Below are 57,671 nucleotides of genomic sequence, written 5' to 3' on the forward strand. Positions count from 1 at the left end.
CAGCTCATCTCCCGTGGTATTATGCTGCAGCCACCCTACCAGGAGATCACGCTTATCTGCGGTCAACAGCTTCCCGACTGTTAAGGCTTGGAGCGTGGTCGCAAGAGCTTTCGGTGTGCTGGTATCACGGATATCTCCTGGCCTAAAGTTATTCAATTCAAGCTCAAAGCGCGCCGGCTTGGTAGTGGTATCCCCCATTTGTTCAAGGGAAGCTTGAAACCCTTCTGGTCCGCCTAGTTTTCTCAGGAGAAGATTCCCAGCCGTATTGTCGCTATAGCGTATCGCCGCATCACACAGATCCTTAAGTGTCATACCGGTATCTACGTGCTTCTCTGTAATCGGTGAATAGGTTACAAGCTCATCCTCGGTATAGGTTATAATTTCATCCAGCTGTTCCATCGTATTCTGCATCAGGACAGCGCCAGCAGCCAAGGCTTTGAATGTTGAGGCATAAGCAAACCGTTCATCAGAACGATGTTCAATCGTGAGTCCTGTGCCTGTATCCATGGCGTACACACCCAGCCGGGCACCGTACTTATCTTCGAGCTGCTTGAATTGACGAACCGCCTCTTCCGCTAATAGCTCGGCGGCTGCATCCCCGGGCGGTTCGTTAACATAGGAGTTACCTGCCGATGAACAGCTGGCCAGCAGGCTGGCTGCAAGCAAACAGATTAGGATGGATGGTCTTATTATCCGGCTAGCACCGCCGCGAAAAACTGCTCTCATAGTTTGCACGCCTCTTTTCTTGTCAATTTTGTATAGTCAGACCACGGCCATGCTTCTGTACATTCACTCCTTTCTGGCCGTTTGACTACGGTTGTAGTACAATACTACAATTGTAGTCTATTAATGTCAATGGCAGCCTTGCGGACTGAAATTCCACAATCTGATATTCATTACAAATATTTTTTTGTATAATATGTTCGTGAATGGTCGCCTTACGAGCAATATTAGCGTTCGTTCCGTCCATAACATTATGCATATAGCAGAAGGTTTCTCTATCATAAGGATGACGGGGGGCGATCTTTACTCAGCAGCAATCGCTGGGTTTTACGCTTGTTTGCTAAATGATAATGGAGGGATGCCGTCTATGAAGCTCGTGTCAACCGGCCGTACAAAGTGGGTTATAATGTTGTGCCTGACTGTCATTCTGCTGTGCAGCTCTGTACCAATTGCAGTGGCTGAACGGAATATTATTGAAGAGATTAGTGGGTACCCCAGAGATTATGACCTCAATCGTTATCTCTATGTTGATACTAACGTAATTCGCATACGAGATCGTCACACTAATGAAGAACAGACAATAGACTTTCCGACTCGTCACCTGCAGTATGCCCATTTGACCGACAGCGGTGCTGTATGGGTTACAATGACTGAACCTCGAAGCAGCTGGGATGACTATAACTTCAGCTTGTACGAATGGTCGGAAGGCTCAGTTCGTAAAATAACAGACGGTGTCGGGTACGATAGCATAAGAGATAAAGGTGATTATATTGCATTCGTAGCCCGTCGTGACGGACAACATCAGGTTTGGCTGCTAGATAAACGCGATCATTCGTACCACAACGTAACGAACAATAACAGCTATCCGTATTGGAGTCTAATCAGCCTGTCGCCAGATGGCCACCTTGCTTACACCACTACCGGTAATAAGCTCGTTCTCTATTACAACGGCCAAACGGAGCTAACAGATATATCAGCCGAGAACGAAATAGCCTACAACGGCTCCAAGGTGGTTTACGACGAGTATGTCCGACAACCTTCAGGTCAAGAAGTATATAACATTAGTGTCCTGGAGGACGGCCGCAAAAGCGTTCTCACAAATACTCATTATTACTACAACCGCGCGCCGCTCCCCTTCCTCTTCAATAACGGCTGGATTGTCTACCGATCGTCCACGCATCATATATTGAGATCACCGTCCGGTGAGGAAACAGAGTTAACCATCCCCTTGACCGACAACGGTGTCGTAATTCCCTTATTCCTCTCATCGGGTGGTGAGGTCATATTCGGCAGCGAGAAATATTACTGGTATACAAATGCGAAGATGAATGGCTCTGCCATCATGACCGAATCCATACACGATAGTCTGGTGCCGTATTCTGGCCACTCTTACTACAGAGGGTTCACTGAGCTGGAAGACGGTAAGATATACGGGATGATGACGAACTATATCAACTCTGACAACCAGGTGCTGTTTGAATATCTGCCGGTTCCTGCCAAAATTAAGGCAATATCTATACCCGGTGAGGTTAATCAGTTATCCAAAGGTGAATCCCAGCAGATTCATGCCAGCGCTGCTCCTCCTTACGCAACAGAAACAGCCTTACTCTCGTGTGCGTCCAGCGACGAATCGGTCGTTACGATTTCCTGCTCCGATGACGGGACTAACTACAATGTCCCGGTATTAATCAACGCTGTCGGCGGGGGAACGGCTACCGTTACGATTCGAGCGAAAGACAACATCTCGAGATCATGGAATGTTAACGTTTATTCACCGCTTGAGGGTCTTAGTCTGGATCAGACGAGATTAACCTTAAATACGGATAATAACAAAACTGCGCAGCTTCGGGCTATTTTTCACCCGGCAGACGCGACAGACAAGGACCTTACATGGAGCTCGACCAACCCCGACGTAGCCGATGTGGATGCGAACGGTCTGGTTACCGCCAAGAAGAAAGGAACGACGATGATTACCGCGACATCAGGCTCCTTCACCGCGAATTGTATTGTTACCGTACAATCCGATCAGACGGACACAGTCCCGCCAGTCATCTTTGCGGCCTATGCAACTATTGGCGGAAAGAACTATCCGGCCGTCATAAGACCGCATACTAACACCATGCATTTTACGCTGCCGGGTTCACTTTCTGACTCCGAAATGTTTACCGGGATCCGTGTTCATGCTTCCCCAGACACGAATAGCGGTAACTTTACCGTATCCGGCATTACCAAGTCGTATACGTACACGGATGGCGTTGCCCAGTTTACGGTTCAGCTGCTTCTCGGCAAGGAATTCGATCCTCAGGGTGACGGACTTAGCGTGCGGACACTGCGCAAGTTTGGCGGCTTTACACTTACTGGTACGCTTACCGATTACACAGGTAATGTTACGAATGGCAGACTGGTGTTGAACATGGAATGACTTCTTTTTACAACAGGAGGACCCGTCCATGATAGGACGGGTCCTCCACTATGCTCAACCCCTGCATTACGCTTCAATGGTGATGGCAAAGATATGAATGACCGGGCATAACGGCAGATATATCTTTACAATCGGCTTAACCGACTGAAGAACGTACCGGCTTGCGAACAGGCTGACAGTTTGATCCGGATAATTTGTAATACGCCTTCTTCCTACGACACCTGTTATGGCAACCGTTTCCTGGTGTGATGGCCGATCCATCCAGTTACTAAAATAGACGCGTACCTTCTCCTGCTGTCCGCTCTTATATTCGACTATCATCTCTTCCTCTACTATTCCATTATCAGAACAGCCCAGTATAGTCAGATAGCGGCCTTGTATTTCCGGCACTATAATCCTCTCACCGTTATTCGCTATATTATCAAACTCTCCCTGAACGGAAAGAGCAAACTCATAATTCTCTTCTCTAAGGTGCAATACAGGGGGAACAGGTTCTTTTATATATATAAATTGGCCCCAACCTGTCAAATCGACAGGTTTACTGCGTACACTGCTGATTCCTCTGTTATTAAAGACTTTGCTCAGATCCAAATGAGTCTTCTTTGCCGAATCAATATAAACAGAAGCTTGTTTGGCGGAATGCGTGCTTATCTCGAGCGTATCTCTCTGTTCTCTCAAGTACTTCAGACAACGTTGAATCAATTCTTGTTCGTAATGGATTGCATACTTCATCCGTTCTGAAACATTAGCAAGCAAGCCGGGCGAATGGTCGGTCTTGGCGTAAAGCTTCATCAATATACCGCGGATAGTCTCCCACTTGGCCCCAACTGTATAAAGCTCTTGTGAGAAGCTCGATAAGTGCGATAGCCCAGTCTTAGCATGAATGTATTCAAGGGCCCTTGCGTAATTGTACTTGCTTTTGAAGATATTTCTTAATTGTATGAAGAGCGGAACATTTAACAGTGTGAGTGTACCATTTTCTCCTTCCAGCTGCAGATTCAAAGTTGTCGCGTGGTCAGCTAACTTCCTCAATGCGTCGAATGATTTAGAATCCATGTATTGGGTTAACTGATCCTCAATAAAGTCCAGAATTTCCGTAACCGTATAAGTGGGATACTCTTTGACAGAGAAGGTACAGAACGTCGAACCGCCCTTATCGAATGACTCATATGTTACCGTTTGATTTTTCTTTAAATAGAAAGGGTCTGTACACACAAGTTCTTGCGCATCGTGGTTGATCCCGTTAATCAGAATGACATGCGTGCTTGATATCCGCTGGTAATAGGCATGCCAAGGAAGCCAATAGGTATCGATATAAGCCAGTAACGGCCTGTTCTTAGCTAGCTCTTCATCGGCAATATCCAGAAAGCCAGTGAAATCCCGATCATGATAGGTCACCTGAATGCCATGAAATTGTTCCAATAACTGCATTCTGTAGGTGATGTATGGCGTTGTTACCCGGCGACCGACAGTCTGCTTCTCTTCGCTGAATTCTTCGAACCCGATCTCCCGTAGATCCAGGAACATCATCTGGTGATCCCGGCTGACCAAATTACAAAAGGTGATCAGCACATCTTCCAGACAGTTATTCTTGATATCTTTAACAGGTTCAATGTCAATGGTGGTACCGTGTTTACCCATAACACATCCCCCTGCTATCGTTAATTCTCATCCCGCAGCACCCCCGCGGCAGGATGAATGTGTTCACACAGTTCAGCAATCGTGGGATAATTGAACAGTGCTTTAACCTCTACCTCGTATCCTGATTCTGCTAACATAGAGGCTGCCTGGATAACCTTGATCGAGTCGCCGCCCAGCTCAAAGAAGTGATCGGCCGTGCCCACCCTGTCCACCTGCAGCACGGTTTGCCATACCTCCGCTAACAGCTCCTGTACGGGGGTAATGGGGGCGGAATATTCAACCCTTGCGTCAATCTGACTGGTTGGAGTCGGCAGCGCCTTACGGTCGATCTTCCCGTTTGGTGACAGCGGCAAGCACTCTAATTGAACATAGTAAGATGGCAGCATATAGCTGGGCAGAGATGCAGCCAGAATTTCTCCTATCTGTTTACTTGTCAACTCCTTATCAGCCACATAATAAGCGCATAACGATTGCACGTTTTGGAAGTTGGAATACGCGGTTACAACCACCTCGCGGACTAGTTCTATTCGTCGAATGGCTGACTCCACTTCACCTATTTCAATTCGGTTCCCGCGTATCTTCACTTGATGGTCTACACGGCCAACAAACGTTATATTCCCGTCTGTACTCCATTTTGCCAAATCCCCCGTTCGGTATAGCCGTTCACCCGGTTTATAGGGATTCATAATGAACCGCTCACCAGTCAGATCAGGACGGTTCAAATAGCCTCTCCCTACTACTTCGCCGCCAATGAATAATTCCCCTAATACACCCGCTGGCTGAAGAAGGCAATCCTCATTGAGAATATATAGATTAACATTGGGGTAAGGTTGGCCAATTAGCCCCCCTTGATTGCCAGGAGGAGAAGAATACTCATAATAACTCGCATCAATACACGTTTCCGTAACGCCGTAGCTGTTAATGATACGCAGCTTGGAACCAAATCGCTTAACTACCCGGTCCAGTGCTTCAGGTGAGTACTGGTCTGAGCCTATAATTATCGTTTGAAGGCTGTCAATGCTGTTGTATTCTTGATAGATGTGGTCCATAAGCGGAATTACTAGCGATGGCGTGGATTCGAGAATATGGATCTGGTGATGGTGGATGAGCCAGGCTATTCGTCTAACATCGCGCCTAGAGTCATCAGGGCAAATAATCAACTCACCGCCATGTAATAAACTTCGTACGAAATCCCCCGTAAACACATCGAATGAAAAGCTGGCCAACTGGAGTAGCTTGAACGATCCATTATCCAGGCGGTAAACATGCTTCCAGCCCTCTGCAATCGCAGCAACCTGCTGATGTTCAATCATGACACCTTTCGGCTTGCCGGTCGTACCGGATGTGTAGATGATATACGCCAATTGTTTGCTGCCGCCTGTACAATCCAGATTAGATCCATCACCGGTATAAGCTTCATCGGCATCAACGTACAGACATGCATGTTCGGAAGGTATCCGTTCCTGCAAATGCTGATGGATCAGAAGGATACTGCATGCCGAATCCTCCAGCATATAGTGTATTCGTTCATATGGATATTCCGGGTCAATCGGAACATAAGCACCACCCGCTTTCAGCACAGCGAGCAGACTAATAACCATCTCTACCGAACGTTCAACTATGATGCCGACGGGCTGGCCCTGCTTTACGCCATTAGCCTGTAGTTTCCGTGCCAATTGGTTCGCGCGAACATTTAATTCATGGTAGGTAAGTGTGTTCTCTCCAAACACTACAGCGATATGCTCCGGTGTCCGTTCGACTTGATCTTCAAACATCTGATGAATCATAGTGTCGGTGGGGTATTCAATGGTTTTATTATTGAACTCCTCAAGTAGGATCCGCTTCTCTTCTTCTGTGACCATTTCCAAACAACCTATCGCCTTGTCTGGTGCTTCAATAATGCCGTCTACTAACTGTATAAAATGCTTCGCCATACGTTCAATTGTCTCAGGTTTGAATAATGCGGCAGCATAAATCAACTCGCAATGGACTTCTCCGTCTTGTTCCAATGCCTCTAAAGTCAGGTCATACCTGGATACCAGATCGATCATTTCGAATGATTCAACCTTGCAATCATCGAAATAAACATTCAGTGAGCCTTCAACAGGCTCCATCATATTCTGATAGATGAACATCGCATCAAACAGCTTGTTCCGGCTTGGATCATGATTGGTTACGACTTGATGGATTAATTCTTCGACAGGAAAGTCTTGATTCTCAAAGGCCCCGATTGAAGTTTCCTTCACTTCTTGCAGGAATGCTTTAAAGGATTTATCCCTTTGCGGATAGTTCCGCATGGCCAGAGTGCGGATGAATAGTCCAATAATCGACTCCAGGTCAGTATGCTGCCTGCCGGCGCTCAAGCTGCCTACGATAATGTCGGATTGGCCGCTGTATCTGGCAAGCAGAACATTATAGACCGCTAGCAGAATCATATAGAGGGTTGTATGGGTTTGCCCCGCCAGCCGCTTAAGGCCTGCTGTCTGGTCTTCACTCAATACAAAATTCACAAAACCACCGTCAAAGCACTGCTCCCTCGGTCTTATGTAATCCGTCGGAAGCTGCAGCACAGGCAATTCTCCGCTGAAGGCTTCCAGCCAATAAGTCTTCTGATTGTCCAGCTTGTCTTGAAGCAGTTGACTGTATTCCCAGTACGTATAATCTTTATATTGAATACGCAGCGGAGCAAGTAACTCCCCCTTGTAAAGCATGGCCCATTCTCTCATGAAGACGTTCATGGAAACCCCGTCCGATATAATATGATGCATGTCCATGAGAAGCACATGTTTTCCAGTAGTTAACGCCACCAGCTTTGCACGAAACAAAGGGGCAGCATCCAGCTCAAAGGGTTGTATGAATGCTTGAATAATATCAGCTGTCTGTTCTTCCTCAGCTCGCTCATGATCCATAGTAAAGTCGACCTTATCATGAATGATTTGAACGAGTTCTCCTTCTACAACCTCAAATGAAGTCCGGAACGATTCATGCCGGCCAACGATCGCTTGCAGCGATTGTTCTAAGCGTTCTTCATCTATTCTCCCCTCAAATGACATAACGAGCGGCATGTTATAGGCTCGATTAGACCCAGACAGTTGGTCCAGTATATACATTCTCTTCTGGGAGCTTGAGACCGGATAATAGGCCTTCTCTGAGACAGCCGGAATACTCACATATTCATCTGCATTCTTCTGTTCAATACATCCCAACATATCTCTGAAGATGGGGTGCTCGAATATATCTTTTACCGTTAACAGGACATTGAAATCGCGGTGTATACAGGTGATGAGACGAGAAGCCTTTAAGGAATGGCCGCCTATCTCAAAGAAATGATCCGTGACGGATATCTGACCCAAACCGAGAACCTCTTCCCATATCCGGGACAGCTTGAGATGTTGAGGAGAGGCTGGAGCCGTAGCACCTGTCACTCCTTGTGGCGGCCGCTCGGGTCTCTGCTGAGCACTGAGGTCTATCTTGCCGCTGGGAGACAATGGCATGCTTTCTAGCTGAATGATGGTCGAGGGGATCATATAGTCAGGAAGGGAGTTAGACAGGCTAACCCTGATTTGATGAACCGGCAGCCTTGCCGATGCGGTGAAATATGCGCACAAAGCAGTGTCTCCATTAAGCTCTGTCTGTGCATTCACTACTGCCTGCTTCACCTCTTGTATTTGGTAAAATGCCGACTCGATCTCGCCAAGCTCAATCCGGTATCCGCGGATCTTTACCTGTCGATCTACTCTGCCGATATATTCAATGTTTCCGTCAGGCAGCCACCTGGCTATATCACCGGACCGATACATCCGCTCACCAGGAACAAAAGGGTTATCGACAAATCGTGCAGCTGTTAACTCGTCCATATTCAAATAACCGCGTGCAAGACCCTCTCCAGCAATGCAAAGCTCGCCGGGTATACCAATAGGCTGCAGCTGTTTATGTTCATTCAGGATATAGATTGCTGTATTGAGATTCGGCTTGCCTATCGGAATTTTCTCCAGACTACTGCCTCCTGTGTACAGGAAGCTTGTTACCTCAACTGTTGATTCCGTGGGACCGTAGGTATTGTACAGCAGCGTTTGGTTTGGTATTGTAAGACTCCTGTAAAACTGCTCTGCCAACCGGGCAGACAATACCTCTCCTCCCACAGAAACATACTTGAGAGAAGCCAGTCTGTCTGCCTGCGCAAAGGTTTCAACATAATCGACAAACACTTGGAGCATGGATGGGACGAATTCCAGATGAGTTACCTGGTGCTTCTGAACAGCGTCAATAATAACGCCCGCGTCCTTCTCGCCGCCAGTCTCAAGCAGGCAAAGGCTGGCACCCTTCATCATCCACCAGAACAATTCCCATACCGAGGCATCGAAGGCAACAGAAGTTTTTTGCAGAAGTACATCTTGGGCGGAGAGCGGACTTCTGGTCTCTAATGTCTGCAGGAAGTTCAGCACCGAACGATGCTCAATCATGACGCCTTTAGGTGCTCCGGTTGAACCAGATGTATACAGAACATAGGCGAGGTCACGGGAACTTACCTCATTCTCCAAATTCGAATGGTCTTCTTGTACCCATTGCTGTGAATCCAGGATAATGGGTTTGCTATTCTTAATCCGGTTGTAATGTGATGCTTGCACCAATATATGTGAAGCTCGGGAATCGGACAAAATGTGCTGTATCCTTTGGTCGGGGTATGCCGGATCGATCGGGACGTAGGCGCCTCCTGCTTTTAGAATGGCCAGTATACCTGCCATCATGTCCACTGAACGTTCCGACAGAATTCCCACTAAATGCCCTGGCCGCACCCCCTCAGCTTGAAGCCCTCGTGCCAGTTGGTTGGCCCGTTTATTCAGCTCGTCGTAAGTAACCTTGCAGTCTCCGCATTGAATAGCTGTCTTATGGGGAAATTGCAAGACCTGCTCCTGAAATCGTTCGTGAATGGTCTTCTCGTGCGGTAAATCATTCCGTTTCGGCTGGAATTCCTCCAATATCTGTTTTCTTTCAGCTTCTGTGATCATAACCAGCTCGTGTAAGAAGACATTCGGATTATCCAGCACCTGCCGGGTTATATGGGAATAATGCGCAGACATCCTGGCTATCATTTCCGGTTGATAGCATGACGCCGGGTAATGAATCGTAACATGCAGCTCCTCGTTGTTCTCCTCTACCATGAATACAAATAAAGCCCTGTCAAGTTTCTCGGCGAACGAATAGATGAACATATTCTCGAATAATGCGTGTTGGCGCTCGTTAACTTCACTGCTACCTGGCGCCAGCTGGTTGTGGCAGTCTCGATTCTTATACGCCTCCAGCAGAATGACTGTTGTCTCACACAGCAGCTGATAGAAGGTTTTATCCCCGGCAGGCTTGTTACGGATCATAAGAGGTGTATCGCTTGCGCGGGGAACATCCGGCTGGTCTGTTAGTCTCCTCTCCCCAATGATTGTTCCAACCCGGATATTAGTCTGATTCGAATATTTGGACAGCATGACTGTATAGAGGGTTAGCATTAGGATTCTCAGGCTCACTTGATAATACTGTGCCAGCTTCTGCAGCCGCGCAGTAGTCCCGGTATCCAGCACAAAGCAGTACGATGAGTTCACAGGAACAAGTCTGCTATCTTCATTGGTACTGCTGTTAACGCTTAAGTCAGTGGGCATGTTTAGGGTTGATGAACCGTCTGCCGCCACACTGCGACAGTAGGCTGCATATTCCCCCCTGTCAGGACAGGCTTCTTGGTGGTTTGTTTGATGCTGCTCACTAAATAGTAGAAGCTGTTCCTCCGCCAGCAGATAAGGAAAGGAGGAGACCGGTTTATGAAGATCACAAGTTATGATACTCTTCACCAGCTGGTTCCATCGGTTTGCATGTGTCCGCAGCTCGTCTTGATCATAGAGTCCGGCATTCCCATCCATGTCAATTCTTAATCCTTGCTGGCCGGAACGGTCATACACGTTAATGCTGAGAGTCTCAACCGGCCCCGAGGACAGGTTGTGAGTTACGCCCGGATTGCCGGCAAAATCCAAGTGGTAGTCAAACGGCATAATATTAATTACAGGTCCAAACAGCTTCTTATCCGTGCCAACCAGCTTAAGGTCACGGCGCATTTCTTCATGTCTATAATGCTGATGCTTCCGGATATGCTTCATTTCATACGCTATGTTCTTAATAATCTGAAGCAGACTATCCTCAGGTTGTATATTTAGATACAGAGGCAGAAGGTTCATCACAAGGGCGGGAACCCTTATGGAGACAGAGCCGAGGCGGCGCATCATGGGAATGCCTAACACGATAGATGGACTGCCAGTATATCGGTATAAGTAGACTGCCGTTACGGCAATCAGAAGATCAGACCAGTTTACGTTAAATTCCCTCGCAATATTTTTCAACGCTTCGGCATTAGAACGGGATAGGTATCTTGTTTCCCTTATCATAGAATTAACCCGGTTGTCTTCCCGCGGCTGATAGGTATGAAATCCCGCTATCTCCTTCATCGTACTTAGCTTGTCCAGCCAATACTCGCGGTCTAGCTTATACGAATCGGATAGGCGGTATTCCTGTTCTTCTTGAAGAATGGCGTGCAGGGAACCAAATCTTGTTTTGCTCTTGCTTCCAGAGCGAATTGCTGTATACGTGTCTGCTACACTCTTGGAAATAAGCGATAAGCCAAAACCATCGATCGCTATATGGTGAATACGCTGATACCAGTAATGGCATTCGGGTCCGATTCGAATAATCGCTTGCGTGAACAGTGAATCTTGAAGCAGACTGACAGCTCGCTGCATGTCATTATTCATCCAGGTCATCGCTGCTTGATGAGGGTCAGGCTCACTGCTTAGATCAACAACAGACACGGGAATACTCACTGCGCCGTAAAGAATCTGATAGATGCCGTCAGAAGCATCTTCAAAGGTTACCCGCAACGAATCCACCTGCCTGATCGTCTGCACGATTGCTGCTTCTAGACTTACAATATCAAGCTCCCCGCTTATCTCCGTATATTCACCGGTATTGAATATTGGATTCGCCGGGTCAAGCTCCTGAGAATACCACATTCCATACTGAGCGCTTGATAAAGGCAGACGGGTTCCACGATGCTTAGCCATCTATAACAAACTCCTCCTGGAAGTAATTCCTGTTAATTAAACGCAGACCTAGTTATCCTGTGAGACTCTCCGATGAGATTAATGCCCACCAATCTGCTAAGGTTGGACTTTCAGCCAAGTCGGTGAACGTAACGCTGGCTCCCTTTCCGCGCAATGTTTCCACAAGGCTCATCATTCGGATGGAATCAATCCCCTGCTGAACAAGATTATCTTGGTCATTCAGATCTAATGGCGAAACTGGTATCATCGCTGCTACAGCTTCTGCAAGATATTTCTTCGTAATAGCGGGTTCGCTGCCTGTCCTTGCTTCTTGTTTTACCTTAAGTTCATTCAGTAGTTGCCCAGTTGTCCAAACGGCCGCACACCGCTCCGCTGCGTAGTGTAGTGCCATCTGATGCTGCCCCCGTGAAAAGTCTGCCTGAGCATCTGCCACACAAAAGGCTTCAATGTCCAGCATAAACGCCTCACATGCTGTCATCAGGCAGCCGATATGTGCATAAACCCCTCCAATTAGCAGCTGGTCACGCTTCATATCCCGCATAATAGCTCGCAGCTCGGTCTTCTGGAAGGCACTATAGCGCCATTTGGTAAGGGTTAGATCCGTAACACCCGGACTAAGCTCTTGAATGATTGCCTGCTGATATGGACCGTCATTTAAGCCGGGTCCCCAGAAATCAAGGAGGAGGCCTCTCTCATCAGGCGTCTGTCCACCAGGCTGCCGGGTATAAATTACCGGGATTCCAGCTTCCTGACATCTATTCTTCAAAAGCCGGAGGTTCGCAATCAGATCATTAACAGGTGATTCCCGGGTCTCATAAGCATCCATAAAATAATTTTGCATGTCATGAATAAGCAGAACCGCGCGGCTGGAATCAGGCTTCCAGTCCACCTTGTTCTGCGGAATATCAACTACGGTTGGCATAGGATAGGCGGGAATTACAGGCAAAGCCATTACATCACTTCCTAGTTATAAAGTACGAACAAGAGCATCGTTTAGTCTTCGGTCTGTAATCGCGCAATCAGCGATTCACGCAGCGTTTTCTTGCTCACCTTTCCGACAGCTGTTTTGGGGAAATCGTCTACAAACTCGATCCTGTCCGGTATCTTGTTGCCTGACAGCCCTCTACTTCTCAGAAATTCGGTTATATCGTTCTTTGTAAGGCTCTGTTCCCTTGGTATGACAAAAGCGCAAGATCGCTCTCCGAGATAAGGATCGGGTATGGCTACGAGCGCTGCATCATGAACAGATCCGTGTGCAAGAAGATGATTTTCTATCTCTTCAGATGATATCTTCTCCCCGCCCCTATTCACCTGATCCTTAACACGGCCCTCAACGATCAGATAGCCTTCGGATGTCAATTTGACCAGATCTCCTGTTCTGTAGTAACCATCCGATGTAAAAGACTTAGCGTTCTGCTCTTCAGCTCTGTAATAGCCGCGTATGGTATAGGGGCCTCTTGTTAGCAGATGACCCACAACTCCTGTCTCCACCTCGCAATCATCCTCATCCACTACCCGCAGTTCATCATAAGGGGACATAGGCCTTCCTTGAGTGTAGATAACCAACTCATCGGGGTCGTCCAGCCGGGTATAATTAACCAAGCCTTCTGCCATACCAAATACTTGCTGCAGCCTGCACCCCAGCTCCGGTTGAATTCTTCGGGCAACCTCTGCGTTAAGCTTAGCGCCCCCTATCTGTAAAACCTGCAAAGAAGTCAGAGAAGCCTTGCGTGATATGGCTGCATCCAGCCATATTAAGGCAAGCGGCGGTACAATGGCCGTAATCGTTACCTTCTCCTTATGGATTAAGGCGAATGCTGTGTCAGGGCTCGGATCTGGAGCAAGCACCACCTTACCGCCCGCATAGATCGTACCAAGCACACCCGGTGAACTGAGCGTAAAGTTATGGGCAGCAGGAAGAGCGGCCAGATATACACTTTCCGTATCCAGCCGGCATATGCTCACACTCTCATGCAAGCTGTATATATAATCATTATGTGTCCTGGGGATTAACTTGGGCAGACCTGTGCTTCCTCCCGATAATTGAAAGAAGGCAGCATCTTCAGCATGAACTTGCGGGAGATTAACCGGTTCTCTGAATAACTTGAGGTAGGGGATGAACTCCTCACATTCCCCTATGACGATGATATGCTGAAGGTTAGGCGCATCCTCTCTTACTTCGCGCGCCAGTTCGCGATAATCATACCCGGCATAAGTGTCCGGAATAATATACGCTGCTGCTTCGGCAAGCTCGCACAGATAAGCAATCTCGCTTTTCCGGTGAAGGGGTAGGGCAAAGACCGGCAGGGCACCAATCCGGAACAGAGCGAATATAATTTCCATAAATTCCAGTTGGTTTGGTACCTGCAGGATAATGCGATCCATTGGTTTAATACCTAGCTCCATAAGTCCGGCAGCCAGGCGATCGGCACGATTATCCAGCTGGCGATATGTCAGTTCCCTCTCCCCGCTGACTATAGCAATTTTCTCTGAATACTTCACAGCCCTGTCGCGCAGCAGATCCCCGAATGTTTCCCCGCTCCAGCAGCCATTACGGCGATACATCTCCGCAAACTCTGCCGGCCAGGTAGGACATTGGGCCATTACTCTGCTCCCTTCCTGATTCTCAAAGCGCCTCACATTCCACCAACCCCATTGCAGCGAGCATGGTCTGGAACTTGGCAGATGTTTCAGCAAGCTCTTCCATAGGCTTTGATTCCGCAACAATTCCTGCTCCCGCATAGAGCTGGACCAACTGATCTTGGATATCAGCACAGCGTATCGTGACAACCCACTCCCCATCGCCCGCTGAATCACACCAGCCTACCATACCGGTATAATACGCTCTATCGAACGGTTCTATATCGCGGATGGCTTCCAAAGCCTTATCTGTCGGAGTTCCGCATACCGCGGGGGTTGGATGTAAAGCGACGGCGAGTTCAAGAGAGGTCGTATTGGCGTCCGCCAGTACCCCTTTCATCACGGTTGAGAGGTGCCACATCGTGGAGGTTTTAATCAGCTCGGGAGCAGGCGGTACGTGAAGTTGTTGGCACAACGGATGAAGTGCTTGTTTAACTGCGTCTATGACAATCGCATGTTCACGACGATTCTTATAGGAGCTAAACAGCTCATCTGCCCTCCGTTTATCTTCCGCAGGGTCATCACTGCGGGCGATCGAACCGGCAAGAGGGTTCACGGTAATCTGATTGCCAAACCTGGAGACAAGCAGTTCAGGGCTAGCTCCTATGAGTGTCCTGGCTCCTGCTTCAGGTTGGGGTATAGTGATGGCAAACGTGTAACCATCAGAATTGCGACGAGCTAAATTAGCAATCATTTCTTTCACATTTATTGTATACTTGGTGCGCAGTTGCAGGGTGCGGGATAATACAACCTTGGTAAGGCGAGAATCGTGAAGCAGCTTAAGGGCACTGTCTACACAGGCTATGAATTGTTGGGCGGAGGGGACGGGCGTAATCGTGTAAGCGGCGCTTTGATGTTGTTGTCTCTTCATATCGGACGAACTGGGCACGATGGCAGAGCGTACGATCTCATTGGGGACGAACAGATGAATAGGATGATACCGATCGAAGGGTAAAGCACCCAGTACAATTGGATTCTCGTTGGCTACATTCTTCGCTTCCTGCAAGATCCTGCTGACACGAGCCGGCAGTTCCTCCCAATGATCAATCTTACCTTCACATGAAACTTTTGTCCGTATGCCTTTTGTAATGAGCGCTCCCGTAGGTGAGGCGAAGAAACAGGAGGATTCGTTTTCAAATAAATCAAGCATTTGTGTTACGGTTTGTGAAGCCACTGCTTTACTAATGACAATCAACCCCTAATTATTCATTCAGCCACCCAGGCTGGCACCGCCATCGACATATAAATTGTGCATGGTAATATGCTTGGAACGATCTGAAGCAAGGAATATAACAGCATCCGCAATATCTGCTGGATCTGCCAGCCTTTGCAATGGAATGCCTACTCGGAATGCTTCCCGGGATCCGCTTATGACAGCCTGCTCACTGTCCGGACCATCCCACAAAGACCATTGCATATCCGTTTGTGTTGAACCCGGCGACACAACATTGCAGCGGATGTGATGTTCCGCAAGCTCCAGTGCAAGTGTCTTGGTATATTGAACAGCAGCGGCTTTCGACGCTGCATAAGCCGACATGCGTAACCTTGGCACGCTTGCTGCATTCGATCCGATGGTGATAATGGAGCCCCTTTTCCTTGGAATCATTCGCCTTGCGACACTTCGAGACATACAAAATACACCTGTTGCATTGACCGCAAAGGAGCTTTCCCAATCTTCATCTGTTAACGAAACAGCTGAACCAATACGCAGAATACCGGCCACATTCACTAGAATGTCAATCGGACCTAATTGGTTCTCAATCCCCTCCACAACCTGCTCGACAGCAGCATGATCGCAAACATCCACTGTGTAGCCTGCTGCAGCGAGATTGGACGCATGGAGTTCCTTGACCAGTCGATTAAGCAAGGAAGTATTGATATCTAATGCAGCAACTGTACAGCCGTGTTCAGCCATTGATCTTACAACTGCTTCTCCAATTCCGCGGGCGGCGCCGGTTACCACCGCAACCTTCCCGTTCAAGCCCCAAGCTTCCATCCCGCCTTGTCCTCCTAGTAAGCTTGCACTAGATTGGGTCACTGCTCTTGTATCCGGCAAGTAACCTGTTCAAAGATGCTATCATGGCTTCTCTTCTTTCATGGATAAAGAAATGTCCGCCTCTAAGAGGAAATGCATTAAAATCTCCCCTCACATACCGTTCCCAGCCGCTCATCAAATCTCCTCCGATTGAATCTTCTGTTCCGTAAAAGACAGATAAGTCAACATCTATTGCTATCCGGTCTAGGATAGGACGGTAAGTTTCCAGAAGCCTGTAGTCAGCCCTTATAATAGGCAGGAAAACCTGTATAAAGGTCTCGAGGTCAATAAATCTGGATATTTCCCCTCTTCTCTTAAGGTGTTGGAGCAACAAGTCATTCGACAGCCCGGATACGGGTTCTCTGCTTTTGGTCAGGAGATGAGGAGGAGGCGCTGCAGAAATGATAAGCGTACCGGGTAATGGTTGGCCCTCTTCCCTCAGTTTATGGATAAGCTCGTAAGCTAATATCCCGCCCATGCTGTGACCAAACACAGCATAAGGCATCGAATCCGTAAGCAAAGGAACCATTGATTCGTAGGCATCATTGACCGCATCATCCATTTGCTTATAGAAGTCTTCCCCCATGCGCCTTCCCCGGCCTGCCAGCTCCACCGGCATAACCTCTGCCTGGAGTCCCCTGTTGCTCCACATATGATAAATAGAAGCTGATGCCCCTGCATAAGGGAAACAAAAGAGCTTCGGTATCTGCTCCACTCCCTATCCCTCCTTCCAAAGCCCGTCCTGAATGTCTTAATCTTACGGTTCCTGATGTTACATTAGCTCGGTTCTTATTGCAGGGACATTGCGGATTAATTGAGCAAGAAAAAAACCTCCAATCCGCGGGGAGCGCGTTTTGCAGGTTGTCATCATAAAATCCTAAACCATCCAGCATAATACCGTTTCCAGCATGCTATGCAAACTTTTGGCACGGTGCAAGTCCGGCCTCTTCTTAAGCTGCTGGAATTCTTCCCTAATCTGGCTGATATAATCATCTTTCAAGATACCTAGTTGATCCTCAGTCAGCAGATATAAGAAGTGTCGAACATCCTCATAAGAAAAATAGGCTTCCTTGCTCTCCAGGAACCTCGTTTCGTCATGCTGGTACCATTCTCTTCCACATTGCTGTAAAGCTTCTAGTATTGCTTGGTCTCCGCCTGACACAACAATTAATCTTTCTTCCGAAAGGAGGTTCCGGTATTGAACTGCGGTTCCTTCCGGGTACGAATTCGGCAGTGAATAGAATTGCAGAATCTTACTGAGAATCTCTACATGTAACTGGGGAAATGCCTGCCCGGCGTGGAATTGGATTTTTACAGCCGCATGTGCTATCCCTTGCAACAAGGCGAGCGCCTTTGCAGCCTCCTGCTTGCTGGGTGTACCCGCGAAAAACATCCCTTGGTTACCTGCCCGGATATCTGCCCGGTCGATGGCTTCGTGAAGCTCATCCTCGAAATGGTCCCTGCTAAATGGCGCCCACTGCATCAAGCGATCCGTCAGCTCTGACCGGATGCCGAACTCTCTGCGTATGATGGACTGAAGGTTGATCCCCCCGCTGCCGCTGACCTGCACGAATATTTCATGAAGCAGACGCTCCAGTGATTTGGATCTCTTCACTGCGTTCATGACCTCATCAGGCACAACATACACGGCCGCAGCCTCTCTTGCCTCAAGTTCAGCAGTAAATTGAGCCAGCTCGGCGAGCAGCTTGTCCTGCATCTTCACCCCGCCTTATGTTTCAATATGACCTTGTTACTTTATCCAAGTCTACCTTATTCATACGGCATTTCACATCGTATCGCCTTATCGATCCATGTTCTGCCGATAATTTGCTGATATAACTATTACATCTATGCCCCATCATGGAATATAATCCCCAGGCTGTACCTTTGCCCCGAGGTTATGGTACTCACGCCATGCCGCATAGTTGTCTTGTAATAACCGCGTGAGCCTTGAACCGGCCGATAGCTTGTGGGAAAGATAAGCCCGCTGCCCTGATCAATTGTAATGGCATGGCCTCTGCTTTGAGCTCTCGGCCGCTGTTCAACCAGCAGAAATTCACCGCCGGTATAATCGGCGTCTCTTCGGTTAAGCGCAATCACAACCTGAAATGGAAAGAAAACCTCGCCATACAGATCCTGATGCAAACAGTTATACCCGCCTGCTACGTATTGAAGTATTAATGGAGTTGGATGAAGCTGGCCTCTCTCATGGCATAGTTCAAGAAAAGGCTGAAGAGTCGCAGGATAGTTGCCTTCCTGTCCGATCTGCACCAGCCACTCGTTGGCAAGCTTCGCAAGCTCCGGATATATCCCGTTCCGCAGCTGCTCAATTAGCGGCGGAAGAGGTGCCTGGTAGTACTTGTACTCTCCTTCGCCGAATCGGTATCTGGCCATCTGAATAGTCTTTCGGAACAGAGACTCGTCATCATAGGTGTTAATCAACTGCTGGCACTGGTCTTCATCCAGCAGGCCAGGCAGCAGCGCAAACCCCTGTTCATTTATCATGGCCCCAACAGAGGTCCAGTCTATAGCTGGAATATGCCCGTTAAGCCTATCAGACATGCCGTTCCAAACTCCTCTCCAATGCAGTCTGTGTGAGCTCGTGACGAATCAGCTCTTCCTTCATCCGCAGCCCTCCCCTATAACCGGTCAATGATCCATTCTTGCCGATCACGCGGTGGCATGGAACGAAGATAAGAGCCGGATTTGCACCGATAGCCGCGGCTACAGCCCGAACCGACGACGGCTTCCCGAGCAGGCTGGCTATATCCGTATATGACCTTGTCTCTCCATACGGTATGCATCTAAGCGCATCCCATACGTCCTTCTGAAACGGTGTTCCAGGCAATTCTAATGGCAGTGTGAAAGTACGCCGCCCGCCTTGGAAGAATCCTTCCAATTCATCGGTGTAAGGCTGCAGCTTAGAGTCATCCCGGACAGCTGTATACCCGCGGAACCGGCCTTCTATCCATGCCTCAAGCTCCTGGTATGCCCCATTCAGCGAACCGGCGAACACAAGGCCGGCTTCCGTTGCAGCAAGATGAATGCTTCCGAGACTGCCGCTGCAGCGCGACCAGTAGATCCTGCCGTTAATCCGATTGTTCATGATCGAACACCTCCGTACCGTTATGCTGCAGGGTTCCGCGATAATGAGCAGGTGTAACACCCGTAATTCTCTTAAACAGTGTAATGAAATAAGCCGTACTAGTTAATCCTACGGCTGCTGCTACTGAAGATAATAATTCATCCGACCGGCTCAATAGCTCCATGGCTGCCGTAATTCTTTTCCTCTGCAGATACTGCACAGGCGTAATCCCGGCTATTCGCTTGAAGGTACGCTGCAGGTGATAAGGACTCCCGTTGAACTGCACCGCCAGCGATTCAAGGGTGACAGATTCTCGGTAGTGCTTATCCAGATAACTGGCTATCTGATCCACCCATTCTTGATCGGGCAGCCGCTCACCAGCAGGCTTACATCGTTTGCATGGCCTGAAGCTCTGCGACAGCGCTTCGTCCGCGCTGCTGAACAGGCGGACATTCTCCCGTCGCGGAGGCCGGGATTTGCAGGATGGCCTGCAGAAAATACCTGTCGTCTGTACCGCATATATAAACTGCTGGTCGTAGCTTACGTCGTTCGCCAGAATGGCCTGCCAATGCTCTTCGGTCAGCTTATGATGCTCCTGCTCCCCTCCGGTTTGCTTCATGCGGCTCACCTCCTATTACAGTATACCTTTACTGCCGTCCATCTGTACGCTCCGCCGAATAGAACCGCAAGATTGAGTAATACCGCTATGCAATTAAACGATATCGGAAAAACCCGCCAAATGGCGGGCTTTTCCGATACATCTCTATCAATTAGCCAGTCATGGGGAAGAGCTACAGGCTCGAATGTAAGGACCGGTACCTTCACTATAGCAGCACTTCAGCCTTCAAACCCTCTGTAAGGCAAGAACTAAGTTTTTCAAAGTAAATCCTATAGTTAACGCCTCTCATATGCCTTGACCGTGTGGAAAATGAAGGTGATATAATCGGTATCAATACTCCCTGTCAGAAAGGAAGCTGACGATGTCTGCGACTATCCGTGAAGTGACCGGCGGCTTGGTATTACCTGCCCACTCAGCAGCTCTTGGTGTCGACAAATTGGAAACAGGCCATCCGGATACCGCCGTTACCGCAATTGCCACGGCTTTTATGCCTACCCAGCATGTTATTGAACAAGCAGTGAAGCTTGGTGTAAACCTGCTGATTGTGCATGAGGGCATCTATTACAGCCATAAGGGGGAAGAGCACCTTAGTAAGGATGACCCGGTATACCGGACCAAACGCCTGCTCATTGAAGATTCCGGGATCGCGATCTACCGTTATCATGATCACTGCCATAAGCACGAACCCGACATTATCATAATGGGACTGCTCGAATCTCTCGGCTGGGTGCGACATGTTGAAGAACTGCTGCCTGCTGCTGCTGTTCTCCGGATTCCAGGAATGACTTTGCCTGACTTGGGGGCCTACATCAAGGATAAACTTGGTCTGGCTTATCTACGGGTATCCGGACAGCTGTCCGGTACATACAGCCGAATCGGCGTATTGGTTGGCTACCGAGGCGGTGGCGCAACGGCCATTCCTCTTCTGCGAGACAAACAGCTTGACCTGATCCTGGCTGGTGAAGGCCCCGAGTGGGAAACGCCGGAATATATAAGAGATGCGGCGCATCAAGGCTGGAATAAAGCGCTTGTTACGCTAGGACATGCCGAAAGCGAGGAGCCGGGAATGCGCTATCTTGCGATGCTTATACAGGAAAAGCACCGGGGCATCCCGGTGCATTATATCCCATCTGGGCCAGTCTATTATCTCGTATAGCCGTCCAATAGAAGAACTTAAAGCTATGGCTTTCTTGCCATGTACGCAACCGGTATCATAACTTCGTAATGAAGCTTATCGTTCAATTGATACCGCTCCATATGAGGACCAGCCGGGTCAAAGCCGAAGGATTGAAGAACCAGCATATGGCTGAAGCATGCGTAAGGGTCATTAGCTAAACAATCCAGCGATACAAACAAGGCTGGCTCCACTGCTTCTTCAAAGGCACCAGCCTTGTACAGATCATCCGGGATGGCATATCTGCCGCGAAGCCGATAACCGATGCTTCCCGCCATCTCGTTCCCATCCATCTGAATATGCCTGACGAACGCTTCCCGGGTATGCAGCAGACTCCAGCTGCTTAAAAGTGCTGCCCCTTCATCAATCGCTTGTGCAAAAGGATTCAGCTTGCGCTCGACTCTTCTGCGGAACCAAACCATCTGGACAGGCGAATCCCATTTTACCAGCCGAATTTGTTCATCCTGGCCTTTAATGCCATACATAAATTGCTTCGCTGCTTGCAGCGTCTTAAGACGAGAGTCAATGTCATGCCGCCATTTTTCAAGCCATTCATCCTGGCCGGACCGATCTGCCGACATATAAGCCCGAAGCTCGGTAAGACTTATACCTGCTTGACGCAGGGAGTGAAGCTTGATGGCCCGCGGAATTTGACTTTCGGCATACAGACGGTAACCGTTATCAGCCCGGATATCCGGTGAGAGCAGGCCTTCCTTCTCGTAATAACGAAGTGTACTGGCAGGGAGTCCAGTCCGGTCGGAGAACGCCTGAATCGTCATCTTGCCCTGCATCCAAATCTCCTCTTGCCGCCTAATAATAGGTCCACACGTTCAAGCGATTGCCATCCGGGTCATAGAAGTGGAATCCCTGCCACCTTTCACCTACAATATCCGAAACCTCAATCCCCTCATTCTTAAGCCATTCACTCGCCTGGATAAAGTCTTCTTGACTCTCTATGTGAAAATATAATCTTGCGCCCGGGTTTGCTTTAGGTTGTCCGGGCACCGGGTCGACCTTCTGCAGCCAGGCCATGTCCCATCCTTCCTTGTCATCTCGCAACAGGGCAAACCCTCTGTCAGCGTAATCAGCATCAGAACGGGCTAGTCCAAGGTAACGTCCGTACCACCCGACAGCGTGATCCAATCTGCTCACACCCACCCATAAAGGCTTCGAAGCAAATTGAATCACTCGCGCGTCAGGAAACTGACCCTCCAGGCTCCGGTCCTCGTTCAACGTTAGCCTGATTCCGCCGAAGGCTGTTATGTCCGCAGACCAGCTGCCGTCTGGCATCTCAAGCGGTTCTGAACATTCCACATCATGCTCCCTGAAATACGCCAAGGCCTTCCCGAGGTTCCCCGTCTGAAAACAAAACCTGCAGTTTCCTTCCTCGTATCCATCTCGCGTAAAGTGGCTGATACCGCTTTCGAAAGCCTTGAGATTGGCCTGTCCCACGCCTGGAAGCTCAAAGAAGGCTTTCCTGCCGACGGGTGTGTCTGCGGTGCCTTTCAATCGCCATCCCATCTTCTCCCCGTACCATTCAACGGCTTCATCGAATTGTTCCCATGGCACCATAATAAATCCGCCGTCAAATTTGAAATAAGGCTTGTTCATAACGTTGTTTTCCTCCAGTTCTGCTTTTATTTGTATGGATAAATCATACACCTTAAAGCTGCTTGAAGGTCAACTTCTTTTTTGCTTGCGTTTGCGGATATACAAGAAAACAGAGATAGCTAAACTTAGAGCAATTAATCCATATACTATAGTGGAATAGATGTCCAGGTACCTTGTAATGGTGTCCCAGGAAGAACCAACGGCCGCACCCAAATAAACAAGTGCTGCATTCCAGATCAAGGAACCTAGCGTCGTCAGCAGAAGAAAAGAAAACAGATTCATCGATGCGCTGCCTGCAGGTAGAGAGATCAGGCTTCGTACCAGCGGCACCAGGCGGCAGAAGAACACGGCGGAGCCCCCGTGCCGGTTGAACCAGGTCTCGGCTTTGCGGATATTCTCAGGCTTAACACGAAGAATTCTATGATGCTTCTTCACGATCTCTTCCAGTCTGCTTACTGTAAGCATTTTACCGACTCCGTATACGCAAAGAGCCCCGACAACTGAACCGGCGGTAGATGACGCGATAACCCCGAGTATATGAAGCTCTGAAGTTGTGGTCATAAACCCGCCGAAGGTTAATATAATTTCCGAGGGAATCGGCGGAAATATGTTCTCGAGTGCAATAAGCAGCAGAATTCCGAAATACCCGTATGAGTCCATAAAATCTGTAATCCAGTTCTCCATTCCTAACTCCACTCCTTTAAGTGATCGGGAACAGCACAGAATGACCCGATTACATAGCGGGTAATCGGGTCGGCTCTATCATGATGCGAATATAATATTTTGAAGCAATTCTTATTGGCCCGATTTCTGCGGGTTTCTGCTGTTGTTCCTGTAGCCCGAGACCAACTTGATTTGAATCGACTTCATTATTCGTATAAGATTCCGGGTGAACAGCTGTATACTGCCGAGCAAAAATAATAGAACACCCGTTTCCTTATTGACCGGATAGAAGAAGCAGATGGAACCTGCGATATACCATATGGACACCATCGTGTCATTCAAAATCGGAACAAGCACACGGCGGTCTTGAATGATTAACCGGCACTTCGAGAACTGGATCACCTTATAGCTTTTGCGGCCATCATTTTTCCTGTAGATGACGTTTCCTTTTGGAGTACGGATAATCGTTCACCTCTTTTCGCCCTATCTCGATAAAGCAAGCGACGACAAGACTATTTCTCTTGCCGCCTCTTGTACTTATACCACAGTGAATGCATGGGCAAACCCAGCTGAATTGGTTCACGAAGCTGAAATTTACTTGTAATATATGCCAAACGGATGCTCGCTTCTCAGCGGCATCCGTTTGGGGTTGCAGGTTATGACATTCACTAACTTCAATAGTCCGTATGCTCTAAGATTTTATAAGCTGTAGAATGGCCTCATCCAGACTAAGGCTGGTTAATGATTCCACTCTAATACCCCTTAGCTCGTCAAACGGCAGCTCAGCCGTGCTCGGGTTAGGTACAGCAATGCACCTGATTCCTGCTCTTGTCGCAGCACGCGCACCGTTCGGCGAATCTTCTATAGCTATCGCTTCTTCGTTCGTCACGCCGAGCGCTTGCAATGCTTGTATGTACAGCTCGGGATCTGGCTTGACCTTCTGCACATCATCCCTTGTTCGAAGCACCTCAAAATAATCAAGCAATCCATGCTGCCGCAGAAAACCGGCCACCCACTTGCGCTCCGAGCTGGAAGCCAAACCGATCTTCAGGCCAAGCCGCTTCGCATCATCGAGATATTGCCGGACTCCTTCCCGAATGCTTTGCTGCCTCATAATGGCTTCATGCTTCTGGTATTGTGACCGCCTAAGCTCTGAACGGTCGAGCTTCCTGCCCAGCATCTGCTCAAGCGGCGCGTAGAGATCCGTTCCCTGGGTACCTACTGCAGTCCCCCAAATTTCACGAGTGAATTCGGCACCGTGCTCCTGATATATTTCGCAAAAAACATCGTACCATGGCGTCTCCGTATCCAGTATAGTTCCGTCAAAATCAAAAATTACGGCTTTAATCATGAACAATATCATCCCCCATTTCTTAAACCATACCAGTCAACAACTTGATTCGTAGTTACATTATCACATCTTGACGATGCAAAGTCGAACGGGAGCAAAGAATCATGGATAGGAATCATTGATGGCTGATAAAAGCAAAGATCGTACATAAGCGTATGCGGCTCATGTACGATCTGATCATTTACTGGTAATTATGCTGTTCTTCGATCCGACCTTCATCATTATGAATAATGGCCATCGTCCCGGCATCCTCGGCTAATCGCTTTGCTTCCTTAATTGCATCCGACCGCGAGCCTGAAGTGAACTTCGGCTCTTCTTCACCTTCCGCTTTTACAGCCCATCCTTCTTCATCATGAGGTACGACATGGAATCTTGCGTCCTCTGTCCCGGCGCGTTCCTTGAAATATTGTTCCCGTTCGTCGCGATGCTGGTCACTCATGATAATTTCTCCTTCAAGGGTATAGTTGGGTGCGGCTGTGTATTTGTTACCCTCTTTAGCAGCAGAAGAAACGATGATGTCCGTTCCGGGGGATCACCACATATCTGTGAGTGCGCAGCAAAAAGCCTGCAATCATCTGTTAGATTGCAGGCTTTAAGCCAGCTATTTCATCAGCTTGATTCATTGCCAGTGTCTCCTCGCTTCGTTAGGTGATCCTCAAGTCTTGTTAATTGCGGTTGCCGCCCCGGCTTCTTTCGCCGCCCTTACGGCCAGCTTCTTCCAGGCTCATCTTGCCATCTTCACCGTCTTGCTCAGCACGGGCACGGCCGCCTTTGGAACCGATCTCCTGGTAGAACTCCTTGTCATGGGAGTCGGAAGTAGCTTCGCCGCCCTTCTTGCCGATCTCCTGATAGAACTCTTTACCATGAGATTCGGAAGTAGCTTCGCCGCCTTTCTTGCCGATCTCTTGATAGAACTCTTTGCCATGAGATTCGGAAGTAGCTTCGCCGCCTTTGCGTCCTGCTTCATTCACCGTCATGTTGTTTTTGTTTTTGTCAGCCATTGTTAATTCCTCCTTTTGTGTGATGTTGTTTTGCTGCTACGTCATTTTATTAACCGTTGCCGGACAATTGAAACAAATATAACCGCATTATCTCATCTTCAAGGTATACATTCTCAATGATTTCTTCTGATTATGGTGTTGTTTTCCACTTTACCCTTTTACAGTTATTGGGCATTGAATGTAACACAGGAGGGCCTTCGTCTCCCCTCATTTACTTAGGATGAATGCATGCCTTGTTCGCAATAATGCTATATTGTGAAATAAAAAAGGGAGAAAAGGCTGCTAGCGCCCTTTCTCCCGCTTTCCTGCCGCTATCATGTTCCGCAATAGGTCCGGTAAGGACGCTCCGACGGCTCAGGCGGCGAGCAGTATTCAATTTGTGACTCTTGATGTGCATAAGGATGCCTCAGCGCTTCCAGCAGCCGTTCCATCACGCTGTAGTCGCCATTCTTCGCTGCCGCTTCAATCGCCTCTTCTACCCGATGATTACGGGGAATCACCGCCGGATTGGCAGACCGCATCAATTCATGAGACGCATCCCACGAACCAGGCTGCGCTTCGACTCTGGCTTTCCAACGCTCATACCACTTGCCAAACTGCTCTGCTTCGGACAAACCAGTGTCCTCCACTCTGTCAAAGGTGAGCGCTCTGAACGTGTTCGTATAATCTGAACGGTGTTCGCGCATCATGCCTAGAAGGTCCTTGATGAGCGTCTCATCCTCCTCTTCTTCATCTCGGATACCCAGCTTAGACCTCATTCCGTCGAGCCAGTATCCATGGTACAGGCCTGGAAAATCAGAGATGGCTTCTTCCGCAAGTTTAACGGCATGATCCTCATCATGATGGAGCAGCGGCAGCAGAGACTCTGCAAATCTCGACAAATTCCAAGCCGCAATAGGCGGCTGATTGCCGTAAGCATACCGTCCTTGTGAGTCAATCGAACTAAACACGGTTGCCGGGTCAAAGGAATTCATGAACGCGCAGGGGCCATAGTCAATTGTTTCACCGCTAATACTCATGTTATCGGTATTCATTACACCATGAATAAAACCAACCAGCTGCCACTGGGCGATCAGTCCGGCTTGACGCTTAATCACCGCCCGCAGCAAATTCAGATAACGGTCATCATCTGCTTCGATCTCCGGGTAATGTCTTTGAAGCGTATAGTCAGCTATAGCTCTCAAGTCCTGACTTGTGCCCATGTTAGCAGCATACTGGAAAGTGCCTACCCGGATATGACTGGCGGCTATGCGGGTAAGAATGGCGCCAGGCAGCTCTTGCTCACGGAATACCGGCTCCCCTGTTGTGACAACAGCCAAGCTGCGAGTGGTTGGTATTCCCAGCCCGTGCATCGCCTCGCTAATGATATACTCGCGCAGCATCGGTCCAAGCGCCGCCCGTCCGTCACCCCTGCGTGAATATGGCGTCCTTCCCGGACCTTTCAGCTGAATATCGACCCGCTTGCCCTCCGGCGTAATCTGCTCACCAAGCAGAACCGCCCTTCCGTCGCCAAGCATGGTGAAATGTCCAAATTGGTGTCCGGCATAAGCCTGTGCGAGAGGTTCTGCGCCATCAGGCACCTCGTTGCCGGCTAAGACAGCCAATCCTTCGCGGCTCTTCAAATATTCCGGATCAAGCCCGAGCGAAACCGCAAAAGCATCATTAAGGACCGCCATTTCCGGTGAACGTACCGGTATAGGGTCTTGTCTGGTATAAAATGATTGCGGAAGCCGTACATAGCTGTTATCGAAATTCCAGCCTTTTTTTAACGTTGCTTTATTCTCTGACATCCTACCACCGCCTTCTTCATGATCTACATATTCTACTAGTGAAAGACGTTAATTAGATTTTCCCGGTATTGTGCGGTTCTAGTGTTTACTTCTTCCAATGTATTATACCCCTTACCCGGGTAATCGGCGCAAGCCAGCCGCATAGCTATACCGCCCCCTGAAGACGTTGAAGCAAATCAACAACTGCAGACAGCATCCCGTGGCTGATGACATTATTGATGGGAATGTAATCTTTCTGCAGATTATGACGAAGCAGCCAAATTCATCTCCATTATCGATCAGTGTGAATAGAGTACGCTAATACTAATAAGCAGCACCACCGGCAGGGTGAACCGGTCCGCAGCGCTGCTTGTGATCAATACAAGCCTAGTGAACTTAATGCACCCTTCCCTATAATGAGGAGCAGATGCGGCAAAAAAGTCCATTAATCCTGATTAATTACGGAGGGAGCCTTTACAAGTATGAAACCTGACCATACGCAAGTTTACCCGAATGACCGCTCTTCTTTTTTATTCCTCTTGAATACCTCTTGGCATGAATGGTCCCTGCGGCTGTTTATGGCAGTAACTCTCCTGCACTGGGCAGAGCATCTGACACAAGCATACCAAATCTGGGTAATGGGTTGGTCCCGGCCTGAAGCACTAGGCTTGATTGGATACTATTATCCTTGGCTGGTTCACTCGGAATGGCTGCACTATGGGTATGCCCTTGTCATGCTGCTCTTCTTCTTCCTGCTGTATAGGGGGTTTACAGGAAGATCGCTTGTCTGGTGGCGGATAGCTCTCGCGATCCAGTTCTGGCATCATATTGAACATGCTCTCCTTCTTGCGCAGACGCTGACCGGTCATCACTTAGCAGGTTCCGGGGCACCAACGAGCCTTATCCAACTGATCGTTCCCCGAGTTGAGCTTCACTTATTCTACAATACGATTGTCTTTGTACCCATGATCGTGGCCATGCTGCTTCACATGCTGCCTACAGAGAATGAGAAGTCCAGCATGAATTGCAGCTGTTCTATTCGTTAACAAGCTTTTTAAGGAGCGGGAGCGATAATATGTATACACTTTTCAGTATAATCGGGGTTTGCAATTGGCTGCATGCATCACACGGAGCCGCACATCATACAGCAGGCGGTTCACTGGCATTTGCCGTCCTGTTAATCTTCATTGTGGCGCTCAGCGGCACAGTGTTACTGCTTTCATTTAAGACAAAGCCGGATAGACGGGACAAGAAACAACCTTTAAAATAGACGTGCCTTACTTCGCATTCCGGGGTTATCCAGAACAACAACCTGTGTGGAGGCTGATTTGGCTGCTGATTTAGTATGGTGCACCAAATCGATGATATTCTGGTAGGTCTGCTTGACACCCATAAGAATCAAAGGGACTCCGATCGTATTCATCTTCAAGCCGCGGGACAGGAAGCCGCCGATTGTCATGGGGAGCGGAACTGTCGGTGATGTATTGGACAAGATGATCTTATCCTCCAGCTTGTGTTCATCTATCAGCATAGCCAGCATGTTAACCATTCCGGGCACCAATAGCTTGGAAGGTCCCCTGGCGATTGTATATACCCGGTTCCCCTCATCATCCGTCCCATGGTAATACAGCTTGCCCCGGTCACGGGATACAAGCTTATTGAAATTAGGCAGGTTAAGAACCTCGCTGTCCGTAGGGACCCTTTCCTCTGTCAATTTCTTGAGATGATAAGAAGCAGCCAGAACGGTGGTATGCGTCCCGCCATAATCATTATAAATATAGATCATGTCATTACCTCCCTAAGAACCAAAGCTCTCCTATCATCCCCTATCATTAGCCAGATTATTCTAGGCAAACATCCTATACGAGCCGCTCCCAAGGCTGCATACTCCACGCTTTGCTTCTTAACTGCTCTTAGCGTTCCTTCATAAGACGCCGCCTCCACTGTTTGATAGGCCAAGGTTTAGCAGCGCCATGAACGATTCGTTCATCATCTGAAGCTCCTCCTGCTGCATCGGATAACTGCCAAGCAGAAGGGCTTGTGTGTAGAGCGACTTGATCGTCAACTCCTGAACCTGCCGCTCCTTACACTCTGCCAGCTTACGCACGATCGGATTGTTAAAGTTGAAGCAAAGCCGGGCGTAAGGCAGCTCGCATAACTCGTTCACCATAACGTCTGCAGCCTCACCTAACAATTCATTAAGCTCATCACTCCCTGACTCAGCCATACGGATAAATTCGACATCTTCATTGGTCATATAGAGGGCCGGAACATCGGCCGGTTCAAACCACCGGGCTGCCGATTTGCATTGATAAGGACGAAGCAGTGCATCCGCCATTTCTAACACTGGGCTTATCAGCTCCGTGTCCTCCCTGTCCAGCTCCTGAAACCGTTTGAAGAACTGCAGCGCATCCACTATCGTAACCTCCAGCTCAGGATAGACATCCGGAAGTCTGATTACAAGTTGAAAATCATGCACATATCCGCCGTTTACCACAAGCAGATCCTGTGCCTTGGCCACTCTTGACAGCTGGCGGAACTCATCCAGCGTCGATGTCAACAGAATGTGCTTGCACTCATTTACCAATTCTCCGGCCTCCATGGAACCCAGTGATGTCTCGAACGGAAGGAAAGGAATGAACAGCTCATAGGAGTCCTCATCCTCCTCTGCCAGCGCTTTAAGAGAAGAATAATGGACGCGAATAATTTGCTGCAGAAGTTCGGGATTATGTTTTGCCAGCTGGCGCAAATGCTGCTTGATTGCTTCACCTACCTCATTCTGGATGGCGTAGTAAGCAGCATCCTTATACAGAGCTTCCCTTGAAGCATTGGGCCGTAAGCCGTTAATGTTGATAACCGAGGTTACGAAGAAGGCCCAGCTTGGCAGAATGCTGTCCATCTTGTCGGAAAGCAGCATATGCTTCAAATAAATCTTATTCCTTCTTTCGGCCTGCAGACTGACGGGATAAGGCAAAATATAGGCTACTCCTTCTACTTCGCCGATTGCTGAGCGCAGCTCAATGACATCCAGACAGTCCTGATACAGCTCGTCTTTCGCAAAAGCGAGTGCTTCTTCCCGGGTCATGGACCAGGGGGCCTTGTCATGATTGACTTTACATTCATAGCCATCCTCAATCAAACAGATTGCCGTGGGAAGATAGGCCGCGTAATGCTCCAGCAGCTCGCAGACGCGGTACCATTCGCCATACTCTTCGTAATCCTGCTTCAGCGTCAGATATACGGTTGTTCCGATTGACACCTGCCGGTCAAGCTTGCGGATCGTATAAGTTCCGTCAGGTCTGCCCCGCCATTCAATTGAATCCCCTTCCAATGCGGAACGGGTAATAAGCACGATCTCTTCGCTTACAACAAAGCAGGAAAGCAGCCCCACGCCGAACTGGCCGATATAATCGTCTTCACCCGGATTTTCGCGCTTGGACGTATGGCCGATTTGAGCCAGAAATTGAGTAATCTCTCGCTCGGTGAGTCCGATACCGTTATCATGGACAGAGAGCGTGCGGGAAGACCGAAACAGCTCCACGGTAATTTTGCCTGCCAGATTGTGCCCCAACCTCTTGCGAGCCGTTACAGCATCTGCGCCATTCTGCAGAAGCTCCCGCATGAAGACCCCTGGATTGCTGTGAAGATGGTTGGAGAACAGATCAATCATACCCTGCAGATTAACTTGGAAATTATATTCGCTCATTCGGCCGCCGCTCACTTCCTGCTTGTAGTCTTCTATACCTTTAAGAACTATTTCGGTATCGTAACGCAGGATGATGAGGTTTGGCCGTTTACTTGTTCATGGTAAATGAAAAGGCGAGGGAAAAGCTCCCTCACCTGTCAGCGTGACTGCAACACCATTATTCGCCGAATATCTTCAATGACTGCGGGACAACTAGTGAATGGTCGATTTCTCCTTCGCAAAATACTCCTCCAGTAAATCGGCTCCCCGGCGGCTTCCCCCTGCTTGATGCAGAGCAGCCTGCATAGCTTTCACTCTTTCCTTGACAGTAAGATCGCTGTTTACAGCGAATGCTGCTTCCTTTATTTGACCGGCGCTCAACGAACGGATATCCAGCTTCATTCCCAGGTTCAATTCCTCCACGCGGGCAGCAACCATCGGCTGGTCAGAGGTTAGCGGAACAGTAATTAAAGGCACCCCGTGCCAGAGAGATTCCATAACGGAATTCATGCCACCGTGGGAAATAAACAGGTCAGCATGCTTCAGTACTTCCAGCTGAGGAACGAAAGGATAAATCAGGAAGTTGGATGGCCTGTTTGCAGGCATGGTCTTCGCTACCATAACCACTTTCCAATCCGAATCTGCGAAGGCCTCAATACACATATCGTAAAAACCGGGATCTTGAAGGATGCTGCCAAGTGAAATATAGATGGTTGGCTGATCCTTAATCTGGTCAATAGGAAAGTCCATGTCATTCGTTCTGTCTATGATCGTAGGGCCGATAAACTCACACTTATCTTTTAGATCAGCGGCATCTGGTTGGAATTCCCGTGGAATAGGAGCGAGGATGAGCTCTTCCTTCAGCGTAAACATATCCCTGATTATCTTTGAAACTTCTCCGTCAAACATCGCTGAGAGATTATTGAATACAGGCAAATCGGACGTAACAACAATTCCCGAGAAAAACATTGCGCGGGGCATATGGAGACGCTCTATTATCGTCCGGCCCCACATACACATAGGATCGCATACCGCGCCGTCTGCCTCTTCAGCCTTTACTTGATCAAGAAGCCGGTAAGACTCTTCTACATGAATATTGAGATTGCGGAAGAAAGCCTCGGGTGTCACCTGTTCAGGGTTAAGACCCTCTCCATTCTCAGATAGAGAGCGAAAACCAAAGTCTTCTCCGATTACTCTTACTTCCGCGCCAGCGCCGCGGACCCTGCTGCTGAATTCTTCGGTTGTATAATAGATAATTTCAATGCCTCTGCGCACTAACTCGTTAGCTACCGATAAAGTGGGATTGATGTGACCATGAGCCGGAAGCATGAAAAACAGCAGCTTCTTCATTCATCGATCTCCTCTCCGATAATGGCTTTGGAAACTTCTTACAGGGCGACAAAGTCCACTATACATAATTTTCCAAATAAATGTCAATATTGGATTGCCCTTCTTACAGATTCTTAACATAACCGCAAACGATAAGGCCAACTAAAAATAAGGCGATCATCTGATCGCCTGCTTAAGTGCGTCAATATATGCCGTTCCCAGCCTGGTAAGCGGGATATTGCGATGAGATATCCAGCCAACATGGATGCTCTCCTCACAATCCAGCGGGACAGGAATGATTTCGTTCCCATTAAGGTCGGCGCTTAATACACCGGTGGAGATGGTATAGCCGTTCAAGCCAATCAGCAGGTTAAACAAGGTTGCCCGGTCATTGACGCGGATACTCTTGGGGTGGTTCAAGGTGCTAAGAATCTCTTCCGAGAAATGAAAGGAATTGTATTCGCCCTGATCAAAGGATAGGTATGGGTAATGTTTCAGCTCATCAATAGTGACGGCTGACTGCTTCGCCAATGGATTGCGGATGCTGATAAAGATATGCGGCTTGGCCGTAAACAGACTATTGAACTGCAGATTAGCATCCTTAAGCAGCTTATTAATGACCTTGCCATTAAACTCATTCAAATACAGGATGCCGATCTCGCTGCGCAGGTTTCGAACATCTTCAATTATCTCGTACGTCTTCGTCTCCCGGAGGGCAAACTCATACTCATCATGACCGTGTTCCTCAACAAGCTGTACGAAGGCATTCACGGCGAAGGCGTAATGCTGTGTAGATACTGAAAAATGCTGCGCCGACGGCTTCGCCTGCAGGTAGCGCGTTTCCAGCAGCTCAGCCTGCTCGATCACCTGTCTTGCATAACCGAGAAATTCTATTCCGTCCTTTGACAAGGTAATGCCTTTATTGGATCGTTCAAATATCGTGATGCGCATTTCAAGCTCCAGATCTCTTATTGCGTTAGAGAGGCTCGGCTGCGAGATAAACAGCCGCTTGGCTGCCTCGTTAATGGAGCCCTGCTTCGCTACCTCAATCACGTATTTCAGTTGTTGAAGCGTCATAAATTCATCTAATCCCCTTCTATTACTCTTCTATCCTGCTAGTATACATGACTCGCATGGTCGAAAAAAACATACCGTAGCCTCCCCAAGCTCATAAGTCGCCGCCCCAATGAGTACGCCGGTACCAAATGCCATGATAAAGCCGATCAAACGCTTGGGCATATTCAGATATAAAGCCAGAATAGCGCCCATCCGTACGGCCGATCCTGATATGGCTCCCCACATTGCCGCTATCCACATAATTAGTTCCCTCCTGTAAATCTAAGGATATCCATTCCTTACCACAGTTACGAGGTTCGCACCAATAGAGAACGTTTAATAGAAAAATAAGACAGTCATAATTTCTGCAATTAACCAGGAGGGAGCTATGAGCACTGATTACCAACGGGATACACTCCTGCAGCTTGTTAAGAAGGGCAACAAGTCGTCGGCTATAGCTGCCGCAGGCAACACCCTCATAGCAGCGGTAAAGGGGGCGGCAGCTACATTCAGCGGCAGTGGAGCTATGTTCGCATCGGCTATGCACTCATTGGCGGATGCAATCAACCAGGGATTTGTTTTTATCGGCAGTATGCTTTCGGAGAAAAAACCTACACACCGGTTTCCTACCGGATTTGGCCGAGTCATTAACATCTTCTGCATGATCGCTGTTATTGTCGTGACCGTCATGGCGTACGAGACCATACTAGAAGGCTGGCATCTGATACAGCATCCAGTAGAGAGCAGCGGCATATGGCTCAATATAGCTGTTTTGGTGCTAAATCTTCTGGTTGACGGAGCTATTCTGGTGAAGGCGATGAAGGAAATCGTGAAGGAAGCACGTGTCAAAGCGCATGGCCTTGGTATTGTTAAAGCCGCCTTGAACAATGTCGGCCGTTCGGCTCCTCCCACTCGCCTTGTCTTCTATGAAGACTCTGTAGCGGTAACTGGTGCTCTGCTTGCGATGATCGCTGTCGTGGTCACTTCCTTGACATCCTTCAATGCTCTTGATGGAGTCGTTACCATACTAATCGGTTTTCTTATGATCGGAGTCGCTTTTCGAGTGGGCTTTGACAATATGGTCGGCTTGATCGGTGTTGCGGCACCCAAAGAAGTGGAGGAGAAGGTAGCGAAGCTTATTCTGGATGAGAAATTTGTCACTGACATTAATCAAATGCGAATTGTTCAAGAGGGACGCTATTACCACGTGGAAGGGTTAATAGAACTGGAAGCAGGTTTGTCGCTTGCTGATGCGGATGATATTAAGTTCAAGGTTAGGGACAAGCTCCTTCTGGACTCAGACATAGCCGATGTCAATCTAGGCATAATTGAAGATGATGGTGTGATAAATTGGGTGCCGGTTGACAAGAGATCCCCTCCCTCCTGAATGACCTATTCCGCAAAAAAAGCCGAGTGTTAGCTGCACTCGGCTGTCTGATACATCATATTGCTTGTTTCTTCACTACCCATTCTAGTTCAGTTCGTATTCAATCTTGACTCCTGTATTGAACTCCACTTCTAGCTCTAGCTTTTTCAGCTGCGAGGCTTCCATACCCAATGCCTTCAGCAGGCTGGAGACGATTTCCTCTTCATTCATCTGCTCGGTCAGATCCGCCTGATCCAAGATTTGTTGGATTTTACGGGCTGCATCCTTATCATTCAGCTTGCTGGATTTGTCCTCCTGCGTGATCTTGAACTCTGCCTTCGGGCTGTCTTCATCCCATTCATACTTGATACTTATCTTGCTGTTGTCCAGGCCTTCGGCTTGAAGCTTGAGCTCACTAACTGCGGGCCCTTCCTCTTGTTGCGCGCTCTCAGCTTCAGAAGCTCCCGCTTCATGCTTTACCTCCAGCTTGTAACCATTGGCGAATCTGATCTCGGCCTCTAATTCTTCAATCTCAGCTGCTTCCAGTTCGAAGGTGCGAATAACAGCTTCAATGACCTGTTGGGGGGTCATTTCGGGTGTCAGGTTCAGCCGGGAAAGAATGGTTTCCGCTTCAGCGGCAGCTGCTGCGCCTTTCAGCTTCTTATCTGTCTTGCCGTGCTTTTGTTTAATCTCCGCTTCGTTTTTGCCCTTATGGTTTTTGAACTTAAGCTCGACTTTCCTGCCATCCGTGTACTCGATCTCAAGCTTCAATGCTCCGATTCCCGCTGTGCTCGTGCTAACTTGGCTTTTCTGAAGCAGAACAGCGTCTACAACCCGGTTGTCCTTAACCATGACACTGACAGCGTCATCGACGAGCAGTTGACTGGCAGGGATGAAAGCTTGTCCTTGCTGAACGAGCAGTTCAGATGAGACGGTGAGGCTGCGGCTGTCCCCATTGAAGGTCCGGAGGGTAAGCTGCCCGTCCTGGTTGCCATATACGGAATCCGCAACTGACGTACCGGAACTCGCGAATGATACAGCCGTTAACACGCCGTTTAGCCGAACTGAGCCATCCTGCTCCAGCATGCTGTCATTCGTCCGATCCAGCAGAGCAGACATTTCCGCGCGTGTAATCTTATTGTTCGGTTTGAAGGTGCCATCCGGATACCCGCTGACAATTCCTTGCTCAGCCGCAACGTTGATGTATCCGACCGAACCAGCCGGAATCTCATCACGGTCCTTGTAATCCAAAGGAGTTGTCATCTTAGCCAGAGCCTCAGCTTTAAGATCCAGAGCCTTTACCAGCAAGCTTGCCACCCATACGCGGCTCGCCGGCTTGTCAGGTTTAAGCTGAACCTCCGTTTCACCTATCAGGTCATTTTCTAAGGCGACAAGAATGTAGCCCTTTGCCCAGCTGAATTTCTGATCAATTAGCTTTGCATCTTTAAACTGCAGCTTAGCGCCAGCCGGCTTGGCAATAGCTTGCTCCTCCAGCCCCATCAGCCGGACAGCCGTTACGAGCGCTTCTACCCGGCTAACAGGCGCGTTAGGCCGGAACGTCCCGTCTTCATACCCCTGGAATACATCCTTGGACTTCATCTTGCCAATGGAGGCGGCTGCCCACTGCGCATCACCCAAATCATCAAACTCCATTGTCACCTGGATTCGTCCGTCCTCGGTTCGCTTCGAATCTTCCTTCTTCTTGGCAAACCCAGTGGTCTGCCAGCTAAGCAGCAGCATAAAAGCCAGCATAAAAGCAGTAACCTTGCGTAAAGACATCATGTAACTTCCCCCTCAGATATTTGGTCTCACTAGATACTTCGTCATATATCGACATTTTCTGAGGGGGTAGGAAATTATTTCATCTGCCTGCGTTTAAATCCAATATATATGACCAGCAGAATGACCATAAGGCCGGCTATTGGGAACGAATATTCTTTCAATAAAGACGTTACCTGACTCCAATTTTCGCCAAGCTTCATTCCGAGATAAATGTAAGCACATGTAATAGGCAGCTAATGGAAGCAGCTGCGAGACATGCAATTATTGCGGAGCCCGGTTCATTTTGTCTCTCTCATCTCCGCGGGAAATGAAAATCCGCCCATTCTGGTCCGCCTGGGCTATTAGTATTTCATCGGGGTCAATCTCCCCGCCGTATTGCTCTCGAATCATATCAATCGTTATATCAGGCTTAATCGGGGATTTTACCGGCTCATCAACAGGATAGCCGTCCAAATAAAGCAGCCGCGGCACCCCTCTTTCCGCTGCGACCAAACTCATATCCTGCACGGTAACTGGCAGCAGATTCCCCTTCTTTTGAACCGTTATCGTCCCGTCCTTTTCCAGAAAGGCATATGAGACCTCATCCAGGTAAAACACATTTTTCTTTCTCAGCTGCATGAGTAAATCATCCACGGTGACTCTGGACCTCTCCAATGCCTTCCGGTCAATCACCCCGTTGATAATAATCAAATCCTCCTTTCCGTTAAACCACTTCCTCAACTTCCGGCTTTTTAATGTCAGCCAGTCCGTTCCGATAGCAAGCAATGAGAAAGCCGCTAGTGCCACAATGCCTTTCATTAATGAAATCTGACCTGTCAGGATAATCGAACCACCAAGCGATCCGAACGTCACGCCAGCTATAAAATCAAAGAACGTCATCTGGGATATGATTTTTTTGCCAACCATTCGTGAGAACAGCATAAGAAACAGATACGTAACAATGACTCTGATAAGCAATTGCGGCCATTCCAAAATATAACCCCCTCTGATTTTACGATTACCCTATCCAGTGTTTCCCATAAGGATGATTATAAACTTGCGGCGCTGCCCAGCCTCTCCTGATTCCGCTTCACTCAATCGCCATTCCCCCAAGCAGTAGGGCAGCTGATATCCATCTATAAAACGATAAGAATAAGACTTTTATCGACATTAATCGACCCTTGCTATATACTGAATCTATATATCTATTGTAAGCGCTAACACGTTTGTGGGAGGGATAAGATGACAGCATTAACACGCAAGCTGGGATTTGAGACGTTGACGGGAAAATTCTTATGGATCATTGGTGCTGTCCTGCTTGTTTTGTTCACCTCTCTGTACGGCTGGAGCCATAACCAAGTCAGTAAACAGATTACTGGCCAGTTTATGGATGAAGGCAGGTCTTATGCGGTTGCTCTCGCAAGAACGCTTGAGAGCGTAACGGAACAGGACATGCGGAACGGAATCTCTCTGTCGGCAGGCAATTCAATAAGCGGTCCGCAATTAAGAGACTTGTTATTCAATGATTCACTCACCCCTCTCCCTGAGAATCAGGCCATTACAGAGCTTAGGAAGCAGGATGCTGAATATGCGGCTGCCAGGCAGCTGTTATTTGATGGCACCGAAATTCCGCTGTGGCAGTATGAGCAGAAATATACCAGTGCTTATGAGGGATATACGGACGAACGCTGGCAGGGCATCATTGATAGCATGGCTGTAAGTGACGCTGTAGTTTTTGCGCTGCCAATTGCATTTTCAGAGAATAAGGAGTCAGCCGGTTATATCGCTACCCATAATACGGAATACAGCCCTATTGATGAGTCTTCAGCAGATAAGTGGGGCACCACAGGAATACTGAGCCAAAAATACCGCGCAAACCGGGTCTTTAACGATACGATTGGTTACCGTGCTGCCGCTTATACAAACAAGGATACCCCCCTTATTCAGACCTACCCTCGGATAATAGAGGGTAAAGTGGTTACAATGTGGGATATCTCCTATCCTCTTTATTTTGCAGATAAGCACTGGGGAGCCGTTCGGATTGCAATGTCAAAGGAAAGAGCGGACCTGATGATAGCATCTCAGCGGGAGCAATTGCTGGTGCAGTACAGCCTCATGTTTATCTCCATCATGCTGATGCTGCTTACGCTAACCCAATTACTGGTTAAACGGCGGATTAGAAAGCTGTCGGCAACAACGCAGCAGATTTTTCAAGAGGGAAAAGTTGATCTGACCAAGCGTTTCACTTTGAATGGAAGGGATGAAATTAGTCGGTTGTCCACCGAATTCAACACATTGGTTCAGCACCTAAGCGTATTGGTTCATTCGATTCGTATAACTTCCGAAGAAGTGAATGCTTCCTCCCGTATCCTTCTGCAAAGCATCTCTAACACGAAGGATACTGCCTTACAATTCCATACCACGATGCAATCTGTTAATCAGGGTGCAGACAAGCAAGTGGTTGGTGCGCGTGAAGGAGCGTCTGCGATGAATGAAATGGCTGGAAATGTCCGACATATCGCCCATTCCTCCAGTGATATAGCCGCCTCTTCCCAGGAGACATTACATCAATTTGAGGAAGGGAGTCAAAATGCTGAGCATGCGAGCGAGCAGATTCAGAATCTTCTCTCCTCCACTCTGTCCGCAAGAGAAACAATTCTAAGATTAAATCAGCTTTCAGGGGAGATTGGCTCCTTCGCTTCATTCATTCATGGTGTAGCAAGCAAGACTAATATCTTATCGCTGAATGCATCCATTGAGGCAAGCAGGGCTGGCGAGCAAGGCAAAGGCTTTCAAGTCATCGCCGGCGAAATCCGTAATCTGGCGGAACAGACGCAGCAATCCTCCGATAAGATTATGGATATGATTATAGATATTCAGAGGCTTACCTCCTCTGCGGCTTCAGCCATGGAAGAGAATGCTCAAGGGGCAAAGAATAGCGTCAATGCTGTACAGCAGGTTACGCAATCACTTAAGAGAATTCTAGAAGCAACACAACTGGTAGATGCTAACGTACAGCATGTTTCTGCCACTTCGCAGGAGCTCACCGCGAGCGTTGAACAGGTGAAGTCAACTATTACAGATATCGCTTCAATCTCAGATGCTTCAGCTAGCGATATCTCCGCAGCAGCGGCTTCCTACCTGGAACAGCTTAACGAGATTGAACGTATGTCTGAGGCCTCGGACAACTTGAGCAGACTGGCGAGCCAGCTAGAATCGAGTGTTCTGCTCTTTCACACGACGGAAGAAAGTGACTAGTACAGCATTAACAGGATATGGATATAAGCAGCAAAAGCAGGCAAAGACCCGAGGGAATTTGCCTGCTTCTTTTTATCTTACGGTGAGCCCTAACAATGTTTGTAGGTGACCTTCTTGTAGCAGCGCTTTGTTACCTTTGGCTTGTAGCAGACTTTTGTAACATACGTCTTTTTAACCGTCTTGATAATTTTCTTGCATTTTGGCTTACGTTGACACTGACAGCTGTGGTTACACTCATGCTGCCTAGGCTCGTAATACTCGTGATGACAGCTGTTGTGTGATGGTGTATGAGTATGGCAGCAATCGCAGCTGTGATGCTTTGGCATCTGACTGCGCTTCGGTTTCCAATGTTTGTATGGTGGACACCAGGATTTCTGCTTCATGCTTCTCGACCTCCTTGTATAGGTTACACTTCCAATATATGTACAAGGGGTCCTACAGGAACGGCCAAGACCTACTGCAGTGAATTTGGCGAAGACGCCTTGCAGCGTCCCTCCAATTCATGAAGCATCCGGCATGTGCCCGCGACAATTGACCCACGTGAACATAAGATAACCCAGCGTGTTAATCATAGGAGCGAGCAGCCATCCAGGAGGTGTAAGGCTTGAAGGCGAGGAAGCAAACCAGAAAGAGAACAACCGGCAAAAAGAAGGCAGGTTCCTTCCATGCCCGCCGAAGATTGAAGAAGAAGATCTCGGCAAGAAGAAAAAGCCAAGCAGCCAGCCGAAAGGCAAAAGCCAAGAAAACCGGAAGATCAGGCTCGACAACTAGACCACGATCTGGCAAACGACCGTTAAACCGTAAACAGAAAAACCTCTCGTCTGCGGTTCCGCTCATGAAGCCGCCTCTACTGTTACTTCCACAGGTAAATCATTATTCCCCGCCGACAGACGCACGAACCCAGTCCGGTTCCCGCCATCCGTTAACCGTTCTATATGTCGTTCACACCTTCTATCCCGAGTCTTACACGGGAACTGAGAAGTTTGTTCTTAACCTTGCGCGTGCTATGAAGCAGCTTGGTCATAACGTCAAGATATTAACTTACAGCAGCATATTGCCGGCTGACACACCCAGTGATGGCTCTTCTATTGTAAGGCAGGAGTATGAGCATGAAGGGATCCCCGTCATCGCCTACCGGAGTCTCAATGGGGACGCAGTCCCTCCAGCCGCAGCAGACCATCCTTCGTTAACGGCATTTGCGGATTATATTTTGACACGAGAGCAGCCCAGCATCATTCATATCGCGCATCCTATGCGCGGTATCGACTTTATGCAGTCTGCTAATCGGCTGGGCATACCTTATATCCTGACTCTGACAGATTATTGGTATGTATGTCCGAAGTCTATTTTACTTCGTAATGATCAGCAGCTCTGCTCAGGTCCCGAGAATGGCTTGTCCTGCAAAACATACTGCCAGATCCCTGATGCGGCCGAGCGTCTTCAAGCGCTCACTCCGCTTCTGCAGGCTGCAAGCCAAATTCTGTCGCCCTCTGTATTTCTTGCCTCGTTCATCAAGCATGTTGTACCTTCCCTGCCCATTGAGGTGGTTCATCACGGCATGCGCCACGAGGCCCTTATTCCAAATTCGAGGGTATATCAAAAAGACAGCCCCTTAACCTTCATGTATGGCGGATCACTAAATGAACATAAAGGTGTACATGTGCTCATTAAAGCGATGTCCTTCGTTACATCGAAGCGGATCAAGCTTCTCATTTACGGGTCGGGTTCATCCGAATATACCGCTTTGCTGCACCGAATGGCGCAGCGTGATAAGCGGATAATTTTCAGAGGGACCTACACAGAAGCACAAATCCCCTCATTGTATCAGGAAGCCGACCTTGCAGTCGTTCCGTCGATATGGTATGAGAATCATCCCTTAGCACTTCACGAGGCACTGGCATCCCATGTCCCTGTTATAACCTCTAATATCGGAGGCATGTCGGAGAAGGTTATTGACGGGTTGAACGGCTACACCTTCCGTGCCGCCGATGCCAGACACCTGGCACAGCGAATCAATATGCTTGCCCATAACCCCGCTCTGCTCAATCCGATTAAGGATAATATACGAAATATGCCGTTGCCGTCCATGGACACCGAGGCATCCTCTTACGAAGCGATCTATCAGACGCATGCCAGGTGAGCAGTAAATAGGGCAGCCCCTGCGCGAGTCATTTTGGACGTCTGCGGAAGGCTGCCCTGCTTTGGTTAATCTGTCTGTACCTTACCGGTGTTCATGATGTCCGTGCGGGTGATCCTGCCTGGAGGCTTCTTCCCCACAGCCTGTCAACCCTGCTGAAACAGCCAGTAATAACAGCGCAGATACGAGCCATGATCGCTTATCCCTGCATTTTCCCATCATATTCAATCCCCCTTCCGTTTGCCGCCTGCTCATGCACGTACAGAAACACACAGCAGGACAAAGGACAGACAGGCAGCCAGTGTACAGAAAGCGGCAATTAATATGGGATCTTGCATATGCATGCCAAGCATTGGGCCCATGAGACCTGACATGACGCCGCTTGTAATACCTGTCACAACGGTCTGATAGTCAACAAGCGAGCCGAATACTGCACCAATCGCAATGGCAAGAAGGGTTGCTGCAACAACTGCCAATGTTGAGTAATTGTAAAGCCAGGCGCCTAGTACCGCACCAATGGCAAGGCCTCCCGTTCCGGCGGACGTCATAGCTATATTCATACCGAGATGATAACTGATCAGATTTTTGACCTTGAATAAATACCCGAAAGCCAGAACACTAGTCAGCAGAATGCCCAGCAGCATAAGTATAGCCGCATACAGGGGCATGCTGTCACCTCCATCCTCGAATATATTAGACCTTTGGCGTCGCATTAGGATATATATTGATGGTTTTCCTACATACACTACATTGAGGTGATGATAAGGATGAAACCGGTTATAACAGAGCCCAAGTATCCATCTGCGTCAAGCAGTATGCCGCTTCATGAGCTGATGCTACGGAAAGAAAGCAGGCATGATCTAAATCTGCAGCAGTTGAGCCAAGCGATTCCCGGTAAGAGAAACGACCTGAATTTATTGCAGTTTTTCAAGCACAGGCGATATCAGCAGGTCGTTGTCAGCTGGTCAAGCTGCGATGAACAGCAGGAATCCCGCGGCAAGGTTGTATTAATTGGCAGAAACTTCGTCATTCTGTCAAATTTACTCCAGCGGTTCTGGCTTCCCTTTTCTGTTATAAAATCTGCATACATACCGTATGACCTTCCTAATCTGTCCTCAAGCTCTCATCAGCATGTCGTCTTCGACCATCGTCTGCGGCGTCAGCTGATGAACGACTTTGGCAAAACGGTTAGCGGCCGGTATGAGCTGGTCAGCCGATTCTACGAGCAATCACTGCAAGGATATCTGAAGAGCTTTGAAGGAAAGTGGCTCCGTGTCCAAACGTCGGCGGGATCCAGCTATTACATGGCTGCCGTTCAAAACGGGCAGCTGATATCGCGCGGTAAGTCAGGCAGCCATACCCTGATTCCGCATGCCTCTATAACCTGTATACATGAAATCCCTCTGCTCGCCCCGCTATCCTTCATCGCAAGGTTACGGCTGGCGCAGCGCTAGTTCCATAAGAAACCCACGAAGAGATCAAGCGGATCAATTCGTGGGTTGTTTACTTAACGGTAAGGTACAGGCAGCGGCAGAATGGTTTCATCCTCACGATCAAGAACCCGGAATATCCCCCATAAGCCCAGCTCAATATCCCAGCGAATATTGCCTGAACGGTACATGTAGTCGCCAGGTACGCTCAAATAGCCGCCAGCCCCATACAGCAGAATGAAATCATCACTTGTACCTACTGTATTCTGACCCTGAACGGAAACCGGCTGTGAGTTAACGTCATCATCACTGCGCAGCCAGCTATGACCATGAAGCACGAAGGAATGAGCACGGGCACGGTCAGCGGGAAAGACGAACCGGATGGCGACCGGGTCTCCTGCATGGGCCATAAAGATTGGAGTTGACGGGTCGCCATGTACCGTGCTGCTGAACACCTTGGCGATATTCGGTACATCTGCCAGACGGTTCTTAAATCGCTCTGCACGGTAGTTAAAGCCCCTCGACCCCTGGTCCTCAAAATCAGCTGCTTCATCGAAAGGCTGAAGCAGCGGCGACTCTGGGTCTATAATAAGATTGCCGCATTTGTCATACAGCCGGACGCCATCGTGCATAATGATTGCAAATTCCCGAAAAGCGCCAAAGGGATTTACAACAACAACCTGGCTGCCCCCCATTTCCGCCTCACCTGTTAGGGGATGAATATATCTTGAATTCCTTGGTTCGGTAATGAGTATGCCGAATGATCCATGGTGACGGTGGTGCCGAATGTCGGCCATATCCACTAGACTGGCAGCGCCAACCTGTTCATCAATGTACCATCGGTATGTATAGCATTCGCCAGGTCCTACCGTCTGATCATAATTGTAGCCGACCGTTGCCCCATCCGAATCCCTTACGTCATATACGAGCAGGTGGGCATGAATGGAAATTCGTTCAGACGGCGGGAAAGCCACCTCTACCGGTACGCCCGGATATCCATGCAGGGCCGTCTCGTGACGGTGTATGCCAATTTCATTACGCAAGGTTAACTCGACAACTTCACCAACATTAGCCCGTATGATTAGCGGTTCGGGGTTAAGCTCCCCGCTTCTAATCTGTTCTACATCACGATTCAAGGCAAAGATTAATCCATGCGGGTCATGATCACCATACTCATTATAGGCGATTGAAGCCTGCATGGCCGTTACCTCATAAGTCCTGACGGGTGCGCCTTCAGGCCCTGGCATGCTGGTTGGCTTCGCTTTTGGTGGCGCTTGGCAGGTGGGCTTAGGCAGCGGCTTGGTGCGTTCAGGAGGTGCCGGGCGGTCGGGAAGCGGCATAAGATGCTCAACGCGTTCGCCGAAGGTCCTCATAATCCCCCAATTCCCAAGCCAGATATCATCCAGCGAGCCATAGTGATACAGCATGTCAAAATCGCCTTCGCCTTCAACGCTGAATTCAAGAGTGTAAGATTCCGAAATAGCTATATGCTGCTGCTGCACCAGATCGGAGTCCACATCAGGACGCTCCCGCTTCCAGCGCTGCCTATGCAGATTAAAGGAATGTGACTCCTCATGAGCGCCATCAAGCAGTCTGAGCCTTACAGGGTCCCCGTTGTAGGTTTCCAAAAGCGGAGTGACAGGGTCACCATGCAGCCATGAGCTAAACACATACGCCGGGTCGTATTCCCGCTTATTGAGGCGGAACTGTATCGGTTCACACCGGTAGTTCACCCCCATAACACCCGGGTCTTCATGAGAACCGGGAAAATCAGCTGGATTCAGCGGGCAGCCATCCTTATCGAATAACAGCGCGAAGTCATGGACAAAGAGTGTAAATTCACGATAATCCGGAAGGAAAGGGTTGACGATCATGGCTTGAGTCCCCGACCTGATTTCTTCTCCCGTTCGTGGTGATAAGTGCCTAGAACCCCGGGGCTCTATATTGATACCGGCGAATACACCATGCATTTGATGTGTGTTGGCGAACAAATGGTCATGCCAGAAGGTCGACTTAAGCTCAACATCTGAGAACCACTGATAATAGATCGTTTCACCCGGCAGGACGCTGCTGTCATAGTTCCAGCCCACATTAGATCCATCTGAAACTAACGGATCAAACTTGACGAAATGAACATGCATGCTTGCTTCATAGGTGCGGTTAACCAGCTGAAAGGCATTTCCACCAAGAACCTCGGGCAGCAGATTCGTAAATTCAAACCGGACACATTCCCCTGCGTTGGCTCTAATAACAAGTGGCTCGGGATTCTTCCTTCCCTGCAGGATATCCTCTACGTCCTCCATAAGAACAAAAATGCGGCCCTGGGGATCGTGCCAGCCTTCCTTGTTATACACAATCTTCGTTTGGATAAGAGCGATCTTGAAATGCCGTTCGGGTGTGACGCCGGGCGTACACGGGTTAGCGAATACGGCTCCGGGAACCGCGTTGGGCGCAAACTGGTTAATTTCCAGCTGTGTCGATTCTCTTCCCCCCTTGATCCCGAGCGGCGGCCTTGGCGCTTTGCAGCCCGGGATTCCGGGTACAAAATTCGGGAAGCCCGGCTTCTCGCGTGTTGGGCGCGGCGGTACAGGGCGGCCGGGCAAAGGCTGGAGCGCTTGAATAGGGGTCCCATTCGGGTAGCACTGGCTTCCATCCTGAAGGGTATTGAAAATCCGGTTCAAACCCCACATACCCTCCTCAAAGTGGGGATACAGGTGACAGTGAATGACCACATCACCGAAAGCGCCCTGCAGACTGCCCGCACCGTAAGCCGGTGAGATAGTAAAGAAGGTCTGCGGAGAGATTGCCTGTGAATCCACAATCTCAGAATCCAAGTCACTCTGTTCAAACAGCCATTGATGCAGATGGTAGTGAAAGACATGCGTCTCCTGCAGGGCACCGTTAATAACCCGAATCTTGATCGGATCACCAACATACGCCTTCAATATGGGAGTTGCCGGATCACCAAATACCCAGGAATCGTGATGTACCTCTTCTCCCTCAAGGTCAGGTGACACAACCCCTTCCTGAATTAACCGCATTCTGTTACGCATCGGTTCAGAACGGTAATTAATCAGATGAGTTGCCTGCGGCTGAAGGGTGTGCGGGTCAATAGGCGAATCACCAGTCAGGTCATCCACTTCCATTTCGTCATGGAAGAACCAGGCGTATTCCCGGAATGAGGGCAGGAAGGGATTGTGAACATCCGCATACAGCCCGCTCGCAAACGGCTTGCCCGTGACCGGATCCGTCCACCAGGAGCCGCGCGGCTCCACAATCAGAGCACCCCACAGCCCATGTACATGGGAACCGGCTTCACTCGATAAGGTGTTGCCCATATCACAGAAATAGCATATGCCTTCGTGATTGACTTTCCACTGGTAACGGATAACATCACCTGGCTCCGCTGTCGTATCCGGATTGAAACCTACGAAAGCACCGTCGGAAGTCAAGACATTGTAATCAGCATTCTGGATATGAATGGAGGAGGCAAAAGGAAGCTGATTCTCAAATAGAATTTCAATTTCATCTCCTTCATTGGCCCGCACAACGAGCGGCTGAACGAGATCAACCGGGGTAAATGGATTCTTTGCGACAAGTGTTTTCACTTTATGTTCGTTTTCCTTAAGCACATACATTAATCCATTCGGATCATGGTCTCCGAAGCTGTTGACGACGATACGAATCGGTATGGCTACGATATGATAACGCCGCAGCAATTGTCCTCACCTCCTCTGTTACAGCTGGATCGAAGGAATCTGGACGCCCTCGGATTCAAAATAAAATACCTGGATCTCATCAATATGGACTCGGATTATGCTGTTATCCAATTCCGTAATATTAGATAATTCAATCCGTACATAGGCAAAGCCTGACTCCTCCCGTTCAAGCGTGCCGACAATGAAGAAAGGATATGTTTCCATGAATAGCAGCATACGGGTGCCGATATTAGCACGAAACTGCTCGACTACGCCGCTGCGCCTGATTTCATTCATCGTCAGATTGCTTGCTTCCATTCCCTTCTGCATGTATACACCTCCTTGTTAAATTAGCGGCAGCCTGCGGTCGCGTTCGAAAGGCATAATGCTTACAATATGCTCAATCGGAAATACAAGCGGTGTTGGAAACTGGTAAAAGGGAGCGTTTTGCATTTTGATAATAGCCGGTTCCAGCCTGATTGAGCCAATGTATACCTCCGCTAGTCTGCCGCTGAATACGGCACGAAAGGTTTGACCCAAAATATTAAGCTGAGTCGCATCCAGAATCAGCAGCACATCCTGCCCCAACAATTCCTCAAACACCGTATTATTCGGCACAACTTCTGGCAAAGCGGCCCCTCCTTAACAACAAGTAGAATACCCCGCCATATACCTATGCCTAATAACGGCTAAGTTAGACCCTCTTTAAGCTTGATTTGAATAATATCATCGAGATTAACTCGTTTCCCTCTTTTTCCCTTGGTTGGAAAAAGTGTGATTTGTCCATTGCGGCTTAAGCCCAAACTGCCCTTGACTGTTGTACCATTCTCCAGCATAACAACCGCATCGAAGCACCGGTAAGGGATAAGACCAATTGACAGCTCAATACCAAAGAAGATATTTAGCAGATTAACATTCCCGGAAACGGTACACCCGAACTGGCGAATAAGGGACCATCTCTCCTGGTCTGTCAGACATGCCAGCTGTGCGGTATGCTCGGCTGCTGCAACGCAGTCTCCGCCTTCCAGCACCTTTATTCGGTTGTATGGAATGAATATTGTCCAATCGCCCTCAAGTAATTGAACATAGTTTCTTCCGGCAGTCTGCAGACATCCCCGCACCTGATGAGGAACATGATTCGTCTCCAGCTTGATGACAACCAGCTGGCCCTGAAGAGTATTTAATTTTAGCTGGAAGGCTCTCAGCTGCTGGGGATCACGAGGATTGCCCAAAGCCTGCAGGACTTGATTGGCTGCTGCAATCTTCCGCTGCAGAAGATCAAGCTCGGCAGGTTCAAGCGGACTGACAGGAGACGAGAATACCGGAGTAGGCAGCTGCTCCGGGCATCTGTGATTATTCGATGTAATACTTGGCATAATACCCTCCATTAATTAGGCGAATGTGTAGGCTCCTTCATTGTATGGATAGTCGCCCGCTTCGGTATGGGCTGATATCCCGTCAGCCCAATAAAAAAAATGATGGAACTAGACGGATACCCATTCCCTGGACTAAGTCATAGGCGTATATATACAGCAACTACTGATTTTTCATGGAGGTTATGATGGCTAGAAATGTGAACAGGATGAAGAGGAAGAGAAAAGCTGCCGGTGTTCTTATATCCCAGCAAGCTTATGTGAAAGTCAACCGCAATCTGACCGGAATTCGTTACATCGCAAGCGAAGGCCATTGCAGTCCTTGCGATTCATTACCGCACCATGGCGGAGGCTTCTGCTTTAATCCGCGCATTCAACTGCGGCTCGCCGGTCTGAATGGAGGCTTTAACTTCCAGCTTTTCCGGTATAAGGGCAGTAAAGTTAAGATCACCTTTGAAGCGGGCAGCTCGCAAAAAACGATCATCGGCACAATTTGTAACGTAGGTACTGATTTTGTTGATCTTAACCAAGCGGGAGGCAAAACCGTTACCATTATGCAAGAACGCATTGTTGACATTAAGTGGCTCCACCGCTGCCGGCCTGACCACAAAAGTAACGGGTATCATGACTCATTTGAAGAAGTGGAATGCTGTGAAGAGTGGGAAGATTGTGAGGAATAAGAGGGTGAAACAGCCATTGTCCTTCGTCATTTTTCTACATTAAAAGCACTAAAAAGACAAGACATTTGACTGTTATCAAGCTATAATAGAAGTAATAATTCGATGACAGGAGGCACGGCGTTGATCGACTTTACAAACTCCAAGCATCAGAAGCTTCTAAAGGTTCTTACCAAGCAGCATGAACTGATAACCAATAATATATCTAATGCCGATACGCCCCATTACAAGGCAAGCCATGTAGCATTTCAGGATGAATTGGACCGGATTCTTGGGCATCAGCCATCCGATGTAGCACTAAGACGCACGCATGATAAGCATCTGCCATTCCAGACGGATGAATCGATTCGGGTCGTGGAATCAACGAATAAGACGATGAACAACAACGGCAACAACGTCGATATTGATGCCGAGATGTCGCGGCTAGCTAAGAATCAACTGCTCTATAACTACACGATCGACCGTGTTAGCGGTCAGTATTCCAAAATCAGCAACCTTCTGAGGGAATTAAAATAACCTATTAACAGTTTCATAGCTCGGTAAGCTGGTCGCATGCACATGGCGGTCAGTTTTTTTTGCATGCATGGAATAAAGAAGAGTCCGCCGGCTAAAGCTAACCGACAGACTCTCCATAGTTTTGCTATTCGTGTAATTTAGGCTTACTTTGTTCTTATAGTGGCCGAAAACTCTGCCAGCTTCCTGGTGAGGCTGTCAATCTCCTCTACCATATCTGCCAGCTGCTGTACGGTCGCGGACTGTTCATGCATGGTTGCCGTAACCTCTTCGATCGAAGCCGATACTTGCTCGCCGGAGGCAGACAGATTTTGAGCAGAGTCAAGCACATCCGACTTATCCTCTTCCATACTGTTTACTTCCTGAGCCATCGTGTCTATGAATTGTGCAATCTCGTCTACATGGCCAAAAATGGTCCTGAACGCATTCTGCGTTTGCATGACGTAGTCGTTTTGTAGAGCTGCGATCTGTTGAATTTCACGAACACTCAGGTTATTTTCTTCCACATAACCAAGCGTTTGCTTAATGATGGTATCAATCTCAGCAGACTGCTTGGAGCTTTGTTCCGCAAGCTTACGGATCTCGTCTGCAACAACCGCAAAGCCGCGGCCGTGTTCTCCTGCCCGTGCTGCTTCGATAGAAGCGTTAAGAGCAAGCAGGTTCGTCTGGTTCGCAATATCTGAGATGGCCCCTGTAATGGTCCCGATATTCCTTGAGGTCTCCTCCAGCTTACCTGTGATGCTTGAAATTTTGCCGACTTCATTTTCATTAACATTATTGGTTGCAATCAGATGATCGATAACCGTTTTATTGTCATGGAAGATGTTAATAATCTCCGTTGCCCGCTCTTTAATGGTCGTTGCTTTATTGCTCACTTCACTGATTTTATCACCAATGTCTTTGAATTTATCTACGATATGCTCTGTATCCCTCGATTGAGATTCCATCGCACGGGCAATCTCCATCGTAGTTATCGAAGTATCGCCAATAACCTGTGCAGTCTGCTTCGAGACCTGATCCAACTCATTCGTATTATGATTAAGCACCTCGATAGAGCGATTCATGCTGGAGCTGAGCGCCTCATTTTTCTCTACCATACCGTTAATGCTGTCGGCTAGTACACGGAATTCTCCCTTATAATTGCCGCTAGCTTTAACAGCCAGATTCCCGGCAGACATTTCTCTGAACAATGCTGTAAGCTCCACAATCGGCTTGGTAACTCTACGGGATATGATCAGTCCGATTGCCGATGTGAGAATCACGACAAGAACAATGACGAGCAATAATGTCTTATAAAGATCAGTAAGCGACTGATAAATATCTGCATAATCATTCTCGACCATTACCGTCCAATTCGTAATCGGTATCTTGGTGTATCCAACAAAAGCTTCGCCTCTCGTCGATACAATATCAAGTTCACCATGCTCTAGGTCTTGACCTGCCGGAGCTGCTGCTAGCTCTAACAGCTTCTCCTGCTCTGTTACGGTCTTGATCAGAGTCTGATCCTTGTTATGAGCGATGAAGGAACCCGCATGCTCCAGAATATAAATATCCGTATGTTCACCAAGATCGATATCCGCTAAATTATGTGAGAAGTACGCAGCATAAACGGAGTTACCAATAACCCCGAGCACGTTACCAGCCTCGTCCTTAACCGGTGTGGCAAACACTACAATCTGTTCCTGCTTAGACTTGGAGATCAGGACGTCGCTAATGGACAAGTTACCCTTCATACCCTCCACGAAGTAAGGACGGTCCGGAATTTTAAGCGAGCCATCTTCATTCTTGTCCGCACTGCCTGCTACAAGGGTTCCGTTTCGATCCACAACGAACAGTTTCTCATGCTGATCCAGACTCTTGATGCTGTCTCTTAATACCTCATGAGCTCTTATCATCAATTCGTTGTCTGCGTTAAAGAATTCGCTATCATCAGGAGTTTCGTCCCTAAGCTTTAAGAGATCCTGAAAGAGGCTTTGCTTGGCCAGCAGCTCAGCGGTTGTGATCTCCCCCTCAACCAGCGACAGTACCGTTTCCCCAACACGGTTTGAATTGGACGTGATTTCAGACTTGCGCTGATCTACGATAATATCGCGGGCATAAAAATATGTAAGCACCCCGGTAATAACCATAGAGAAGATAACCAATCCTACAAAATAAATCGGTAATTTCTTGCGTAGCGACACTTGTACTTCCCCCTAATTTTGTGATGTGATTCATGCTGTTCTTTTGTTATCGGCTTGCCACATACCTAATTTTAGAGGTTATTCGACATTCTTCACAGGTATTTTATGTTTTATTCGATCTAATTCGACAATAAAAAATGAACTCTCCTTAATTTATAACAGCCATACTAAGGCAATAATCTGGCATGCTGACAAGTTACGATAATTGAATGCCAAAATGCCTAATCGTTCGCTCGCAGTCCTACATATTTTGTAGCATAAGTGCGATAGGAGGTGGCTCACCATGACAGCTGTTGGAGCGGGAAGCGTCTGGACCAGCACAGGTACCATTCTTGTGTTGTTTATCCTCCTTGTCATTATCAGCCGTACAATCCTCGTTTAATAAGGTGCTAAAAAAGTAAAAAGGCCTCTTGAAAGGCCTTTTTACTTTACTAATTTATACTCAAGTGCAGAGAACATACCGAGAGGGGATTCCATTTGACTATCCGGATTGTGAAGAGCAAGCTCGCCAAGACCAAATATCTTATGAGCAGCCAGGTACTCAGGCAGTATATTCCAGTAACACTTCCCCTAACAAAGCAGGCACTAGTTAACCTTCTGGCCCACTATCATCTGGTCTACGTAAAGCCCGATTTAGGGAAGAACGGATTAGGGGTTATGCGCGTTGAACAGCCATCCGCAAGTTCCTTCAGGCTTCGTTACGGGACCCATAACTTTGAATTCAACTCCGCAGATGACTTGTATCATGCTATAGAAAAGTATGCCAAGCATAGGCGTTATCTAATACAGCAGGGTATTCATCTGCTCACCTACCAACGCCGGCCGTTCGATATCCGTGTCATGGTGCAGCAGTCACCGGCAGGTAAATGGGAAACAACCGGAATCATTGGGAGGGTAGCGCATCCTGACCGAATTGTTACGAACTGCCGGAGCGGCGGTACGGCAATCGCATATAACACGCTTATGAGCAATTATTTAACCGGTCATGAGCGCAGCAGGCTAGAACATCATCTGGGTAAGCTCGGCCTAGAAGTAGCTCAACACCTCAGGCATAGATATCCTGGTATTAAGGAAGTCGGGCTAGATGTTGCGCTTGATTCCAGCTTTCATCCCTGGCTGCTGGAAGTGAACACTTTACCTAACCCCTTCCTGTTCAAGAAGCTTAAGGATAAATCCGTATATCAAAAAATATCCCGCTATGCGGCTGCTTATGGCCGTTTCAGTAAACGTTACTGCCCCGAGATGTTCCGTAATCGCAAACGCAAACCTTAGCTCATGCCATCAATATAATAAGAAAATAACTCTTTAAATTAACGACCTTAATTATTAATCGGCTTTATTAAGTGTTTAATTGAAAGCTGTTCATTGATAACTGTCATCCCCGTCTCCACAAAACCATGCTTGCGATATAGACGAATGGCAGGCTCATTGCGTGCACCGGTTGATACACGAATCTCGTTTACCTGTATCCCCTGTTCCATAACTGCCCGTAAGAGCTTGCTGGCTATACCCATGTTGAAGAATTGGGGATGCACCATCATTTTGCAGAGTATAAGGGCGTCCCTTTCGGCTTCGAAGGCCACGGCCCCGGCTATCCGCCCATCCTGCAAGAAACCTAAGTAGGTCTCACTGGATTCCATGATGTCTCTCTTAGTCTCGTGCAGCGGTGGCAGATCCGCATAGCCAATAATCTGTGCTTCTACTTGATAAGAGTCAATTTGCAATGCCAGCAGCTCTGCTGCTGTCTGTTCATCCTGATTGTTAATCTGGTTAATCATCGCTGGGGTCACACTCCTTATTGTGAAACGGATAAAGCCTGATTCCTTGAACCGGCCATATGGCTCTTAGACGTGGAGACCAGGCAGCAAAAAACAGCCGGTCAGCCCCCTAAGCTGGTGGATGACCTGGCTGTCGTTCGCTTTGTCCTTATAATCAGACCTTCTTGCCCCATACGGCGACGCCGAATTGATCCTTACCAGTGAACGCGATAGTTGGCTCACCTACCTGCCAGTCCCAAGCAGGCGTTACGATCAGCGTCTCCACTACATTCCCATAGGAAATGGAGATCGTCGTGCCGTCGATATACGTCCATTCACCTTTTACCGAGCAGCATTCAAACTCTCCGTTATCCCGCAGGGTCATAGGTACGGAATTTAATACTCCCTGCGGAACTGCAGGTGCCAGCTTGATCCGTTCATAATCGCCTACAAGCCATTCCCTGTCAATAGACTGCGTCTGTTCGCCGGCATACGGCTCCGGATTCAGAGCCGGCCAGCCGTCAGGCGTCCAGAACATCTTGTAGATATGCATCGTCGCGATTTGCGGCTCCTTATGATTATGTTCCCTGATATGGCAGACCAGATACCACTGGTTGTCCGAGTCGCGCAGTACGGAGTTGTGCCCTGGTCCCATGTAGCCCTGTCCGTCACCATATTGGTAACCGCAGGCGATCATATAACCAATTTCATTCTTATAATCCTCCAAGTCCGTTAAATCTCTTCCATTCGGATCCAGATACGGACCGGTCACCGACCGGCTTCTGCCTACCCGGATATTGTAATCGCTCTTAAGCGACCCGTACGATACGAAGAGATAGTAATATCCAGTATCAGGATTATAACGGATGTAAGGCCCTTCTATGGCGCCATCCAACCACTGTGGCCTGCGTGCTATACAAGTGCCAATTCCTTCTTCCGCCGCCAAGCCGGTCTCAGCATCCAGCTTGATGATATGCATACCGCCCCAAAACGAACCATATGCCATATACTGCTCGCCTGTTTCCTCATCAATAACAAGGTTCGCGTCAATTGCGTTGACAGGGGAGTCGTGACTTGTCTTCAAAACAACCCCTCTTGGAATAAAAGGACCTTCCGGGCTGTCGGAAACAGCAAGGAAAATTGCGGATTGGCGGACTCCCCAAGTAGAGTTGGAGCAGTATAGGCGGTACTCGTCCCCCACCTTAATAATGTCCGGTGCCCATATCCCCTCATCTCCGACCCATTCCGATGATTCCTTGGGGGGTGCGTCCACGACTTTACCGATTGTTTCCCACGTGATGAGATCAGCTGAGCGTCTCGCAATTGCTCCTGTACAATACGTATAGTAATTGCCGCTCACTGGATCGCGGTAAATAGCCGGGTCATGCGAGCCCCACAGGCTGAACTTATCCGGCTCTGCCGGTTTCTCATTCTCTTTAATTACCGGCTTCAATGGTTGTGCCGGCGGTTTAGCGGGAAATTTTAACGGACAATTCTCAAATGACGCCATTAGGGAAAGCCTCCTTAATGTAAACGATATCATAACGAGTTCTATTTTATATCTTTATTTACCGGTTAGCAATAATATAAAGCTTTTTATGCCGGTGTATAGATTAGAAAATGGAGCCTCACTGGGCTCCATTAGTCCTTAGAATCCTAGCAGCAGCTGCTGCAGCATGGCTGATATTTCACACTATTTACGGCTCTCGCATTGAATAAAAACCGTTCTACATAAGAGTATAGTTTCCTTCTAAGGGATAAATTATACGTTAAGCCTGAATCCATCCATAATGATGCGGCTTCCCTCTCCAGTTGCTCGCGCGCCTCATGCATCAATTTTTCAGCTGTATAGATATTATAGTTATTCATGCCTTATTCTCCTTTACGCTTAGGGATTAATACGGTTTTACCGCTTGAATGACTGCTGACATGATGTACTGCTCGATGCTTACGCCTGGAACCCAGTCTTTTATGAAGGCCCTGGAATCATCCTTGGGTTCAATCGTAATCTGAGTGAAGCCTGCCTTCACCAGCATCTCGTGCAGCTCTTCAATACGGGATGCCCCCGTAATGCAGCATGAGTAGAGATCACTCTCAGCTGCTTTCAGCTCTTCAGGTAAATCAGCTGTCATAACCACATCGGTAACAGCTACACGTCCGCCTGCCTTCAGAACGCGGAATGCTTCACGGAATACCTGCGGCTGATCCGGTGACAGGTTAATCACACAATTGGACATAATAACATCAACTGAGCGATCTGCTATAGGCAGATGCTCGATTTCCCCCAGCCTGAATTCAGTATTCGTATAGAAGCCTCGGGATGCATTCATACGGGCGCGGCTGATCATCTCCGGGGTCATATCAACGCCGATTACTCGGCCGCTCTCGCCTACCTGCCGGGCAGCCAGGAAGCAGTCAAATCCACCACCGCTCCCAAGATCGACAACGACCTCACCAGGCTGTAAAGAGGCAATCGCCTGCGGATTACCACAGCCAAGTCCCAGATTTGAGCCCTCCGGCACACTGCCCAATTCTTCAGCCGTATACCCTACTCTGGATGAGGCCTCATCTGCTGAGGTGCAGCAGCCAGCTGCCGGGCTGCAGCAGAGGTTAGACGGGTTATCCCTATTTGCGCCCTGCAGTGATATGTCCCGGTAACGTGTCCTTACCTGTTGACGGATGTTGTCATGTTTAAGCTCATTCATGATTATCGCCCTCCTGTTTGGTTGGTTGCTTATGTAGACGCAGCAGTATGGAAAAGGACGCAAAACATAAAGAATCATAAAAAATGCGTCTTTTCTTCAATTTCTCCGTCTTATATAGTAAGTACATCAGCGAGCGCTACGGAGGGTATAGAAATGCTTAATATTGAAGAAGTATGGACATCGTTTCACAGTCCGCTGCACAAATTTATAACCGGAAAGACAGGGGATGCCGCAGCAGCTGATGATATCCTGCAGGATGTATTCGTCAAAATTCTGAAACGCCTGGATACTCTGCAGGAAGAAGAGAAGCTCAGGGCCTGGATGTATCAAATAACCAGAAATGCCATCGTGGACTATTACCGCAAGGAGAAACGTCTTGATGAGCTGCCGGATCAGCTGCCGGATCAGCTGCCTGAACAGTTTGAACCGGCAGAGAACAATCTCAACCAGGAGTTATCCGCCTGCCTGCAGCCCTTTCTTGACCAGCTGCCTGCCAAACACCGGGAAGCGCTGGTTCTCACGGAGCTGAATGGCTACTCACAAAAGGAAGTCAGCGAGATGCTGAACATCTCCTATTCGGGGGTAAAGTCCCGTGTGCAGCGCGGCAGACAGAAGCTTAAGGATATACTTGAAGCCTGCTGTCATTTTGAATGCGACCGTTACGGCAATATTCTGGATATAGTCCCCCACCATTCACCTGAGTGCGCGAGGGATGATTCCTGCAGCTGCAATCACTAGAATACATATCCGCACAAAAAAATAACCTGCCGGCCAGCTGCCAGCAGGTTATTTCTTTTCTTCTTATTCCTTGCCGCCTGTCACATTGTCCATCGTGTTGGAAGCCGTATTCGTTACCTTCTTCGCAGCTGTAGATGTCGCATCACCAATCACGTCGATTGTATCATGCACGAT

Annotated in this window: 49 protein-coding genes and 1 pseudogene (2 of these 50 cut by a window edge); 12 read left to right on the forward strand and 38 right to left on the reverse strand. The window is 48.5% G+C overall.

The window, feature by feature from the left end; all coding sequences use genetic code 11:
* Positions 1 to 726: the 5' portion of a class A beta-lactamase gene (gene bla, locus L1N82_RS18015; protein WP_235288853.1), read on the reverse strand. The gene continues 210 nt to the left of window position 1, outside the view; the window shows 726 of its 936 coding nt (coding positions 1-726); the start codon lies at positions 724 to 726; the stop codon falls past the left edge of the window.
* A gap of 364 nt (positions 727 to 1,090) precedes the next feature.
* On the opposite strand from bla, the gene L1N82_RS18020 reads away from it, so the two are divergent.
* On the forward strand, positions 1,091 to 3,145 hold the full coding sequence (locus L1N82_RS18020; protein ID WP_235288854.1) for an Ig-like domain-containing protein: 2,055 nt from the start codon (positions 1,091 to 1,093) through the stop codon (positions 3,143 to 3,145).
* A 66-nt stretch (positions 3,146 to 3,211) separates the two neighbouring features.
* Here the strand turns inward: L1N82_RS18020 and L1N82_RS18025 are convergent, their stop codons facing one another.
* From L1N82_RS18025 to L1N82_RS18075, 11 genes are all read right to left on the reverse strand, one after another.
* Positions 3,212 to 4,786, reverse strand: coding sequence for a BtrH N-terminal domain-containing protein (locus L1N82_RS18025; RefSeq protein WP_235288855.1), 1,575 nt, complete (start codon positions 4,784 to 4,786; stop codon positions 3,212 to 3,214).
* A gap of 20 nt (positions 4,787 to 4,806) precedes the next feature.
* Positions 4,807 to 11,883: a non-ribosomal peptide synthetase gene (locus L1N82_RS18030; protein ID WP_235288856.1), complete on the reverse strand. Its 7,077-nt coding sequence runs from the start codon at positions 11,881 to 11,883 to the stop codon at positions 4,807 to 4,809.
* Positions 11,884 to 11,935: 52 nt separating this feature from the next.
* Positions 11,936 to 12,835: an isochorismatase family protein gene (locus L1N82_RS18035; RefSeq protein ID WP_235288857.1), complete on the reverse strand. Its 900-nt coding sequence runs from the start codon at positions 12,833 to 12,835 to the stop codon at positions 11,936 to 11,938.
* A gap of 41 nt (positions 12,836 to 12,876) precedes the next feature.
* Positions 12,877 to 14,487 (reverse strand): (2,3-dihydroxybenzoyl)adenylate synthase, encoded by a 1,611-nt coding sequence (locus tag L1N82_RS18040; protein ID WP_235288858.1) that lies wholly within the window; start codon positions 14,485 to 14,487, stop codon positions 12,877 to 12,879.
* 22 nt (positions 14,488 to 14,509) lie between these two features.
* Positions 14,510 to 15,709 carry an isochorismate synthase DhbC gene (dhbC, locus tag L1N82_RS18045; protein WP_235288917.1) on the reverse strand — a complete coding sequence of 400 codons (1,200 nt, stop codon included), beginning with the start codon at positions 15,707 to 15,709 and terminating at the stop codon, positions 14,510 to 14,512.
* A 24-nt stretch (positions 15,710 to 15,733) separates the two neighbouring features.
* Positions 15,734 to 16,519: a 2,3-dihydro-2,3-dihydroxybenzoate dehydrogenase gene (locus L1N82_RS18050; RefSeq protein ID WP_235288859.1), complete on the reverse strand. Its 786-nt coding sequence runs from the start codon at positions 16,517 to 16,519 to the stop codon at positions 15,734 to 15,736.
* A gap of 28 nt (positions 16,520 to 16,547) precedes the next feature.
* The gene (locus L1N82_RS18055) at positions 16,548 to 17,273 is read right to left on the reverse strand and encodes a thioesterase II family protein (protein ID WP_235288860.1); all 726 of its coding nucleotides are present in this window, start codon (positions 17,271 to 17,273) and stop codon (positions 16,548 to 16,550) included.
* 162 nt (positions 17,274 to 17,435) lie between these two features.
* The gene (locus L1N82_RS18060; RefSeq protein ID WP_235288861.1) at positions 17,436 to 18,275 is read right to left on the reverse strand and encodes a hypothetical protein; all 840 of its coding nucleotides are present in this window, start codon (positions 18,273 to 18,275) and stop codon (positions 17,436 to 17,438) included.
* 131 nt (positions 18,276 to 18,406) lie between these two features.
* Positions 18,407 to 19,120, reverse strand: a complete 714-nt coding sequence (locus L1N82_RS18065; RefSeq protein ID WP_235288862.1) for a 2OG-Fe(II) oxygenase — start codon at positions 19,118 to 19,120, stop codon at positions 18,407 to 18,409.
* Positions 19,113 to 19,664, reverse strand: a complete 552-nt coding sequence (locus tag L1N82_RS18070; RefSeq protein ID WP_235288863.1) for a methylated-DNA--[protein]-cysteine S-methyltransferase — start codon at positions 19,662 to 19,664, stop codon at positions 19,113 to 19,115. Before L1N82_RS18070 ends, L1N82_RS18065 begins: the two co-directional genes overlap by 8 nt.
* Positions 19,648 to 20,262: a bifunctional transcriptional activator/DNA repair enzyme AdaA gene (locus L1N82_RS18075; RefSeq protein ID WP_235288864.1), complete on the reverse strand. Its 615-nt coding sequence runs from the start codon at positions 20,260 to 20,262 to the stop codon at positions 19,648 to 19,650. Before L1N82_RS18075 ends, L1N82_RS18070 begins: the two co-directional genes overlap by 17 nt.
* 361 nt (positions 20,263 to 20,623) lie before the next feature.
* Here L1N82_RS18075 and L1N82_RS18080 point away from each other — a divergent pair, with 361 nt between their 5' ends.
* The gene (locus L1N82_RS18080) at positions 20,624 to 21,418 is read left to right on the forward strand and encodes a Nif3-like dinuclear metal center hexameric protein (protein WP_235288865.1); all 795 of its coding nucleotides are present in this window, start codon (positions 20,624 to 20,626) and stop codon (positions 21,416 to 21,418) included.
* A gap of 23 nt (positions 21,419 to 21,441) precedes the next feature.
* Here L1N82_RS18080 and L1N82_RS18085 read toward each other — a convergent pair whose 3' ends face one another.
* The 8 genes from L1N82_RS18085 to L1N82_RS18120 all read right to left on the reverse strand — a co-directional run bounded on the left by L1N82_RS18085 (position 21,442) and on the right by L1N82_RS18120 (position 27,852).
* A complete protein-coding gene (locus L1N82_RS18085) occupies positions 21,442 to 22,227 on the reverse strand; it encodes a helix-turn-helix domain-containing protein (protein ID WP_235288866.1) in 786 nt (261 codons plus the stop codon).
* Between the two features lie 19 nt (positions 22,228 to 22,246).
* Positions 22,247 to 23,047 carry a VOC family protein gene (locus tag L1N82_RS18090; protein WP_235288867.1) on the reverse strand — a complete coding sequence of 267 codons (801 nt, stop codon included), beginning with the start codon at positions 23,045 to 23,047 and terminating at the stop codon, positions 22,247 to 22,249.
* A 69-nt stretch (positions 23,048 to 23,116) separates the two neighbouring features.
* The gene (locus tag L1N82_RS18095; RefSeq protein ID WP_235288868.1) at positions 23,117 to 23,731 is read right to left on the reverse strand and encodes a DedA family protein; all 615 of its coding nucleotides are present in this window, start codon (positions 23,729 to 23,731) and stop codon (positions 23,117 to 23,119) included.
* A 111-nt stretch (positions 23,732 to 23,842) separates the two neighbouring features.
* A complete protein-coding gene (locus tag L1N82_RS18100) occupies positions 23,843 to 24,112 on the reverse strand; it encodes a YrhK family protein (RefSeq protein WP_235288869.1) in 270 nt (89 codons plus the stop codon).
* 289 nt (positions 24,113 to 24,401) lie between these two features.
* On the reverse strand, positions 24,402 to 25,061 hold the full coding sequence (locus L1N82_RS18105) for an HAD family hydrolase (RefSeq protein ID WP_235288870.1): 660 nt from the start codon (positions 25,059 to 25,061) through the stop codon (positions 24,402 to 24,404).
* A 181-nt stretch (positions 25,062 to 25,242) separates the two neighbouring features.
* Entirely contained in the window at positions 25,243 to 25,500 is a 258-nt protein-coding gene (locus tag L1N82_RS18110; RefSeq protein ID WP_235288871.1) for a DUF2188 domain-containing protein, read from the reverse strand.
* A gap of 226 nt (positions 25,501 to 25,726) precedes the next feature.
* On the reverse strand, positions 25,727 to 26,062 hold the full coding sequence (locus L1N82_RS18115; RefSeq protein ID WP_235288872.1) for a general stress protein: 336 nt from the start codon (positions 26,060 to 26,062) through the stop codon (positions 25,727 to 25,729).
* Positions 26,063 to 26,376: 314 nt separating this feature from the next.
* A complete protein-coding gene (locus L1N82_RS18120) occupies positions 26,377 to 27,852 on the reverse strand; it encodes a protein adenylyltransferase SelO (RefSeq protein ID WP_235288873.1) in 1,476 nt (491 codons plus the stop codon).
* A gap of 461 nt (positions 27,853 to 28,313) precedes the next feature.
* On the opposite strand from L1N82_RS18120, the gene L1N82_RS18125 reads away from it, so the two are divergent.
* Positions 28,314 to 28,877 (forward strand): hypothetical protein, encoded by a 564-nt coding sequence (locus tag L1N82_RS18125; RefSeq protein ID WP_235288874.1) that lies wholly within the window; start codon positions 28,314 to 28,316, stop codon positions 28,875 to 28,877.
* A gap of 215 nt (positions 28,878 to 29,092) precedes the next feature.
* On the opposite strand, the gene L1N82_RS18130 is transcribed toward L1N82_RS18125, so the two are convergent.
* The 5 genes and pseudogenes from L1N82_RS18130 to L1N82_RS18150 all read right to left on the reverse strand — a co-directional run.
* On the reverse strand, positions 29,093 to 29,617 hold the full coding sequence (locus L1N82_RS18130; RefSeq protein ID WP_235288875.1) for a DUF3189 family protein: 525 nt from the start codon (positions 29,615 to 29,617) through the stop codon (positions 29,093 to 29,095).
* Positions 29,618 to 29,755: 138 nt separating this feature from the next.
* Entirely contained in the window at positions 29,756 to 31,537 is a 1,782-nt protein-coding gene (locus L1N82_RS18135; RefSeq protein WP_235288876.1) for an HSP90 family protein, read from the reverse strand.
* Between the two features lie 192 nt (positions 31,538 to 31,729).
* Positions 31,730 to 32,866, reverse strand: coding sequence for a nucleotide disphospho-sugar-binding domain-containing protein (locus L1N82_RS18140; RefSeq protein ID WP_235288877.1), 1,137 nt, complete (start codon positions 32,864 to 32,866; stop codon positions 31,730 to 31,732).
* A gap of 156 nt (positions 32,867 to 33,022) precedes the next feature.
* On the reverse strand, positions 33,023 to 33,922 hold the full coding sequence (locus tag L1N82_RS18145) for a LysR family transcriptional regulator (protein ID WP_235288878.1): 900 nt from the start codon (positions 33,920 to 33,922) through the stop codon (positions 33,023 to 33,025).
* Positions 33,923 to 34,009: 87 nt separating this feature from the next.
* A pseudogene (locus L1N82_RS18150) lies at positions 34,010 to 34,162 on the reverse strand (ZIP family metal transporter); the annotation flags it as partial.
* A gap of 127 nt (positions 34,163 to 34,289) precedes the next feature.
* Here L1N82_RS18150 and L1N82_RS18155 point away from each other — a divergent pair.
* Entirely contained in the window at positions 34,290 to 35,288 is a 999-nt protein-coding gene (locus L1N82_RS18155) for a cation diffusion facilitator family transporter (protein ID WP_235288879.1), read from the forward strand.
* 84 nt (positions 35,289 to 35,372) lie between these two features.
* On the opposite strand, the gene L1N82_RS18160 is transcribed toward L1N82_RS18155, so the two are convergent.
* Together L1N82_RS18160 and L1N82_RS18165 are read right to left on the reverse strand one after the other, a co-directional pair.
* Positions 35,373 to 37,049, reverse strand: coding sequence for a YusW family protein (locus tag L1N82_RS18160; RefSeq protein ID WP_235288880.1), 1,677 nt, complete (start codon positions 37,047 to 37,049; stop codon positions 35,373 to 35,375).
* Positions 37,050 to 37,310: 261 nt separating this feature from the next.
* On the reverse strand, positions 37,311 to 38,021 hold the full coding sequence (locus L1N82_RS18165) for a DUF421 domain-containing protein (protein ID WP_235288881.1): 711 nt from the start codon (positions 38,019 to 38,021) through the stop codon (positions 37,311 to 37,313).
* A gap of 249 nt (positions 38,022 to 38,270) precedes the next feature.
* Between L1N82_RS18165 and L1N82_RS18170 the strand changes: the two genes are divergently transcribed.
* Positions 38,271 to 40,286, forward strand: coding sequence for a methyl-accepting chemotaxis protein (locus tag L1N82_RS18170; RefSeq protein WP_235288882.1), 2,016 nt, complete (start codon positions 38,271 to 38,273; stop codon positions 40,284 to 40,286).
* A gap of 564 nt (positions 40,287 to 40,850) precedes the next feature.
* Here the strand turns inward: L1N82_RS18170 and L1N82_RS18175 are convergent.
* A complete protein-coding gene (locus tag L1N82_RS18175) occupies positions 40,851 to 41,123 on the reverse strand; it encodes a hypothetical protein (protein ID WP_235288883.1) in 273 nt (90 codons plus the stop codon).
* Between L1N82_RS18175 and L1N82_RS18180 the strand changes: the two genes are divergently transcribed.
* Entirely contained in the window at positions 41,122 to 42,426 is a 1,305-nt protein-coding gene (locus L1N82_RS18180) for a glycosyltransferase family 4 protein (protein ID WP_235288884.1), read from the forward strand. The genes L1N82_RS18175 and L1N82_RS18180 overlap by 2 nt on opposite strands.
* A 248-nt stretch (positions 42,427 to 42,674) precedes the next feature.
* Here the strand turns inward: L1N82_RS18180 and L1N82_RS18185 are convergent, their stop codons facing one another.
* Positions 42,675 to 43,136, reverse strand: coding sequence for a hypothetical protein (locus L1N82_RS18185; protein WP_235288885.1), 462 nt, complete (start codon positions 43,134 to 43,136; stop codon positions 42,675 to 42,677).
* 54 nt (positions 43,137 to 43,190) lie between these two features.
* Here L1N82_RS18185 and L1N82_RS18190 point away from each other — a divergent pair, with 54 nt between their 5' ends.
* Positions 43,191 to 43,877, forward strand: a complete 687-nt coding sequence (locus L1N82_RS18190) for a hypothetical protein (RefSeq protein ID WP_235288886.1) — start codon at positions 43,191 to 43,193, stop codon at positions 43,875 to 43,877.
* Positions 43,878 to 43,930: 53 nt separating this feature from the next.
* Here L1N82_RS18190 and L1N82_RS18195 read toward each other — a convergent pair whose 3' ends face one another.
* From L1N82_RS18195 to L1N82_RS18210, 4 genes are read right to left on the reverse strand one after another with little or no spacing between them, the layout of a single operon-like run.
* On the reverse strand, positions 43,931 to 47,572 hold the full coding sequence (locus tag L1N82_RS18195; RefSeq protein WP_235288887.1) for a multicopper oxidase domain-containing protein: 3,642 nt from the start codon (positions 47,570 to 47,572) through the stop codon (positions 43,931 to 43,933).
* A gap of 18 nt (positions 47,573 to 47,590) precedes the next feature.
* The gene (locus L1N82_RS18200) at positions 47,591 to 47,881 is read right to left on the reverse strand and encodes a hypothetical protein (RefSeq protein ID WP_235288888.1); all 291 of its coding nucleotides are present in this window, start codon (positions 47,879 to 47,881) and stop codon (positions 47,591 to 47,593) included.
* 15 nt (positions 47,882 to 47,896) lie between these two features.
* A complete protein-coding gene (locus L1N82_RS18205; RefSeq protein WP_235288889.1) occupies positions 47,897 to 48,181 on the reverse strand; it encodes a hypothetical protein in 285 nt (94 codons plus the stop codon).
* 59 nt (positions 48,182 to 48,240) lie between these two features.
* Complete coding sequence (locus tag L1N82_RS18210) at positions 48,241 to 48,927, reverse strand: hypothetical protein (protein WP_235288890.1); 687 nt, start codon at positions 48,925 to 48,927, stop codon at positions 48,241 to 48,243.
* Between the two features lie 185 nt (positions 48,928 to 49,112).
* On the opposite strand from L1N82_RS18210, the gene L1N82_RS18215 reads away from it, so the two are divergent.
* Together L1N82_RS18215 and flgB are read left to right on the forward strand one after the other, a co-directional pair.
* Entirely contained in the window at positions 49,113 to 49,604 is a 492-nt protein-coding gene (locus L1N82_RS18215) for an LSm family protein (RefSeq protein WP_235288891.1), read from the forward strand.
* A 120-nt stretch (positions 49,605 to 49,724) separates the two neighbouring features.
* Positions 49,725 to 50,117, forward strand: coding sequence for a flagellar basal body rod protein FlgB (gene flgB / locus L1N82_RS18220; protein WP_235288892.1), 393 nt, complete (start codon positions 49,725 to 49,727; stop codon positions 50,115 to 50,117).
* Positions 50,118 to 50,260: 143 nt separating this feature from the next.
* Here flgB and L1N82_RS18225 read toward each other — a convergent pair whose 3' ends face one another.
* Complete coding sequence (locus L1N82_RS18225; RefSeq protein WP_235288893.1) at positions 50,261 to 52,297, reverse strand: methyl-accepting chemotaxis protein; 2,037 nt, start codon at positions 52,295 to 52,297, stop codon at positions 50,261 to 50,263.
* A gap of 283 nt (positions 52,298 to 52,580) precedes the next feature.
* Between L1N82_RS18225 and L1N82_RS18230 the strand changes: the two genes are divergently transcribed.
* Together L1N82_RS18230 and L1N82_RS18235 are read left to right on the forward strand one after the other, a co-directional pair.
* A complete protein-coding gene (locus tag L1N82_RS18230) occupies positions 52,581 to 52,679 on the forward strand; it encodes a YjcZ family sporulation protein (RefSeq protein WP_235288894.1) in 99 nt (32 codons plus the stop codon).
* A gap of 95 nt (positions 52,680 to 52,774) precedes the next feature.
* On the forward strand, positions 52,775 to 53,569 hold the full coding sequence (locus L1N82_RS18235; protein ID WP_235288895.1) for a YheC/YheD family protein: 795 nt from the start codon (positions 52,775 to 52,777) through the stop codon (positions 53,567 to 53,569).
* Between the two features lie 47 nt (positions 53,570 to 53,616).
* Here the strand turns inward: L1N82_RS18235 and L1N82_RS18240 are convergent, their stop codons facing one another.
* The 3 genes from L1N82_RS18240 to L1N82_RS18250 form a co-directional block, all read right to left on the reverse strand.
* Positions 53,617 to 54,075, reverse strand: coding sequence for a GNAT family N-acetyltransferase (locus L1N82_RS18240; RefSeq protein ID WP_235288896.1), 459 nt, complete (start codon positions 54,073 to 54,075; stop codon positions 53,617 to 53,619).
* 154 nt (positions 54,076 to 54,229) lie between these two features.
* Complete coding sequence (locus L1N82_RS18245) at positions 54,230 to 55,564, reverse strand: arabinan endo-1,5-alpha-L-arabinosidase (RefSeq protein ID WP_235288897.1); 1,335 nt, start codon at positions 55,562 to 55,564, stop codon at positions 54,230 to 54,232.
* 385 nt (positions 55,565 to 55,949) lie between these two features.
* Positions 55,950 to 56,759, reverse strand: coding sequence for an arsenite methyltransferase (locus tag L1N82_RS18250; protein ID WP_235288898.1), 810 nt, complete (start codon positions 56,757 to 56,759; stop codon positions 55,950 to 55,952).
* Positions 56,760 to 56,912: 153 nt separating this feature from the next.
* Between L1N82_RS18250 and sigZ the strand changes: the two genes are divergently transcribed.
* Positions 56,913 to 57,497, forward strand: coding sequence for an RNA polymerase sigma factor SigZ (gene sigZ / locus L1N82_RS18255; RefSeq protein WP_235288899.1), 585 nt, complete (start codon positions 56,913 to 56,915; stop codon positions 57,495 to 57,497).
* Positions 57,498 to 57,560: 63 nt separating this feature from the next.
* On the opposite strand, the gene L1N82_RS18260 is transcribed toward sigZ, so the two are convergent.
* Positions 57,561 to 57,671 carry the 3' portion of a hypothetical protein gene (locus L1N82_RS18260; protein ID WP_235288900.1) on the reverse strand. 99 nt of this gene lie beyond the right edge of the window, so the window shows 111 of its 210 coding nt (coding positions 100-210); the start codon falls outside the window, past its right edge; its stop codon occupies positions 57,561 to 57,563.

It is taken from the genome of Paenibacillus tarimensis (assembly GCF_021532315.1).
Lineage (GTDB): Bacteria > Bacillota > Bacilli > Paenibacillales > Paenibacillaceae > Paenibacillus_I > Paenibacillus_I tarimensis.

Bases quoted from the DNA above. Each gene is read 5' to 3' on its own strand.
- L1N82_RS18125 (WP_235288874.1), top strand. From the start codon at position 28,314: ATGAAACCTGACCATACGCAAGTTTACCCGAATGACCGCTCTTCTTTT.
- L1N82_RS18155 (WP_235288879.1), top strand. From the start codon at position 34,290: ATGAGCACTGATTACCAACGGGATACACTCCTGCAGCTTGTTAAGAAG.
- L1N82_RS18240 (WP_235288896.1), bottom strand. From the start codon at position 54,075: ATGATTAACCAGATTAACAATCAGGATGAACAGACAGCAGCAGAGCTG.
- L1N82_RS18080 (WP_235288865.1), top strand. From the start codon at position 20,624: ATGTCTGCGACTATCCGTGAAGTGACCGGCGGCTTGGTATTACCTGCC.
- L1N82_RS18210 (WP_235288890.1), bottom strand. From the start codon at position 48,927: ATGCCAAGTATTACATCGAATAATCACAGATGCCCGGAGCAGCTGCCT.
- L1N82_RS18065 (WP_235288862.1), bottom strand. From the start codon at position 19,120: ATGTCTGATAGGCTTAACGGGCATATTCCAGCTATAGACTGGACCTCT.
- L1N82_RS18030 (WP_235288856.1), bottom strand. From the start codon at position 11,883: ATGGCTAAGCATCGTGGAACCCGTCTGCCTTTATCAAGCGCTCAGTAT.
- L1N82_RS18160 (WP_235288880.1), bottom strand. From the start codon at position 37,049: ATGATGTCTTTACGCAAGGTTACTGCTTTTATGCTGGCTTTTATGCTG.
- L1N82_RS18105 (WP_235288870.1), bottom strand. From the start codon at position 25,061: ATGATTAAAGCCGTAATTTTTGATTTTGACGGAACTATACTGGATACG.
- L1N82_RS18025 (WP_235288855.1), bottom strand. From the start codon at position 4,786: ATGGGTAAACACGGTACCACCATTGACATTGAACCTGTTAAAGATATC.
- L1N82_RS18145 (WP_235288878.1), bottom strand. From the start codon at position 33,922: ATGACGCTTCAACAACTGAAATACGTGATTGAGGTAGCGAAGCAGGGC.
- L1N82_RS18090 (WP_235288867.1), bottom strand. From the start codon at position 23,047: ATGAACAAGCCTTATTTCAAATTTGACGGCGGATTTATTATGGTGCCA.
- L1N82_RS18185 (WP_235288885.1), bottom strand. From the start codon at position 43,136: ATGCGACGCCAAAGGTCTAATATATTCGAGGATGGAGGTGACAGCATG.
- L1N82_RS18040 (WP_235288858.1), bottom strand. From the start codon at position 14,487: ATGGCCCAATGTCCTACCTGGCCGGCAGAGTTTGCGGAGATGTATCGC.
- L1N82_RS18200 (WP_235288888.1), bottom strand. From the start codon at position 47,881: ATGCAGAAGGGAATGGAAGCAAGCAATCTGACGATGAATGAAATCAGG.
- L1N82_RS18050 (WP_235288859.1), bottom strand. From the start codon at position 16,519: ATGGAAGCTTGGGGCTTGAACGGGAAGGTTGCGGTGGTAACCGGCGCC.
- sigZ (WP_235288899.1), top strand. From the start codon at position 56,913: ATGCTTAATATTGAAGAAGTATGGACATCGTTTCACAGTCCGCTGCAC.
- L1N82_RS18190 (WP_235288886.1), top strand. From the start codon at position 43,191: ATGAAACCGGTTATAACAGAGCCCAAGTATCCATCTGCGTCAAGCAGT.
- L1N82_RS18245 (WP_235288897.1), bottom strand. From the start codon at position 55,564: ATGGCGTCATTTGAGAATTGTCCGTTAAAATTTCCCGCTAAACCGCCG.
- L1N82_RS18070 (WP_235288863.1), bottom strand. From the start codon at position 19,664: ATGAACAATCGGATTAACGGCAGGATCTACTGGTCGCGCTGCAGCGGC.
- L1N82_RS18120 (WP_235288873.1), bottom strand. From the start codon at position 27,852: ATGTCAGAGAATAAAGCAACGTTAAAAAAAGGCTGGAATTTCGATAAC.
- L1N82_RS18230 (WP_235288894.1), top strand. From the start codon at position 52,581: ATGACAGCTGTTGGAGCGGGAAGCGTCTGGACCAGCACAGGTACCATT.
- L1N82_RS18020 (WP_235288854.1), top strand. From the start codon at position 1,091: ATGAAGCTCGTGTCAACCGGCCGTACAAAGTGGGTTATAATGTTGTGC.
- L1N82_RS18135 (WP_235288876.1), bottom strand. From the start codon at position 31,537: ATGAGCGAATATAATTTCCAAGTTAATCTGCAGGGTATGATTGATCTG.
- L1N82_RS18085 (WP_235288866.1), bottom strand. From the start codon at position 22,227: ATGCAGGGCAAGATGACGATTCAGGCGTTCTCCGACCGGACTGGACTC.
- L1N82_RS18130 (WP_235288875.1), bottom strand. From the start codon at position 29,617: ATGATCTATATTTATAATGATTATGGCGGGACGCATACCACCGTTCTG.
- L1N82_RS18110 (WP_235288871.1), bottom strand. From the start codon at position 25,500: ATGAGTGACCAGCATCGCGACGAACGGGAACAATATTTCAAGGAACGC.
- L1N82_RS18060 (WP_235288861.1), bottom strand. From the start codon at position 18,275: ATGCAGGACAAGCTGCTCGCCGAGCTGGCTCAATTTACTGCTGAACTT.
- L1N82_RS18095 (WP_235288868.1), bottom strand. From the start codon at position 23,731: ATGGAGAACTGGATTACAGATTTTATGGACTCATACGGGTATTTCGGA.
- L1N82_RS18035 (WP_235288857.1), bottom strand. From the start codon at position 12,835: ATGGCTTTGCCTGTAATTCCCGCCTATCCTATGCCAACCGTAGTTGAT.
- L1N82_RS18175 (WP_235288883.1), bottom strand. From the start codon at position 41,123: ATGAGCGGAACCGCAGACGAGAGGTTTTTCTGTTTACGGTTTAACGGT.
- L1N82_RS18170 (WP_235288882.1), top strand. From the start codon at position 38,271: ATGACAGCATTAACACGCAAGCTGGGATTTGAGACGTTGACGGGAAAA.
- L1N82_RS18140 (WP_235288877.1), bottom strand. From the start codon at position 32,866: ATGAAGAAGCTGCTGTTTTTCATGCTTCCGGCTCATGGTCACATCAAT.
- L1N82_RS18075 (WP_235288864.1), bottom strand. From the start codon at position 20,262: ATGAAGCAAACCGGAGGGGAGCAGGAGCATCATAAGCTGACCGAAGAG.
- L1N82_RS18115 (WP_235288872.1), bottom strand. From the start codon at position 26,062: ATGGCTGACAAAAACAAAAACAACATGACGGTGAATGAAGCAGGACGC.
- L1N82_RS18215 (WP_235288891.1), top strand. From the start codon at position 49,113: ATGGCTAGAAATGTGAACAGGATGAAGAGGAAGAGAAAAGCTGCCGGT.
- L1N82_RS18180 (WP_235288884.1), top strand. From the start codon at position 41,122: ATGAAGCCGCCTCTACTGTTACTTCCACAGGTAAATCATTATTCCCCG.
- L1N82_RS18250 (WP_235288898.1), bottom strand. From the start codon at position 56,759: ATGAATGAGCTTAAACATGACAACATCCGTCAACAGGTAAGGACACGT.